The following is a 45,167-nucleotide window of genomic DNA, read 5'->3' as shown; positions in this document are numbered from 1 at the left end:
GGCGGCGGCGGGCATTCCCGGCCCGGCCGCCATCGCCTGCGCGGCCAGCTGCGGGACCAGCAGGGACGCCCGCGGGCCCTCCAGGCAGGCGTTCATGCGCAACGACTGGCCGGAGGTGAACATGAACATGCCCGCGTCGTCGGTGTAGTCCATGTAGTTCATGAACATGTCCCCGTTGGGCGCGTTGTTGCATGAAATATGGGGAAATTTCGGCATTCCGGTGTTTCCGCCGCCCTGGTTCGGGGTGTCGTCGACCTTGTCGTCACCGCTGCAGCCCTCGCCGTCATCCCCCCAGATGTGGAAGAGGTTCAGCCAGTGGCCGATCTCGTGCGTCGCCGTACGGCCCAGGTTGAAGGGCGCCGCCGCCGTCCCCGTGTTGCCGAAGGCGGAGTGCCGGATGACGACGCCGTCCGTGTCCGGCGGCCCGCCGGGGAACTGCGCGTAGCCGAGCAGCCCGCCTCTCAGCTGGCAGACCCACATGTTCAGGTACTGGTCCGCAGGCCAGGCGTCGGCTCCGCCGGTGGCGCTGGACTTCACCGAGTCGTCGTGCGAGAAGTCCGGCCGGTTGGTCGGCACGCGTACGATCCCGGACGTCTGCTGCCCGTTCGGGTCGCGGGTCGCCAGGTGGAACTCGATCATCGCGTCCGACACCAGGCCCTTCCAGACGGCCGGCACCTGGGACACGTCGGGGTTGGCGGCCCGGAAGTCCTGGTTGAGTATCGCGATCTGGCTGTGGATCTGCTCGTCGCTGATGTTTTGCTCGGGAGCGGCCGGATTGTGGACGACGTGCACGACGACGGGGATGCTGATCACACCCGTACGGCTGCTCATGCGGATGCCGAGCTTGTACGTCGTCGCCTGGTTCTCGATCGACGACCGGCGGGCCCGGTAGGACGTGCTCTCGTTGAGCAACCTGCGGTGGACCGGCATGGTGCCGCACAGATCACGGGTGGGCGGAACGGAAAGGTCGGGCTCGCTCACGGCGCGATTCCTCCAACGTGATAAAGAGTGATGCCTATGCGGCTGGAAAGCCAATACCCCATCTCCGCCGTGGCCCATCCCGTTGTTCCTTACCCTTGTCCTTTTCTTTCCGAGAATTTCCGCGAAGCATGGCGGACTCCGTGCTCTGGCAAAATTCCGGCAATGGCCTGCCGATATCGCTGACGCAGCACAATTCGAGCGCTCCGGCCCGGCCGGCCCCGGTTACAGTGCTGGCAGTTGAGCACGCTGGGGGCGGGGTAAATGGGCACACTTCGAATAGCGACTTTCAATCTGGAGAACTTCGACGAGACCGCGCCCGGCGAAAGGCCGTCACTCGCCGAGCGAATCGCGTTGATGAGGCCGCAGATCGTCCGGCTGCGTGCCGACATCGCGTTCTTCCAGGAGGTCAACGGCCAGGAGCGTCCCGGCCGGCCACGTGCCCTGCTGGCGCTCGAGGAGCTGCTGGCCGGCACCAATCTGGCGGGCGCGACCCTGATCAGCAGCAAGGAGTCCGGCGACGACGTCTACGACCTGCGCAACCTGGTGCTGGCCACCCATCTGCCCGTCCTGGCGTATCGGCAGCTGCACAACGACCTGGTCGCCACCCCCACGTACAAGCGGCTGACCTCCATCCCGCCCGACCCGGCGGCGATCGAGATCATTGTCGAGCGGCCCATCCTGCACGTTCAGCTCGACCAGGGCGGCGGCCGGGTGCTGCACGCGATCAATGTGCACCTCAAGTCCAAGCTGCCCACCGAGATCCCCGGGCAGAAGATCGACGACTTCACGTGGCGCTCGGCGGACGCCTGGGCGGAGGGCTCGTTCATCTCCTCGATGAAACGGATGGGGCAGGCGGTGGAGGTCCGCCGTCTCGTGGACCAGATCCTGGACGCCGACCCCGACGCCCGCATCGTGGTGGCCGGCGACTTCAACGCCACCCCCGACGAGGTGCCCGTGCTGGTCATCCGCGGCAACGTCGAGGACACCGGCAACGGCGAGCTGTCCGGCCGCGTCCTCGTGCCGATCGAGCAGACCATCCCCGCCCCGGCCCGCTACACCCTGTTCCACCAGGGCCAGGGCAGCATGCTCGACCACATGCTCGTCACCCGGAACCTGCTGGCGCACTACCGGAGCTCGGAGATCCACAACGAGCTCCTGCACGACGAGTCGGCCGCGTTCGCCATCGACCGCAAATATCCCGAGTCCGACCACGCCCCGGTGGTCGCCACCTTCCAGTTCGACTGACGCGGGGTCAGCGCCGCGGCCCGGTCCGCGCCACGAAGAGGCCGAGGCCGATGAGCAGGATGGCGACGCCGAACTTCGCGAACGGCTCCCAGTCCTGGGCCCCGGGACGATGCCAGGTCGCCCACGAGTAGAGGCCGACCGCCAGGACGGCGATCACCGTGCCGGCCAGCAGCCGCAGGCCGACCCTCCGCGCCCCGTGGTCCGGTGCGCAGAGGGCGGCGCTGGTGGCGCCGGCGAGAATGAGCACGATGCCCGCCAGGATCAGGCCCAGGGGAACGCTGGGCAGCAGGACGACCGTGGCGAGCAGCGTGCCGCCCGCGGCGATCGTGATGTCCATGGCCCTCTTCGCGAAGTTGCCCTTCGCCGTCAGCGCGAGGACCATCGCCCAGACGATCAGGGTGTATCCGCGGAAGACGCGGAACAGCGTGCCGACGATCTTGCTGCGCGAGCGGGTCCCGAGCACGCTGGAGGCGACGGCGGCCGTGTGCGTCGCCGTCTGGGCGAGCGTGTCGTCTCCGACCTCGTTGTGAATGCGCTGGTCGCCGATCCGCTCGGCGTCGTGCCAGCAGCTCCAGAGCTCGGCGGTGGGGAGGACGCGGTCGCCCTGCGTCTTGGTCTCGTACGCGCTGAGCCAGGTCCTGCTGTCCGCGGGCGGAGTCCCCGTCTCCTTCCTGATGGCGTCGGCGAGCCCCGGCAGATCCTCCCGGAGTATGCGGGTGTGGACCCGCCGGGCGATCCGGTCGGTGCAGGCGGCCAGCATCTTCGGCAGCGGCTTGCCCGGGTCTGCGGCGTCGGTCAGCTCACGCAGGCAGTCGCCGCGCGCGTTCTCCCACTCGAGGGCGAGGAGCTCGTGATCGCGGTCGCCCACCTCGGGGACGGCGATCTCCCGGATCACGTCCAGCATCTCCGCCGGCGAGGTGCCGAGCTGACGGATCCGCTCGGGTGACAGCAGGATCCTGACGATGTGGCTGGCACCGTCCAGGCGGCCGTGCATCCAGTCGTTCATCCGCCAGGACGGACGGTAGAACGCGCCGAAATGGTGCGCCTGCAGGCCTGTCAGGTGGCCGGGATTGCGTGAGGAGACCTGCACGAGCTCGACCTGTTGCTCGACCTCGCCGGTCGCCCCGCCGAAGGCCAGCTGGACCACGTCGAGGCGGAGCAGCCGGTTCAGGATCTCCTCGTCGTCCGGGTCCTCGGCCAGCAGGTACCTGTACAACGAGGTGAGCCTGGCCGTCTCGTGTCCGTGCGGATCGACGCGCCGGTTGGGGTCGCGGCAGACGCTCTCGATCGCGTCCGCGCTGGCGCGCAGCTGCCGGGCCAGCGCGAGCGCGTGCTCGTGCAGCCGCTGGGCGATCGGGACCTCGGAGGAGGGCCCGGTGACGGTCTTCCAGAGCGGGATGACGCCGGCCAGCCAGCCGTCGAGCTCCGCCTGGTTCCGCGCCGGGCCGGTCGCCGGCCCGCTCCGGCGGGGAATCGCGCTGATGCCCGGCACGTTGCCGCGTGCGGCCGCCGACCAGTAGCCGTCGAGAGCGCGCCGGTCCTCGTAGACGCCGGTCAGGATGCGATCGTGCAACGCCTGCAGGCCCGCCACGACCTCCTCGCGTACGCGCGAGTCGCTCGTGCTGAGCGGGGCCAGCCACACCGCGCGTTTCATCACGTCCAGGCCCATGTTGCCCAGCCGCTGGACGGCGGTCGGGCCCCAGCCCCATTCGGCCGTGGGCAGGTGCAGTTCCTCCCGCATGCTGGCGCTCCGCGGGACGAAGGACAGGCTCTGCTCGTCGCGGCGGATGGCCTCGACGAGCTCCCGCTTGCTCCAGCGCTGCTCGGTGGTCGTCTGACCGGCGAAGATCAGATCGGCGATGGTCCGCGCGGCGTAATCGACGCGGACCTCCCGGTAGCCGTCCCACGCGGCCTCGGCCAGATCGGCCGCCCGCTCGGTCATCGCGCCGGCGAGCTGGTCGCGGGCCCGGCGCCGCGACCCGGTCTGCTCGCTCCGGCACCGGATCTCCTCCAGCTCCCGCGAGACCGACTCCGTCGAACGCAACCGGGTGAACACGTCGAGCACGACCTCGCGGGCGTTCGGGACCTGCTCCTGGCTCGACCGGTCGCCGGCGGCCCCGGAGCTCGGCTCGCTGGGGGTCGGGCACACGTACGCGAGGACCCGGCGTACCTGCCGCTCGGCGGGCTGGCGGTAGATGGCCTCCAGCGCGGGGCGCAGCGGCTTGTTGAGCAGCACGCCGCCGTCCACGACGAACTGCGAGCAGGAGAAGTTGGCCCGGCCCGCCGACGACGGCCACCGCCCGTCGGGCATGTCGTCGGCCGGCGCCACCTCGACCCAATGCGGCTCGAACGCGCCAGGGAACGAGGAGGTGCACCGGGCCGCCTTGGCGAGCTGCCCGATGACGCTCTCGTGATCGAGGTTCCCGTTGACCGCGGCCGAGCCGTCGTCGTTCGTGAAGCGGAACGTGGCGTCGTAGTCCTGCTCGACGATGTTCGCTCCCATGTCGTCCGTGAACGTGGACAGGCGGCCTTCCCACAGCGTGCCGGTGAGGATGAGCTCGACGGGTGACGGGGGCTCCTTCGCGGGCTCGGTGGCGTGGTAGATCGTGGCGAGGGCGTCCTCGACCTTCTTGATGAAGTAGTCGTCACCCTGGAGCAGCGATGGCGGGTTCTTTGCCAGCGGATGGCGCAGCAGCCGTCGCAGGTCGCCGTGCTCTTTCCACAGGTCGCGCATCTGTCCCAGGTCGCGCGGCGCGGCCAGCCCGAGCGCGAGGAACGTGCCGTTGAGCCCGCCTGCCGAGGTCCCGGCGATCACGTCGATGCGGGCGTTCGCGTTGAGCAGCTTGTCGAGGATCTGGCGGTATTCCGGGGTGCGCTTCGCGGGCTGGGCCACGTGGTGCAGCTCCAGCGTCACACCGCTGATCCAGATGGCCAGGCTGACGCCGCCGCTCATGACGACGGCGATGCGAATATCTTGTTTGTCGATACCGGATATGTCGACATTCATCGGTGTCCTTCGGAAGGCTTGACGACAGTATCGCCAGAGTTTTTGCGGTTATGCCTGGCGGCACGTCAACAACGTGTCACGACCTGTCCCGCCGAACATCCGGCTCCATGTGTCAAGAAGTCTCCCGTCAACCTCTAAAAAATGGAAATATGTCATCAAAGAGTGCTAGGTGAGAATTTCTGGAGCATATGCCGCGATTGAGCTATTCTGGAGAGGTGGAAACTCCGAAAGGAGGCACGTAATGGGGAGAAATGCGGACTTCGCAGCGGCCGAATCGCTGGACAAGCCGGCACAGTACCTGACCCAGGCCGAACTCGACCGGCTGGAGGAGCTGTCCCCGAAGGCTGGGGATGACGAGCGGTAGACCGCGTCGCGATCCTGAAGTGGAGCGGGAGGTTTCGCTGGATGCGGCCGCGAGGCGGGCGGTGCGCACGCTGGCCGTGCTGGGCCTGCGGGCGGAGCTCGTCGACGCGGGCGGGGGAGGAGACCCGACCGCTTGGCGGTGTGAGTTGCTGGATGGCTCGGGGGACGCTGGAACCCTCGCCGCCGGAATGGGGAAGGGGCGCCCGCAGCAGGCCAGAGTGGGCGCGCTGTTCGAGGCCGTCGAGCACTATGTCACCGGCCCGGCTGGATTCGACATCGCCGCCGTCGAACCGGCCGGGCCGGTTCGCCTCGCCATGGGTCCGTTGCGTGCGGAGGCCTGCGCGCCGCTGCTGAGCCGGACGCCCGGCCGGCGGATGGCCTGCCTGCGCTACCGCCCCTTCGGTGGCGGGCGGGACACGCTGGTGCCGCTGTTCCTGTGCGCCCCCTGGTACGTCGAGACCGGCGCCGCGCACCTGCGTGAGCTGGCCGGGGACGACTGTCACTACGGCCACCTGATGCGCTACAGCTGCAACAGCGGCTCGGCCGTCGGAGTCACCGCCGCCGAAGCGCTGCTGCACGCCCTGAACGAGACGATCGAGCGAGACGCCCTGTCCCTGCTGCTGATACGCGCCTTCCTGAGCGACGGCGGCTGCCGGCTCAGGCTGATCGACCCGGCGACGCTCCCACCCGGCCCAGCTCGGGCGTACGCGACGGCCGGTGACCTGATCGGATCGCCGGTCCACCTGCTGGACATCACCAGCGACATCGGGGTGCCGACCATGCTGGCGTACACGGCGCCCACCTCAGGCCACCCGCACCGGCGCGGCGCCGGAACCTCGCTGAGCCCCGTCCACGCCGCCTGGCGCGCGCTCACCGAGCTCGTCCAGACCACCTTGGGTGAGAGCCTGCCGGGCTCCGGCGGCCCCGCGCACGGGGACCTGGCGGGGCTGGCCGGGCACCCCGCGCTGTACGCGTGCGGACGGTTCGATCTCACGGACCTCCTGCGGGACGCGCGTCCCGTCCCCTTCCCCTTGGCGGCCGAGGTGGCCCTGTCACCCTGCGACCAGGTGCGGGAGGTGGCCGCGCGGCTGGCCGCACGGGGCCATCCGGTCTACCGGCGTACGGTGTGCGCCCTGCCCGGAGGCGTTACCGCCGTGCACGTGATCGCGCCGACGCTGGAGCGGTTCTTCCTTGTCATCGGCGGACACCTGGTCATCCCCGGTCGCAGGGGCCAAGCCGTCGCGGCCTGCTTGGCAAGAGGTTGTTCCGAGTCCGGGAAAGTTTCCGAATCGATGCCGCGCGATTGGCGGTTCCGTCAATGAGCTGCCAGACTTTTCGGTTTTTCGACCTTATGTGGGAAATTGCGCGCCCCATCCTCCCCGGAATCATGCGCACACTGGATTTATGACCGCACGAGCTGGGCGGATGAATCGAAAAGTCGCGATGTCCGTCGCGCTGGGTATTCTGCTCCTGGCGCTTTCCGCGGGGTTCACCCTGGTGACGAGGCAAGGGGGCCTTGGGCCGTGGGAATCCACCGACATCGCCGCGGCGGTGACGGCGGTGGCGAGCGCGGTGGCGCTGGGCAACGGCCTGGTGCAGTTCCTGTCCTGGTGGCGCAAGCGCGGGGGGCCCGCGCCCGCGCCGACCTCTGCTGACATTGGCACCGCGAAGGACATCCTCGCCGGCCTGGTGAACCAGCAATGGCGAGACGAGACGGCCTTGCGCTCGCTGGGCGATCCCGCGCCCATGCCGCTGGCCTGGCGCTCGACCGCGCGTCGCGAGCTCGCCGACCATCCCGAGATCATCGCCAAAGGCACCGTGGCCTTCCCCGGGTCGGATGTGCACATTGCGGACATGGTGCGCAACTTCCGCGCTCTCCGCTGCCGCCGGCTGGTCATCCTGGGCGGTCCCGGCACCGGGAAGACGACCCTGGCCGTCCAGCTGGTGCTCGAGCTGCTACGCACGCGATCGCCGGAGGAGCCTGTCCCGGTGCTGCTGTCTGCCGCGCGCTGGGACGACCGCGTACATCCGCGACTGCAGGACTGGCTGGCCGAGAGCCTCGCGCTGGACTATCCCGCGCTGCGCGCGGAGGGTCTCGGTCCGGACATCCCGCATGCGCTCGTCGCCCGGGGAGAGGTGCTGCCCGTCATCGACGGGTTGGACGAGCTGCCCCAGCACGCCCGCGCGGACATGCTCGCCGCGCTGATCCGGTCGATGAGCCAGACGGACCAGTTCGTCCTCACCTGCCGCACGGAGCAGTTTGCCGAGTCCATCGAAGAGCTCGGCGACGTCCTCACGGCCGCGGCGGTCATCGAGCCGCAGCCCATGGCCGCCGCCGAGGCAGGAGATTACCTGCGGGCGTGCCTTCCGCCCGTACCCCATCCTGCCTGGCCCCGGATCCTGGAAGCGCTGCACGCCGGCGCCGCTCCAGCCCTGGCAGAGGTCGTCTCGACGTCTCTGGGGCTGTGGCTGGTCCGGGCCACCTACATCGCGCCCCGGGTGGACCCGACGCCGCTGCTGGAGCTCGGACGCGGCAGCGCGGCCGAGCTGCACGATCATCTGTGCAACCGGCTCATCCCGGCCATGGTGAGCGCGCACCCGCCCGCCGACGGCCCGGCCCAGCCCTTCCGGCCGCAGCACGCGTGGACCGCGGAGCAGGTCGACAAGTGGCTCACCTATCTGTCCCGGCAGCTCATGGCCAGGGAGGAGGACCCGCGCGACATGGCGTGGTGGCATCTGGCTCGCTACACGCCGAGCCGCACGGTCCGGCTGTGGGCCGGCGTCGGGATCGGGGTGGTCGTCGGGCTGGTCTTCGGACTGCTGACGAAGCAGGCCCTCGCCGGCCTGTGCATCGGGCTGCTGTCCGCGCTCATCGTCGTGATCCTGATCGGGTCCTGGTTCACCGAGTCGCCGGGTCACGCCAACTTCGAGGTCCGGGGCAGGCTCTCCCAGCTCCTCGGCGTGCTCAGGGACGGGCTGATCGTCGGAGCCGTGGGGGCACTCGTCGGCTGGCTCATGGCCAGTCCGCTGGGAGGCACGCGGGCAGGGCTGGAGACCGCGAGGAACATCGGCCTGCTGGCCGGCATCGCGTTCATCGTCGTGCTCAGCCTGATCCGCTGGGTCGAGCATCCGGCCACCACCGCGACCGCGAGATCCCCGCGTTCGACCTGGCGGGCCGACCGGAACCTCACCATCATCCGGATCGTCAGCGGGCTCGTGGTCGGGTTCATGGGCGGGTTGATCGGGCGGGAGGCGAAGCTGGACCAGAGTGTGGCGATCGTGGGCGGGCTGCTGCTCGGCCTGCTGTTCGGGCTCATGCTGGGCAGCCACCACGCCTGGCTGGCCTACAAGCTGACAGTCCCGCGCCTGGCCACGAGGGGCATGCTGCCCCTGAGGGCCATGGACTTCCTGGACGACGCCCACCGCCTGGGCCTGCTGCGCGCGGAGGGGCCGTACTACCAGTTCCGGCACATCGAGCTGCAGCAGCATCTCGCGCGGGAGCGGGAGAGGGAGGCGACGCCCAAGGAGAAGCTGCGGGAGCCGTCAGAGCTTTCGTGACCTGCGGTCGCGGCACGGCGGGCAAGACCGATCCGGATCCGCAAGCGCACCCGACCATCTGGGCATGGCACCGGCCCGGGTTGAACCGGGGTGGACGACGGCCCCGTACACGGTGGCAGTTCACACCCCGGAGACCGTCATGACCATCAAGCGCCAGTTATCCATCGTGCTCATCCTGCCCGTGGCCACCGCATGTGGTCTGGTCGAGCAGGTCTCGAACGGCCGCCCCTTCGCGTCCGCTCCTTCCAAGTCCTCCTCCGCGTCCCCGTTCCAGAAGCGGGTGGTGACGGTGGCGGAGGCAAAGAAGATCCTCCTGAGCTGGCACCGCGCGGAGCGGGAGGCGATGCGGCAGGGCGGCACGGACTGGTCGGCGGCCGAGGCGGGCCTCGTCGCGGAGATCCATCGGGCCGAGGTGCTGCTGGACCGGATACAGGGGGAGAAGCCCGAAGTCACGCAGGATCCCATCATCAAGCCGCGCTTCTTCATCCCCCGGGCGGGCGCCGGCACCCCGTGGTTCATGGCCGACTACACGCACAAGGGCAACTACAAGCGGATTCAGGTCATCTTCGCCAGGACGCCGGCCGGCTGGCGAGTGACGGCCGAGTCGGTGCGGAACGGCAAGCTGCCCACGCCGGCGCGCGACCGCGACGGCTACGCCATCGCGGTCGCCCCGGACGACAAGTCGAGGCTCACGATCTCGCCGCGGCAGCTCGCCCAGGCCCACGCGCGCCTGGTGGCCACGGGCGGCGACGACCGGCGCGCCAAACGGCTGATCGCCCAGAACATCTTCACCTGGTACGCCGGCTTCAGGAAGCAGGAGCAAGACAGGCTGCCGAGCAAGTGGGACCTGCGGCGGAACACGCGGGCCGCCCCTGAGGTGTACGCGCTGCGCACGACCACCGGCAGCGCCATGGTCTGGTACGGCCTCACGGAGGAGGACACCTACGCCGCCCGGCCGGGCGCGAGAGCGATGACGTTCAAGGACGGGATGGCCGACGACCTGAGCAAGGGCAAGTCGTTCCGTGAGCTGGCGGTCTACAAGCGGGGCTCGCAGTACCTCTCCGTCATACCCAAGTCTCCGGGCCAGACCTTGATCTACTTCGGACGGTACGGCTACATGAGCATCACCGGCGCCTGAAACGGCGGGCGATCGAGCTCGCGCGGGCTCAGTGAGTGTCGGCGCCCGTGGGCAGGTGGGTGCGCTCCCCGTTGTGGTCGAGGATGGTGAGGATCTCGACGGGCCCCTCGTGCGCGCCGATGGCGTGCGGCGTCATGGTGGAGAACTCGGCCGCGTCGCCCGTCCGGACCAGGACGACGCGCTCGCCCAGGTGAAGCCGGGCCGCGCCGGACAGCACGGTGAACCACTCGTGTCCAGGATGTACTTTCAGGTCCGCGGAGCCGGTGGGATGCTCCGCGGTGATGCGCAGCTTCGCGACGGTCACGCCGTGGAGCGAGCGCTCGCGGGACAGGAGCCAGCTCGTCATCCCCGGCGTGTGGCACGCCTGCGGCCGGATCACCACGTCCTCGTCGTCGGCGGACTCGACGAGCTGGTCGAGCGTGGTGTCGAGGGCGCGGGCGATGGGGACGAGCTGGTCGAGGGCGATCCTGCGCTGCCCGGTCTCGATGCGGCTCAGGTTGGACGGGCTGAGCCGGCAGCGGGCGGCGAGGGCGTCCAGTGACCAGCCACGGGCCAGCCGCAGGCCGCGGATGCGCTGCCGGACCACGCTGTCGAGGTCGAATTCTTGCTCCATAGGCAAGAGTGTATGTCTTGGGCGCATGGTGCGCTTAGCGTGGAGCCATGACACAGCACGCTCACCATCACGGCGCACACCACCATCACGACGCACACCACCACGGGCATGACGACTCGGAGCTCGCGGACACGCTGGACCTCGACGCGAAGGTGTTCGGCCCGTACCTGGACGAGCTGATCGCCTGGGTTCAGGGGCACGCCCCGCGCGCGCCGCGTACGGTCGCCGACATGGGCGCCGGGACCGGCGCCGGCAGCCTGGCGCTGGCGCGGCGCTTCGCCACGGCCGAGATCGTCGCGATCGACCGGTCGGACGTGATGCTCGACCGCCTCCGCTCGGCGGCCCGCGAGCAGGGGCTGGCGGATCGGGTGCGGGTCGCGCAGGCCGACCTGGACGCCGCCTGGCCCGCCATCGGCGCCGTGGACGTCGTATGGGCGGCATCGTCGCTGCACCATGTCGCCGACCCCGGCAGGGTGCTCCGTGACATCCTCGCGGCGCTGAACCCCGGCGGCCTGCTGGCGGTCGTCGAGATGGACACGCTGCCGGGCTTCCTGCCCGACGACCTCGGGATGGGCCGGCCCGGCCTGGAGACCCGCTGCCATCAGGCGGCGGCGCAGGCCGGCTGGAACGCGCACCCGGACTGGGGTCCGCACCTGGAACGGGCCGGATTCGAGCCGGCGGGGCAGCGCAGCTTCACCATCAAGCCAGGCACAGCAGCGGAGGGCGCGGTGCCGCCCGGCGCCGCGCGGTATGCGCAGGCCATGCTGGGCCGCTTCCGCACCGCGCTCCAGGACCGCCTGGCCGCCGATGACCTCGACACGCTCGACCGCCTGCTGGCAGGCGACTCTCCCGACGGCCTCCTGAACCGCCGTGACCTGGTCATACGCGGCAGCCGGACGGTGTGGGCGGCCCGCAAGCCGGCCGCCTGATCCGGTTTCACGGGCGGCGAGTCCGGGGACGCCACCTGCGTCGGACCTGACCCCGGCCGCGACGGCGTGATCGCCGTTCAGCGGCTCGGCGCAGAGCGCGTGATCGCGATGAGCCGCCACGAGGACGAACGCCGTGCCGTCGAGGTGCTGCCGCGTCCCTGGCCAGTCACAAGGAGTACCCGATGAGCACATGGACGAGCGACGAGCTCGCCAAGATCGGCACGGCCGACGAGCTGCAGGTCGCGCCGCGCGACGGTAACGGCCGCGCGCGAAAGCCGGTGCCGATCTGGGTCGTCCGCGAGGGCGACGACCTGTACGTCCGCTCCTATCGCGGCCACGACGGCGAGTGGTTCCGCGCCGCCGTGTCCGGGCACGAAGGCCACATCAGGGCCGGGGGCGTCAACAAGGACGTCACCTTCACCGAGGAGCGCGACCCGCAGGTCAACGAGCGGATCGACGCCGCCTACCGCAGCAAGTACGGCCGCTACAGCGCCGACTACGTGGACCCCATGGTGGCCGAGCCGGCGCGGGAGACCACGCTCAAGCTCCTGCCGCGCTGACCGCGCGAGCACCGTTCGCCAGGCACCCCGGACGGCCTCGTCCGTGAGACGGTGGGATCCCCCGTTCGCGTGAGGACCGCCCGGCAGCGGTCCGAGAGCACCTGCTCGGAGTTCCGGTGATGAACGAAGCACGGTCGGCCGAATTGCCGGCGATCACGATCGACGATGAAGTGCGGCATCAGACGATCGACGGGTTCGGGATCTCCATGGCGTTCCGGCGGAACGAGCTGATCAAGGCTCTTCCGGATGACCGGCAGCGGGAGATCCTCGACCTGTGGTTCAGCCCCGAGAAGGGAGCCGGGCTCAGCATCCTGCGCCTGGGCATCGGCTCGGGCCCGGCGGGCAGCCCGTACGACCAGATGGTGTCGATCCAGCCGGAGGACCCCGGCGGCCCGGACGCCCCGCCCCGGTACGTCTGGGACGGCGATGACAACAGCCAGGTCTGGCTGGCCAGGGCCGCGCGGGACTACGGCGTCAGGCGGTTCTTCGCCGTGGCCTGGAGCGCGCCCGGCTACATGAAGGACACCGGCCAGGAGCGCAACGGCGGCAGGCTGAAGCCGGAATGGCAGCGGGCCTACGCCGACTACCTGGTGCAGTACACGAGGTTCTACCAGCAGGAGGGCATCGAGATCACCGACCTGGGGTTCGCGAACGAGCCCGACTGGTCGGCCCCGCACGCCTCCATGCGCTTCACCCCCGAGGAGGCCGTCCGGTTCGTCAAGGTGCTCGGTCCCGCCGCGCCGGGGGTGCGGCTGGTGTGCTGTGAGTCGGTCGGCTGGGCCGAGGCCAGGGCCTACACGAGCGCGATCGAGGCCGACGCCGAGGCCCGCCGCTGGGCGAAGGTCTTCTCGGGGCACAGCTACGCCACTCCCGTGGACTCGCCGCTGCCCACGAAACGGCCGACGTGGATGTCGGAGTGGCATCCCAACGGCCGCGCCTGGAACGAGAGCTGGTACGACGGCAGCGGCTCCGACGGCTTCACCATCGCCTCGGCCGTGCACGACGCCCTCACCCTCGGCAACGTCTCCGGCTACGTCTACTGGCTGGGCGCCTCGGTGGGGAACACCAGGGCGTTGCTCCTGATCGACGAGGCGGCCAGGACCTACCGCGTCTCCAAGCGGCTGTGGGCGCTGGCCGCGTACAGCAGGTTCATCAGGCCGGGCGCGGTCCGGATCGGCGCGGTGTCCGCGAAGCCCGCGCTGAAGGTGTCGGCGTTCCGCAACCCCGGCGGCTCCCGCGTCGTCGAGGTGCTCAACACCGGACGGGACCCGGTCACCTGGGCAGGGCTGGACATGACGGCCACGGCCTACCTGACCAGCGAGGAGGAGTCGCTCGGCGTCGTCCCCGTGGCAGACGGGGCGGTGACGCTCCCGCCGCGCGCCCTGACGACGATCGTCCTGCCCTGAGCTCGGGTCCTTTGCCCAGGTGGAGGTGGCGAGCCGGGAACACCCATGATCAGGTACGGGTCGAACCGGGGCCGGTGAGGGCGCGTATCCCATCGAGTACGGAGGCTGCCGCACCGAGCGAGATGAGAGCCACGACATGTCCATCGCCCCGCTTGCCACCCGGATCGCGATCAAGAACGTGACCCCGGACGTCTCCAGCGCGATGAGCGCCCTGCACCGGGCCGCCCTGGCCGCGGCGAAGGCGGCGGACATCGAGCCGGAGCTGCTCCAGCTGATCAAGATCCGGGCGTCCCAGATCAACGGCTGCTCCCTTTCGCTCGGCCGGCACACCCGCTCCGCGCGGGCGATGGGTGACAGCGAGGAGCGCATCCGCGAGGTGCGGGCCTGGCGCAACAGCAAGCTGTTCACCCCGAGGGAGCGGGCCGCGCTGTCGCTGACGGAGGCGATCACCTTGGTCTTCGCGGGCCAGGTCCCGAACGCGGTGTACACCGAGGCGGCGAGCCTGTTCGAGGAGACCCAGCTCGCCGCGCTGATCTGGGCCGCGACGGTGATCAACGCGCACAACCGCATCGCGATCACCACCCGCCTGGAGGGCAGCGGCGCGCCGCCGGCCGCGAGCCGGCCGGGTGCCGGCGGCTGAGGCGTACGCGGGCGGTCAGAACCTCACGGGCTACGCGCTCTGGTCAGATCCTCCTCAATACGTCATGCTGTCACCTGTAAGAGTTTTCTTTCAGGTGAAGGAGCGGGATGACAGTGCCAGGCCCGACCGGCGACGAGCTGATCGTGATGCTCGCGGCACTGGCCAACCCGCTCCGGCTGCGCATCGTCGCGAAGCTCGCCGGCGGGCGTGACTACGTGAGCCGGCTGGCCCGCGACATCGGGATCAGCCGCCCGCTCCTGCACATGCACCTGCAGCGGCTGGAGGCGGCCGGGCTGGTCGCCGGCAGCCTGGAGCTCTCCGAGGACGGCAAGGCCATGAAGTACTACGAGCTCACGGACTTCCACCTGCACCTGACCGCCGCGACCGTGGCCGAGGCGGTCCAGACCCTCACCCCCTCGGACCCGGACAAGGGTCCCGCATCCAAGGAGCAGTCCTGAATGGACACGACGACCTGGCCGGGAACGGTCCTGATCCTGGGCCTGTCGCTCCTGGCCCTAATCCTGCTCATCGGCAGCGCGGCGACGGTGCTGGAGTTCCGCAAGCTGAAGGTCGCCGCCGCCGTGCAGGAGGACCTGCGCCAGCTCGTACGCCGCTACGAGCAACTCGCCGAGAACACCATGGACGCCCAGCACCGGATCGCGAACGACGTCTCCGAGCTGCGCACGCGCGCCACCTCGATCGAGCAGATCCTGCGCACGGTCGATTGACCGGGCACCTCACCGGATGGGGAGAACACGATGAAGGCGATCGTCCAAGACAAGTACGGCTCAGCCGGGGTCCTGCGGCTGGGCGAGGTCCCCAAGCCGGTGCCCGGCGGCGGCGAGGCCCTGGTACGCGTGCACGCGGCCTCGATCACCCACGGCGACCTGGTCACGATGACGGGCCTGCCGTACCTGGGCCGCCTCAGCTTCGGGCTGCGCGGGCCGAGGCAGCGCGTCCCCGGCCGGGACGTCGCCGGCGTGGTCGAGGCCGTCGGCGACAACGTGACGAGCCTGAAGCCGGGCGACGAGGTGTACGCCGAGATCCCCGCCGGGGGCTTCGCGGAATACGCCGCCGTCCCGGAGAAACTGCTGGCCCACAAGCCCGCCAACCTGACCTTCGACCAGGCGGCGGCCGTGCCGTGGGCGGCCAACACCGCGTTACAGGGGCTCCGCGACCGCGGCGGGATAGCGCGGGGGCAGCGGGTCCTGATCAACGGGGCGTCGGGAGGCGTGGGCACCTTCGCGGTGCAGATCGCCAAGTCGTTCGGGGCCGAGGTGACTGGGGTGTGCAGCACGCGGAACGTGGAGCTGGTCCGCTCGATCGGCGCCGACCACGTCGTGGACTACACCCGGGAGGATTTCACCGCGGGCGGCCGGCGCTACGACCTGCTGTTCGATCTGGCGGGAAACCGCTCGCTGGCGGAGTGCAGGCGCGTGCTGGTCCCCGGAGGGATCCTCGTCCTGTCCAGCTCCAAGGGCGGCCGGTGGCTCGGGCCGATGGGACGCCTCATGGGCGCGCTGGCGCTGTCGCCGTTCGTCCGGCAGAGCCTGCGCGGCTTCATGGCCAAGCGAAGCCGGGAGAACCTCGCCGAGCTCACGAAGCTGGTCGAGTCCGGCCGGATCACCCCGGCGATCGACCGGACGTATCCGCTGAGCGAGGTTCCCGAGGCGATGCGCTACTTCGGCGAGGAGCACGCGCGGGCGAAGATCGTCATCACCGTATGAGCCCCAGCACCGAGCGATCGACGGAAACTTTCGGCGACGTGCACCGGATGAGTGCCGCGACGCCGCCCTTTCACTTAGTTTCCGATATTTTCGGGATCGGGGCCGACAAACAGGCAGCTCAATAGGACTTCTGGCAACCAGGCACCGAAACATTTCGGGATCAGCGTTGACACATTTCGGGTGGATTCTCAGACTGATCGCCAACACCCCACCCGGAAGGGAGAAATCCCAGTGATCACCAGTCTGGCGCGCTCCAAGATCCGTTCGGCGATCGTCGCGCTGACCGCCGCGACGGCGCTCTCGCTCGCAGGAGCGGCGACGGTGGCGCCCACCGAGGCCGCCGCGGCCGCCGGCGTCGAGAACGAGGGCGCCGACTGCGCAGTGCCGGGTCTGCCCGACGCGGGATCCCTGCCGACCAACTCCAAGCTGCCGGACCCCTTCAGGAAGCTGGACGGCACGCGCATCGCCGCGAGGTCCGAGTGGCGGTGCCGGCGGGAAGAGATCAAGCGGCTGGCGGAGAAGTTCGTGTATGGAGAGAAACCGGCGAAACCGGCGAGCGTCACGGGGACGGTATCGAGGACCGGCATCACGGTGAACGTCAACCACAACGGCAGGAGCTCGAGCTTCTCGGCGAGCGTCTCGCTGCCGAGCGGCTCCGGGCCCTTCCCGGCCGTCGTGGTCCTGGGCGGGTTCGGTGCGGACACGGCCGCCATCACGGCGGCCGGCGCCGCTGTGATCAACTACGACCCGTACGCGGTCGGCCGGGAGGGCACGCCGCGTACCAACAAGCAGGGCGCGTTCTACACCGTCTACGGCGCATCGAGCAGTACGGGACTGCTGCTCGCGTGGGGCTGGGGCGTGAGCCGGATCATCGACGTCATCGAGCAGTCGGACGGCAGCATACTCAAGGCGGACGCGACCGGCGTCACGGGCTGCTCGCGGTTCGGCAAGGGCGCCTTCGTGACCGGCGCGTTCGACCAGCGCATCGCTCTGACCATGCCGATCGAGTCGGGCAGCGCCGGAGTGCCCATCTTCCGCGGGATCCCGGGCGAAGGCGCCCAGAGCCTGAGCAGCGCGTACGGAGAGCAGCCGTGGCTGGGCGACGCGTTCGGCACCTTCACCGGCACCCCGGCCAGGCTGCCGGTGGACACCCACGAGATGGTGGCCATGGTCGCGCCGCGCGGCCTGTTCATCATGGACAACCCGCACATCACGAATCTGGGCCCCAGGTCGGCGAGCGTGGCGGCCCTGGGCGGGGCGGAGGTCTACAAGGCGCTCGGCGCGGGCGACAACCTCACGTACTGGTCCGACATCCAGGACGGCACCCACTGCGCGAACCGGGCGGAATGGCGGACCCCGTTGCAGCAGAACATCCAGAAGTTCCTGCTGAAGACGGGCAACGCCGCCGGCACGATCAGGATCTCGTCCCGGGCGCCCGGCAACCTGTCGGAGTGGCGGGACTGGCAGACGCCGGCCCTCTCCGACTCCGGCGACACCACCGCGCCGAGCACGCCCGGCACCCCCGCCGCGTCCGGCGTGACCGCCACCGGCGCCACGCTGACCTGGACCGCCTCCACCGACCAGGGCGGCTCCGGCCTCGCGGGCTACGACGTCTACCGCGAGCAGGGCGCCACCGACCCGCAGCTCGGCCAGTCCGCCACCAACTCGATCACCCTCACCGGGCTGACCGCGAACACCCAATATCAGGTGTACGTGCGGGCGCGTGACGGCGCGGGCAACCTGTCGGGCAACTCGTCACCGGTCACGTTCACGACGACCGCCTCCGGGGGCGACACCTCGCCGCCGACGGCTCCGGCCGGTCTGGCAGCCTCGGCGGTCACGTCCGCGGGCGCGACCCTGAGCTGGACGGCCTCCACGGACGACAACGGCGTCGCCGGCTACGACATCCTGCGCGCGCCCGGCGCGAGCGGCGGCACGTTCACCCAGGTCGGCACCTCGGCCACGACCTCGTACGGCGACACGGGCCTGACCCCGAGCACCACCTACCGCTACCAGGTCAGGGCGCGCGACGCCGCGGGCAACACCTCGGCGGTCTCGAACACCGCGCAGATCACCACCCAGCCCGGCACCTCCACCGGAGGCTGCACCGCCGTCGCGACCGTGCAGACCCAATGGGCCACCGGGTACGTCATCCAGCCCCTGGCCATCACCAACACCGGCGCCTCGACGATCACCGGCTGGACGGTCACCTTCACGCTGCCGGCCGGGCACACGCTGACCGGCTCGTGGAACGGCACCGTCACCGTCAGCGGGCAGAACGTCACCATCCGGAACGTCGGCCACAACGGCACCCTCGCCCCGGGCGCCAGCACCTCCAGCGTCGGCTTCCAGGCGAGCCGTCCGAACGGCAACACCGCCGTTCCCGCCGGTTACACCTGCGCCTGACCGCCCGCCGGTCCCCGGCCCGTCGCACGGGCGGCCCGGGGACCGGCCGCTCCAGGATCGGGCTCGGCCGGCCGTCGTCCTCACGCGGGGTCGCGAGGCTTCTCCCTCCCCGCCATCTGGTCCGCCAGCTGCGCCATCACGGTCTCCATGTCGCCGTCGAGGTGCGCGCGCATCTGGTCCGGCGGGATGAGCGGCTCGAAGACTTCAAGGATTCGCTCCCTGGCCTTGTCCGCCGCCCGGTGCACCGTGTCCGTGATGGAGGCGGCGAGCTGCCTGGCGTCGGGGTGGCGGTAGATGCGGGGGTCGATGTCGAGCCGGACGAGCTCGCCACGCGGGCCCACGGTGGCGGCGATCAGCCCGTCGCGCGACTTCTCGGTCACCTGGATCGCCTGCGCCTGCCGGCGTAGCTCGTCCCCTTCCTCCTGCAGCCGGAGAAAGGTCCGGCGGAGCTCGTCCGCATAGGCCTGCATCCCGGCCACATCGGGTTCGTCGAAGTCCATCTCACCGGCCCCCCACGCCTCAAAAATACGTAAAAATCACGTATAAGTTAGCAAAGACGGCAGGCTAGGCGTTCCATCACGTGGAATCTTTCCGGTCGCGGGGTCGTCGCGTGCCATGGCCGCGCTGGGTGGCTCGGCGCTCACAGGACCTCGCCGGCGCCGCGCAGGTGGTCGCTCAAGCGGCGCCGGCGGGCCTGACTGCCTCGTGCCCGGTGACAGCGGATGAAACGTGCCATCAGTGGCTCTTGCCCATGACCTGGCGGATCACGTCGCGGGTCCGGTCCATTATCGCGAGCGGCGTGCCCAAAAGGAGGTTCTCGACGGCCGACTCGACGCCGGGGTGCGGATGGGTCGGCGCCACCGCCTCGGCGGCCTTGACGCCGGTGGACAGGCTGCGCCGTTCGGCCGGGCTGGTCTGCTCGCGCAGCTGGGCGAACTCGTAGCGCTCCTCGTTGCGGGCGTGCGACTCGACGGCGGCGCGCAGCGCGAGCAGGTTCTCCCGGAAATCGGGCGCCTGCGGGCCGGCCTGGTCCATCTGCATCAGCAGCTCCTTGGCCTGCCTCTCCTCGACGAGGCGGTCGTCCACCACGCCGTCGCCGCCGTCGATCTTGCGGCGCGCGTACGGATGGACGATCTCCTCCTCCGCCGCCTCGTGCACGGCCAGCAGCCGCACCAGCCGGGTGAACGCCTCCCCGCGCCCGCCGGGGGAAGCCCGCTCGACCTCGTCGAACAGGTCCCTGATCAGCGCATGCTGGGCCAGCAGGAGATCGATGACGTCCGTTTCGCCCATCGTCTCCGGCCTGGTCTTCCGCTCGGCCATGGTGGTGCTCCCTTCGCGATCCGGACGTCGGGCTACCCGGAGATCGGCGGGACACGCCTGCCACATGCGCGGCTGACCTGGGTTCCGTCATGTTCCAGTAAAACGGCGCACGGTCGCCCCGCGAGGTCCGGGAGAATCGCCGGAGCTCTCCCTTTCCGTGGCCGGTGCCGGATCTGGGGTCTGACCTGGGGCTGGAGGCTGCCGACGGCCCCGCGCCGGCGAGTGGGGCGGGCTTTTGGCCAGCCTCTTCTGTACGTTACATGGATCCGTTCCGCCCACTGCGCCCGTCTTACCTAGCAGACGGTCAACTCGCCCAGCCATCCAGTGAAATCTCGATCTGATGACAAAGGACGCGACCTGATGCATCCGCACGCACTCGTCAGCCGCGCACGCCAGCACAGCTGGGACATTCAGAGCCTCCATCCGCCCGCGAACCTCGTGATCATCCTGCGGCGCGATTCCTGGCGCCTGGAAGTCACGTTCGCCGACCATGCTCCCCAGGACGCCACCATCAGCGGACCTGGCTTCGAGGACAGTGCGTCCGTCAACCTGCGCTCGATCAACGCCTTAGTCCGCTGCGACCCGGGCCAGATCGGCGGTCTGGCCGAGGCGGCCGTCGCCGGTGGCTCGCCCGTGCACGGTCGCGCAGGAGCTCGCGGCGGGAAGACCCTGGTCGCCGACCGGAGCCTGTAACACCGCCGATGAGCCGCCCGGTGCGGTCACTCGAGTCACTGCACGCGTACGTCAGGTCTGCCGTCAGCGGCGGGTGCGGGCGGCGCGGTATTCCGCCACCACCAGCTCGGTGAGCTCGGCCACGGAGGTGCGGGCGGTCGGCTCGTCGAGGACGATGCTCCCGTGCTGGAGGAGGTTGACCCGGTCGCAGACCTCCAGGACCTGGGCGTAGTTGTGGACGATGAGCACGATGGAGACCTCGCCCCGGGCCTTGAGGTCGCGGACCAGGTCGAGGATCTGTACGCCCTCCTTCGCCCCCATCGCGGCCAGCGGCTCGTCCAGCAGGAGGATCCTGGAGCGGGAGTAGACGGAACGGGCCACGGCGATGGCCTGGCGCTGCCCGCCCGACAGCTTGGCCACCTCCACGTCCACCGACGGGATGGCGACGCCCATGTCGTCGAGGTGCTCGCGGGCCAGGGTGCGCATCTTGCGGTTGTTCAGGAGGCAGCCGAAGAGCACCGGCTCGCGGTTGAGGAACATGTTGTGATAGACGCTCAGCTCGTTGATCAGCGCCAGGTCCTGGTAGACGGTGTCGATGCCGAGCGAGCGGGCGTGGCCGACGGACTTGAGCGACACCTCCTCGCCGTCGAGCAGGATGCGGCCGCTGTCCGGCTGGTGGAAGCCGCAGATGATCTTCATGAGGGTGGACTTGCCGGCGCCGTTGTCGCCGATCAGGCCGAGCACCTCGCCCTTGGCGAGGCGGAGGTTGACGTCGCGGAGCGCGGTCACCGTGCCGAAACGCTTGGAGATGTGCTCCACGCGCAGGACGTCGGCCGGGCCGCCGGAAGCGGTGTTCGGAGAGCTCACGTCGTCTTGCCCGCCCTTCTCAGCCGGCTCAGGTACACGTTGGCGATCATCGCGAGGAGGATCGCGCCTCCGAGGATCAGGAAGTAAGGGTTGGCGGAGATGCCGATCAGGTTGAAGCCGTCCTGCAGCTCGGCCAGCACCAGCGCGCCCAGGGCGCCGCCCACGATCGTGCCGGAGCCGCCGGCGAGGGCGGTGCCGCCGATGACCGCCGCCGAGACCGCGGTGAACATCAGGCCGGTGCCGCCGCCGAGGTTGGGATCGATGGTGTGAATCCGGAATGCCTCCAATATCCCGGCGAAGGCCCCTAAGGTGCCCGCAATCATGAAATTTCCGATCTTGATGCGTCCCGTTCGGACGCCCGCCTCCCGCGCCCCCAGCAGGTTCCCGCCCACGGCGATCGTGTGCAGCCCCCAGCGCGTACGCGTGAACAGCACGTGGAAGAACGCCACGATCACCAGCGCCCACACGAGATGCGCCCAGCCGGCCGCCCCCAGCACCTGCCCGATCTGGTTGTCCACCGACGCCGGGATCTCGGCCGGATAGGCGCCCGACGTGGTCAGCACGATCCCGGTCACCAGGTAGAAGGTGCCCAGGGTGGTGACGAACGAGGGCACCTTCAGCACGACGGTGACGAACCCGTTCCCCAGCCCGATGACCGTGCCGGTCAGCAGCGCGACCAGGGTCGCCGGGACGGCCGGAACCCCGCGGCCGTGTCCAGTCACCTGAACTCCCTTTTTCCTGGCCCCGATGTGGCACACGCTAGGCACCGCCACCCCCCTCGTCAATATTCGTTTCCGGATGGATCTACGCACGTCCGCGAGGCATTGCCGGCCGGCTCCGTACGATGTCCGAGGCGATCTCCACAGGATCCGGCCGCCGCTTCGGCGGTGTGAACGGGGGTGGGGACGGGACGGAGGCGGCGGACGTTCTCCGGTCCTGTGCAAGGGTAGAGCTGCGGTATCGCGCGGTCGGGGGGCTCGGGCGCTGCGAAGCCCGCTGAAGAGAGACGACCGGCAGCAGGAAGTGTGGAATTTCGTGAGGATTCGGCGATGACCGAGAACGCGACCGGCGGCGAGGTCACTTTCGCCGACATGAGGCTTAGACCGGAGCTTTTGGACGTGCTGTCCGCTCTGGGTTACGAGGAGCCCACGCCGATCCAGAAGGAGGCGATCCCTCCGCTGACGGAGGGGCGTGACCTGCTCGGGCAGGCGGCGACCGGCACGGGGAAGACCGCGGCGTTCGCGTTGCCCGTGCTCGAACGGCTCACCCCCCAAGGTGACGGCGCCGGGCCGGTGGCGCTGGTGCTCGTCCCGACGCGGGAGCTGGCCATCCAGGTGTCGGAGGCGTTCCACCGCTACGGCCGCATCCTGGGGGCCCGCGTCCTGCCGATGTACGGCGGTGCGCCCTTCGGCCGGCAGTTGCAGGCGATCAAGCGCGGCGTGGACGTCGTGGTCGCGACACCGGGGCGAGCCCTCGACCACATCGGCCGCGGCACCCTCGACCTGGAGGGATTGCGCACCGTCGTGCTGGACGAGGCGGACGAGATGCTCGACATGGGGTTCGCCGACGACATCGAGGCGATCCTCGCGGCGACCCCGGCGACCCGCCAGACCGTGCTGTTCTCCGCGACGCTGCCGCCGCGCATCGACGGGATCGCCCGCCGCCACCTCAGCGACCCGGTCCGGATTGAGATGGGGCACACGGCGGGGGAGGGCCGCGAGACGACCCCGCTGGTGGAGCAGAGCGCGTACCTGGTGGCCAGGGCGCACAAGCCTGCGGCGCTCGGCCGGCTGCTGGACATCGAGGCTCCGACGGCCGCGATCATCTTCTGCCGCACCCGTGACGAGGTCGACCAGCTCACGGAGACCATGAACGGGCGCGGCCACCGGGCCGAGGCCCTGCACGGCGGCATGGAGCAGGAGCAGCGCGACCGGGTGATGTCCCGGCTGCGGGCCGGGACCGCCGACCTGCTCATCGCGACCGACGTGGCCGCGCGAGGGCTCGACATCGAGCAGCTCACCCACGTCGTCAACTACAACGTGCCGTCCGCCCCCGAGTCGTACGTGCACCGCATCGGCCGGGTGGGCCGCGCCGGCCGCGAAGGGGTGGCGCTCACCCTGGTGGAGCCGCGCGAGCACCGCATGCTCAAGGCGATCGAGCGGGTGACCAGGCAGCGGATCCCGGTGGAGCGGCTGCCGACCGTCGCCGACCTCCAGGCCCGCCGGATGGAGCTGACCCGCGCCGCGCTGGAGGAGTGCCTGCTCCAGGACGACCTGGAGTCCTTCCACGCCGTGGTCGAGTCGCTCACCGACGAGTTCGACCTCATGGAGGTGGCGCTGGCCGCCGTCAAGCTGGCGCACGAGTCCAGCGGGGCCACGCCCGACGAGGAGGAGATCCCCGAGGTGGCCCCGCGGGCCGTGGACAAGCGGCGCGGGCCGCGCGAGTCCGCCCACGACGGCGAGCGCTACCAGCGCGGCCCGGGGGGCGGGATGACCCGGCTGTTCTTCAGCGTGGGGCGCAGCGCCGGAATCCGGCCGCAGGACCTGGTCGGCGCGATAGCCGGCGAGTCGAGCCTGAGCGGGCGCGACATCGGCGCCATCGAGATCGCCGACCGGTTCTCGCTGGTGGAGGTGCCGCAGGCGGCGGCCGACGAGGTGATCGCCGCCCTCAGGCAGGCCACCATCAAGGGCCGGCGGCCGACCGTGCGCCGCGAGCGTGACACGCGAGGCAGACGACCGCGCTGACGCCGTCGCCGCACCGCCGCGCCCTGGTCACGGGGCTCCCCGATCGGCAGGTCGCGGAGGTGCGGAGCTCGGCGGGCGCGCCGGAGGTCACCGGGCGGACGGCGTGCCCGCTGCCTTTCGCCTGCCGGACAGCCAGGACACCACCCAGAGGATAATGCCGATCGCCAGCAGCACCCCCGCGATCTCGTACTGGCCCGCCGGACGTCCGGAGGACCACGGCAGGACCAGGTAGAGGCAGGTGATCGTCCCTGCGACGGGCAGGACGCGGCCCGCGTTGAAATGCTCGCCCGCCGTCTGGTCCTTGCGCAGGACGAGCACGGACACGTTGACGGTCGCGAAGACCGCGAGCAGGAGCAGCGACGTCGTGCCGCCGAGCAGCGCCACCACCGGGCTGTCGGGAACCAGCGAGACGAACGTGATGAGGCCGATGGCGAGCGCGGTGGTGAACAGGATCGCCGAATGGGGCGTGCGCCGCGAGGGGTGCACCTTCGCCAGGAAGGGCGGCAGCACGCCCTGCTTGCTCATCCCGTAGAGGAGCCGGCTGGCCATGAGCATGTTGATCAGTGCGGAGTTCGCGACGGCGAACATCGAGATGAACGGCAACAGGTCGGCGATCGGGACGCCGGGCGTGGCGGTCTGCACCACCGTCACCAGGGGCGTCTCGCTCTCGGCCAGCCGGCCGACGGGGACGACGGCGACGGCGCAGATGGACACGAGCAGGTAGATCAGCCCGGTGATCCCGAGCCCGGTGAACAGCATGCGCGGGAAGATCCTGGTGGGGTTCTTCGTCTCTTCCGCCATGTTGACCGAGTCCTCGAACCCGACCATGGCGAAGAAGGCCAGCGACGTCGCGGCGCTGATCGCCAGGAACACGTTCTTGTCGGCGGGGGTCTCGAAGGCCACGACGCGGGAGAAGTCCGCGTGCCCGCCGAGGATGAAGTACATGCTGAGCACGATGACGAGGAGCAGCCCGGACAGCTCGACCGCGGTGAGCACCACGTTGAGCTTGACGCTCTCGCCGACGCCCCGGAGGTTGACGGCCAGCACCAGGAGCATGAAGGCCACGGCGATCAGGAGGATGACGCCGTTGCCGACGTCGAGGCCGAACCCGGCGGCCAGGTTCGCGGCGAAGGCCCGCGAGGCGGCGGAGGCCGAGGTGATGCCGGAGCACATCACGGCGAAGCACACCAGGAAGGTCAGGACGTGCTTGCCGAACGCCTTGTGCACGTAGAGGGCGGCTCCCGCGGCCTGCGGGTATTTCGTGACCAGCTCCATGTAGGAGCACGCGGTGATCAGCGCGACGATGAAGGCGATGGCGAAGGGCAGCCAGGCGGCGCCGCCCACCTCGCCGGCGACCTGGCCGGTCAGCGCGTAGATGCCGGTCCCGAGGATGTCGCCGACGATGAACAGCAGCAACAGGCCCGGGCCCATCACCTGTTTCAGACCGGGCTGGTCGCCGCTGCCGGGCTGGGCGGAGCTGGGGGGACTGATCTGAGCCATGGGGGAGGGTCCTTGTCGTACCGGTTACCTGATCCCGACCGTCGTCCTGACACCTTACGTCCCCACGCAGTCAGCTGTACACACATCGTCACGCTGAGCTGATGTGTCCTCCTGGCTGCCGCTAGGCGAGGAACGTGACGTAGAGCAGGTACACGTTCAGCGCGATGATCAGCGCGGCGATGCCGCCGGCCGCCGCGTTCGTGACCCGGTTGTTGACGAACGAGCCCATGATGTCGGCCCGGCGGGTCAGCAACAGCAGCGGCACCAGCGCGAAGGGGATGCCGAACGACAGCACGACCTGCGAGATCACCAGGCTGTCGGTGGCCGGCAGGCCCAGCCCGAGCACCACCAGCGCCGGCAGCATCGTCAGCCCCCGCCGCAGGAACAGGGGGATGCTCCGGCGGATGAAGCCCTGCATGACGACCTGTCCCGCGTAGGTGCCCACGCTCGACGACGACAGCCCGGAGGCGAGCAGCGCCACCGCGAACGCGAGGGCCGCGCCGCCGCCGACGAGCCGGCCGAGCCCGTCGTGCGCGCCCTCGATGGAGTCGACGCCGGCGTGGCCGGTGGCGTTGAACAGCGAGGCCGCGATGACCAGCATCGACAGGTTGATCACGCCGGCCGCGCCGAGCCCGACCACCACGTCGAGCCGCTGGAAGCGCAGCAGCTCGCGGCGTTCGGCGTCGTCGGCGCACCGCACGCGCGCCTTCGTCAGCGCCGAGTGCAGGTAGACGACGTGCGGCATGACGGTCGCGCCGATGATGCCCGCCACGAGCAGCAGGCTGTCGCCGCCGGCGAGGCCCGGCACCAGCCCGCCCGCGACCCCGGCCGGGTCGGCCCCCACGGCGACGAGGTCGTAGAGGAAGCCGAGGAACACGATGAGCAGCAGCCCGGCGATGGCCAGCTCGAAGCGCCGGTAGCCGCGCTGCTCCAGCGACAGGATCCCGAACGCGACGACGGCCGTGATCAGCCCGGCCGGGAACAGCGGCACGCCGAACAGCAGGTTCAGCCCGACGGCGGCGCCCACGAACTCGGCCAGGTCGGTCGCCATGGCGATGATCTCCGCCTGCACCCACAGCCCGCGCGACACCGGCCGCGGCAGGTGCTCGCGGCACAGCTCGGGCAGGTCGCGCCCGGTGGCCACGCCGGCCTTCGCCGACAGGTACTGCACCAGCATGGCCATCAGGTTGGCGACCACGATCACCCAGACCAGGGTGTAGCCGAACTTCGCGCCGGCGGTGAAGTTCGTGGCGAAGTTACCCGGGTCGATGTACGCGACCGCCGCGACGAACGCCGGGCCCATCAGCGCCACGACGCCGCGCAGCCGCCCGCGCGAGCGCAGCAGGCTCAGGCTGCTCAGCGCGTCCACGGCACCGCCGGCCGGCCCGCTCACCGAAGCTGCGGCGACGTTCACCCCGTCGCCGGGCGTGGGACCCATGCCTCACCCGACCGAGGGCCCGAGCCCGAGCGACTGCGGCGTGCTGGGGTCCGGCGACGGCTGGTGCAGGCCCTCGTCGAGCGGCCCGAACTCGGTCATGAGCGCCCGGCTGCCGCCCCACGGCGTCTGCTCCTCGGCCACCAGCGTGTTCGTCGTGAGCAGGAGGCCGGCCACCGAGGCCCCGTTCTGCAGGGCCGAGCGGACGACCCGCAGCGGGTCGACGATCCCCATCTCGCACATGTCGCCGAAGCGGTCCCGCAGCGCGTCGAACCCGTCGCCCGGCCCCATCTCCACCGTCCTCGCGATCACCTCCTGTCCGGAGTAGCCGGCGTTGGCGGCGATCAGGTACGCGGGCTCGGCCAGGGCCCGGCGCACGATCTCGACCCCGGTCGCGTAGTCGTCCTTGACCTGCACGTCGTCCAGCGCCTGCGCGGCGTGCAGCAGCGCGGCGCCGCCGCCGGCCACGATGCCCTCGGCCATCGCGGCCCTGGTGGCCGACAGAGCGTCCTCCACCCGGTGCTGGAGCTCCTTGAGCTCGGCGTTGGTGGGCGCGCCCACCTTGATGACGGCGACCTTGCCCGACAGCGCGCCGATCCGCTCGGTGAGCACGTCCTCGTCGACGCCGAAGGCGGCGCGCCCGAGCTCGGCACGCAGCTGGGTGAGACGGAACTCGACGGCCTCCGGCGCGCCGCCCCCGCCGATGAGAGCGGTGCGGTCCGCGGTGACCCGGACCTGGGCCGCGGTGCCCAGCTGGTCGACCGTCATCGTCTCCAGGGTGAAGCCGGAGTGCCTGCTGTACACGGCGCCGCCGGTGATCGCGGCGATGTCCTCCAGCTTGTGCAGCCGGCGGTCGCCGAAGCCGGGCGCCCGGACGGCGACGCACTGGAAGGTCCCGTTGACGTGGTTGTGCACCAGCATGCCCAGCGCCGTGCCCTCGACGGACTCGGCGACGATGACCAGCGGGCGAGGCGCCCGCATGATCTTGTCGAGGAGCGGCATCAGCTGCTGGACCTTCGTGATCTTCTCGCTGCACAGCAGGATGTACGGTTCCGCGACGACCGCCTCCAGGCTCGCCGGATTGGTCACCATGTACGGCGAGACGTAACCGTTGTCGAACTCGAAGCCCTCGACGAACTCGACGCCGATCCCGTGCCGCGCCGACTCCTCCACGGTGACGATGCCGCCGTCGCCGACGGTGGCCAGCGCCCTGGCGATCACCGCGCCGACGCTGTCGTCGTTGTTCGCCGAGATCGCCGCCACCCGCGCGAGGTCCCGCTCGGCGCTCACCGGCCGGGCGACCCCGCGCAGGTGCTCGACGAGCCGGCCGACGGCCAGGTCCACACCCCGCTTGACCAGCACGGGGTTGGCGCCCGAGCCGATCGCCGTCATGCCCTCCCTGACGATCGCCTGGGCGAGCACGGTCGCCGTCGTCGTGCCGTCGCCGACGATGTCGTTGGTCTTGATCGCCGCTTCCTTGACCAGCTGGGCGCCCATGTTCTCGAACTGGTCGCGCAGGTGGATCTCCCGCGCGATCGTCACACCGTCGTTGGTGACGACCGGCGAGCCGGTGATCTTCTCCAGGATGACGTTGCGGCCCTTGGGCCCGAGCGTGGACTTCACCGCCTCGGCCAGCTGGTCGACCCCGCTCAGCAGCAGGGCGCGCGCCTCCGCGCCGAAACGCAGTTCCTTGGCCATCGAACCTCCTGCAGTACGAGCTAAGGGACGAGGATGGCGCGGCCGCGGACCCGGCCGGCGTCGAGATCCTGGAAGGCCTCCGCCGCGGCGTCCAGCGGGTACGTCTTGGTGTGCAGGGTGACCTTCCCGGCCTGCGCCAGCACCATCAGCTCGCAGAGGTCCCGGTAGGTCCCGACGATGTTGCCGACGAGGTTGCGCTCGGTCGAGATGATGTCGAGCGTCGGGATGCGCACAGTGCCGCCGTACCCGATGACGTAGTACGACCCGGCCCGCGCCGTCATCGCGAACCCGTCCTGCTCGGCGCCCTGCTCGGCGACGAAGTCGAGGACGACCTCGGCGCCCCGGCCGCCGGTGAGGTCCTTGACCGCGTCCACCTGCCGGCCGTCGGCGACGACGGTGGCGTGCGCGCCCAGCTGCTCGGCGAGCTTGAGCGCGTCGGGGTTGCGGTCGACCACGACGATCGTCGTCGCGGTGAGCGCGGCCAGGCACTGGATCCCGATGTGACCGAGCCCGCCCGCGCCGATGAGCACGCACGTCGTGCCGGGGTAGAGCAGCGGGATCGCCTTGCGGACCGCGTGGTAGGCCGTGATGCCCGCGTCGGCCAGCGCGGCGACGTCCTCGGGCCTGGTCCTGGGGTCGAGCTTGACGCAGGCCCGCTCCGAGGTCAGCAGCAGCTCGGCCATGCCGCCGTCGCTGTCGAGGCCGGGGAAGACGCTGGCGGCGCAGTGCATGTCCTGGCCGGCCCGGCAGGCGGGGCAGAGCCCGCAGGTGGGCGTCGGGTGCAGGATCACCGTGTCGCCGGCCGCCACGCTGGTGACCGCGGAGCCGACGGCGTGAACCCAGCCGGCGTTCTCGTGGCCGAGCGTGTAGGGCAGCGTGACACCCATCGCCTCGGCCCACTGGCCCTCGGCGATGTGCAGGTCGGTACGGCACACGCCGGCGCCGCCGATCCGTACGACGACGTCGAGCGGGCCCCGGACGGCCGGCTCGGGTACTTCCTCGACCACGGGCAGCCGGTGGTATTCGTGCAGCCGGACGGCCTTCATCGGTCCTCCTCGCCTTCTCCCTCGTCCTGGTACCGGTGCCGCAGCAGACCGCGGCAGATGCCGGTGTTGGCCTCGATGCCCACCCGCGTGGTGCGCGCCCGGTGCAGATGCCGCGAAACCGCGTCCGCGGCGATCGGCGCGCCCGTCGCCGGGTCGATCAGCAGCGGGGCGTCGTCCCCCGCGGGCAGGCCCAGCTCGCCGCGCCGGTGGCGCAGCCGGTCGAGCTCGGGGGAGCCCGGCACGTCGCCGAGTGACAGCCCGGCCAGCGCCGCCGGCTCGGCGCCCGCGGCCAGTGCGGTCCTGCACACCTGGTCGGTGCCGGCCAGCACGGCCTTGCGCAGGAAGTCGGCGCGCAGCCGGTCGAGCTCCCCGGCGGCCTCGCCGGCGAAGGCCCGCGCGAACCCGGCCCGCGCGGCCACCCCGTCGTTGATCGCCTCGGCCGCGAAGTGGTCCTCCAGGACCACCTCGGTGTGGCGTACGCCCTCCATCGCCGACACCGCGTCGTGGGCGTCGGCGACCATGAGGAAGGCGAAGTTGGGCGCGCAGAAGTACGTCGGCAGCCGCAGCCGCACCTCCGCGCACCCGTCCTCGGACAGGGCGCACGACGCGACGAACCCGAGCGAGGTGATCGGCTCGTCCAGCTCGGGGTCGCGCACCGTCGCCAGGGCGGCGAGGATGCGCGACCCGTCGCTCACGGCGCTCATGCCGGAGTGAGCGGCGGGACGTCCCGCGGTGCGTCGAGCCGGAGCTCGGCCGGCACCTCGATGCCGTAGAGCCGCGCCGCGTTCAGCCCGAGGATCTTCTTCTTCGTCGCCGTGGTGACCCGGGGATAGTCGGAGAACTCCTCGCTCGGGTAGTCCCAGTCGACGAAGCCCTCGATCTGCCACTTGGGCTCCCAGATCCCGTAGTCGCTGCCGAAGGTCATCTTGTCCTCGCCGACCCAGAACAGCAGCTCGCCCATCACCTTGGCGAAGAACTTGGGGCGGGCGTGCATGAGGCCGCCGATGACGACCGAGAGTCCCGCGTACACGTTGGGCTCCTGCGTCGCCATGAAGCAGAAGTCCTCGATGCGCGGCAGCCCGACGTGCTCGACGATGAAGTTCAGCTCGGGGAAGTCGGTCGCGGCGTGGTCGACGTCGGAGACGTCGAAGGCGTCCTTGTCCAGCGGCCAGATCGTGGGGCCCTTGTGCACGTGGATGTTGACGATCCCGAGCTCCCTGCACGCCTCCAGATAGCGGTAGGCCGCCGGGTCCTTCAGCGTCCAGCCGCGGGAGCCGTCCCGCCACTCGGCGGTGTAGAGCTTGACGCCCTTGCAGCCGTAGCGCTCGACGTTGTGGGCGAGCGTCTTGAGCCCGTCGTCGCCGTCGCGGGGGTCCCAGCGGGTGTTCGCGATGAACTTGCCGGGATGCCGCTCGCCGAGCGCCGCGTTGCGCTCGGTGGTGTTGAAGCCCTCCTTGTACCACTCCGTCAGGTACGTCGGCTGGAAGATCGCCACGTCCACGTGCCCGTTCTGGAAGAGATCCCGCATCAGGTCCTCTTCGGAGTACTTCTGGAACTTCTCCATCGGCCAGTGGGTCTCCGCCGGAGCCAGCCCCTGGTAGGCGTGGAAGCACTCGATCCAGCCCTTGGCGTAACGCTCGGCGCCCGGCACCCAGTTGTCCGGCGCGGCGTTCCAGTAGTGCATGTGGCTGTCGACCACGAAATACTGCTCGCCGTCCTTCTCGTACACGGCGTCACCTCCTCGGCGCGGCGGTCAGGTCGAAGCCGAGATACTCGGCCGCGTCCTCGGGGTTGGCGAACATGATGGTCCGGTCGTCCTCGTGGATCATCCGGCCGTAGTGCGTGGACATGTTCTCCTCGAACTCGGCGGCGTCGAAGTAGCCGGGCTCCTCGCCGAGCGCCTCGGAGATCTCGTCGTACAGGACGTCCATCCGCCGGACGGCGTCGATGCGGATCATCGACGGCAGCGGCGTCACCCGTACGCCGGGCTTGGTGCCCATGACCTCGGCCACCACCACGCCGACCTGGTTGTTCATGAGCGTGAACCCGCACATGCCGGATGAGGTGCTGTCGGACTTGAAGGGGCTCTGCGCCGTCTTGTACGCGGTCATTGCGTCAGCTCCTTCGGCGTCTCCAGGTGAAGCTCGGACAGGAGGCCGGCGAAGCGGCTCTTGACCCGGTCCAGGCAGGACTCGAAGCGGGGCGGCTTCGCGTCGGGCTGCGACCACAGCGGCTGCAGCGTGCGGGCGGCGGTGAGGGCGCGCGGCACCCAGATCGAGACCCACTCCTGCATGATCGTCGTGTTGTGGCGGGCGAACTCCCTGTCGTCGGCCAGCAGCCCGAACATGACCCGCGTGTAGCGCAGGTCCCGCTCGGCGTAGTCGTACTCCTCGGCGCCGACGATCGTCGGGGTGACGAAGTCGCCGTTGCGCGGAGCGGCCTGCTGCACCAGGTGGCTCCGGAACAGCTCGCCGACCAGCGGCTCGAAGACCACGTTCGCGGCGAAGACCGCCTCGCACCAGTCGTCGACCGCGGTGAGCTGCTCGGCGGTGCGCCGTACGCCCTGCCACGAGGGGTCCTGGTCCCAGGCTTCGAGGTGCGCCGCGCCGTCGAACTCCTCGATCTCCTCGCTCAGCGTCAGGTTGTACAGAGCGAGGTCCTGCGCCGCCCTGATCCGGTGCATGCTGTTGACCGAGATCGCGTTGTTGTGCATGTTGGTCGGTGCGCGGCGGTTGGCATTGGCGAACAGGTAGAGGCCGAGCCCGTGGTCGACGTGCATCCACGCGCCGACGTGGCTCTCCACGAAGCGCACCCAGTTCGGGGTCCACTGCTCGAACGCCTTGGCCTGCCTGGCCGCCTCGATGTTCTGGCCGAGCTGGCGGACCACGTTGGAGTTGTAGCGGTAGAGGGACAGCTCCCATTCCTGGTTGGGGTCGCGGAACTCGTGCCAGCCGTGCGCCGGCCAGTCGTAGCCCTTGCCTCCCGAGCCGGGGCCCCGCTCGGGCTCCGGGCGGTCCTGGCCCCACGCCTTGAGCGCGGTCCAGTCCAGCGGGTAGCCGCCGCGGCCGTCGGAGAACCCGTACAGCCAGCCCTGGCTCAGGTAGTGCCGCGGGTCCGGCTGGACCTCGACGGTGACGTCCTCGTAGTGGGTCCGCTTGCGCTTCTGCGGGGTGTAGTAGGTGAACTCGCGCGCGGTCGAATCCGGGAACTCCTTGGCGCCGGCCTCGGCGTCGGTGAAGACCGGCTTGGGCACGCTTCGCGGGGTTGTCATAAGGTTTGTCCCCCTCACCCGGTCGTGGTGAATTTGTCGTAGTAGATGTGCTTCTGTGGAACCCCGAGCGTGGCCAGCAGCGGCATCGCGGCCTCGACCATGGGCGGCGGCCCGCAGAGGTAGGCGTGCGCGCCCTTGAGATCGTGCTCGTGCCGTCGCACGACGTCGGTGATGAGCCCGACCTCGCCGTCCCATTCCTCGCCGGCGGCGGGTTCGGAGAGCGCGGGCACGTAACGGAAGCCGGGCAGGTCCTTCTCCAGGGCGCGCAGCTCGCCCTCGAAGCACAGGTCGCGGCGGCGCCGCGCGCCGTAGTAGTAGGTGGCCCTGCGCCGGATCCCGCGCTCGGCCATCGAGCGCAGGAGCGCGAGGATCGGGGCCATGCCGGCGCCGCCGCCGACGAAGACCAGGTCCTCGTCGTGCCCTTCGCGCAGCGTGAAGACGCCGAACGGGCCGGTCAGGCCGAGCCGGTCGCCGATCGCGACCCGGGTGTCCAGGTAGTGCGAGAACAGCCCGCCGGGATACACCTTGATGATGAACTCCAGCCGGCCGCCGTCGCGGCTGGAGGTGTTCGCCATCGAGAACGAGCGGGTCTGCCCGGTCCCCGGGACGGCGATGTCCACGTACTGCCCGGGGAAGAACCTGATCTCCGCGGGCTCGACGAGCCGCAGCACCAGGTGGCGCAGGTCGTGGGTGACCGGGTCGTTGGCGACGACCTCGGCCACCGCGTCCTGGATCGGCAGCCCCGAGCGGATCATCTCCTCGTCGTAGTTGAGCAGCTCGATCGTGACGTCCTCGTACACGTGCGCCCGGCACAGGAGCGTGAAGCCCTCCTCCTTCTCGTAGTCGGGCAGCGCGAAGGTCGAGTACCGGTCGAGCTCGATGTCGTCGCCGTCGAGCACGAACGACTTGCAGGCGGCGCACTGGCCCTCCTTGCAGCCGTGCATGAGCATGAGCCCCTGCTCGGCCGCGGCGCGCAGCACCGTCTGGTCCTCCGCGACCTCGATCTCGATGCCGACCGGCTCGAACCGCACGACATGCTTGTCGGCCATGTCTTACGCGAGCTTGGGCGCCGGACGGCCGGCGGGGCCGCCGCGCACGTAGTCGGCGTGGAAGGCCGCCCTCTCCTGCGGCGACATCTGGTTGAGCAGCACGTTCGGGCTCTGCAGCGGCGGGCAGCGGCGCAGGTGGTCGAGGGTCCACATCTTCGCCGGATCCAGGTTCAGATGCGGCTGCGCGACCAGCGTCCTGCCGTCGTCGCGGACGAAGCCCATGTCGGTGACGACATCGGCCCAGTTCCAGCCGTGGTAGAGCGTCTCCCACTCCCGGGACCCGATCAGCTGGCCCATGTTGGGGGTCTCGCGGCCCTGGTAGGTCGGGCGGAACGCGGTCACGTCGGTCCAGCGGCACGCCTCGTGGCAGTACGTGCGCCACTGCCCCTCGACCTCGGCCATGACCATGTCCTCGCGGACGAGGCAGGGCACCATGCAGGTCCAGCAGCGGTGCGGGTACTGGTAGTCGACGTCCTCGAACACGATCGGGTGGTGGCCGTTGGGCGTCGAGAGGCGGTTGTAGTTCTCCCACCACTTGCCGTAGCGGTCGTACCAGCCGGGGTACTTGTGCTCGAACCACTCGAAGTCCTGGTCGGTCATCGGGTCGATCCGCCAGTAGTTGGCCAGCCAGCCGGTGGCGAAGAACTGGGCGACCTCGTGCACGTAGCCCTTGTTCCAGATCTGGTTCCACGCCTCCTCGATCAGGTCGTGCGGGATGACCAGGCCGTACTTCTCCAGCGGCACGAGGTAGCTGCGGTAGTAGTCGTCGTAGATCCACCGCCGCCACATCTCGGCGTAGCTCTCCCGGTCCTTGCGCCGGTCCTTGGTGCCGTACTCGATGAACGTGCCGATGGCCGCGTCCACCACCCGGTGGTTGTTCCACCAGGCGTAGCGCAGGTCGCGCTCCAGCAGCTGGTGGTTGCCCTCGTCGGCGAGCGCCATCAGCAGGGTCGCGTAGCCGTTGCTGATGTGCCGGGACTCGTCGGACTGGACGGAGTGGAACACCGTCGGCAGCAGGTAGTCGCCGTTGGCGGCGGCCTCGGCGGGCATGGCCACGAACAGCGTGTTGGTGAACGCGGTCTCCGCCACGATCGTGAGGTAGATGCTCGCCGCGGTGATGGCGTCGCCGGTGATGAAGCCCTCGGCGAACTGGCGGCCGATCGTCCCGCAGTAGTCGTTCTGGAAGTTGCGCAGGCTGCTGTTGAAGCCGGCCGGGTCGATGTAGTTGTTCATGTACAGGCGCTTGAGGTTCTGCTGGATCGTCGAGTGCCGCACCTCGTCGATCATCTGGATCGCCTGGCCGTTGTGCAGCTCGGGGTTGGGCACCGTACGGAAGAGCAGCGGCATCGCCCGGGCCGCGGAGATCTCCGGCAGCGGGATGATGCTGAGGAACAGCTTCTGCCACTCCAGCCAGCGCTCCTGCACCTGGCGGAACATGTTGCCGCGGATCGCGCCGTCGGCCGCGCCGTAGACGCGGTGGTCCTTCTCCTCCTGCATGGGGAAGTACGACCGCAGCACCTGCTTCAGCGGGTCCTTCTTCTGCGCCTTCCTGAAGGTGTAGTCGGTGCCGTACTGGGACACCGGCTCGTGGTACATCGGTTCCCAGGACAGCTCCTGGATCTTCTGGTGAGCCCTGGCCACGCTCTGGCGACTCATGCGTCACTCCTCACCGTGAGGCCGACACTCCTCGTGCGTCCGGATGAGACCACGGCGCCGGGCGTGCTGCGGTCTCAAGATGAGGCAGCGCTCAGCGATCGCCCAGCACGGCGGCCCGCAGGGCGGCCAGCTCCCGCCGGACGTCCTCGGCGGCGTGCGTGATCCCCTCGGGCGCCGGCTCGACGCCCAGCGCCCGCAGCAGCTCGGCGGCCGGGCCACCCGGGTCCGCGCCGCCCAGCACGGGGTGCAGGCCCTGCGCGGCCAGGTGGTGGAAGACCAGGTTGACCACGCTCCATGGGTTGTAGGTCTCGTCCTGCTGAGCACGCGGCCGGTCCATCGGGCACCTCCTCGCGGATGAGCAACCCGATCGAACGGCGTCACCGATGACCTGGCGGTCTCAATATGAGACAGGTATCGGACACGCGCCGCGTATTGTGTAAACGCGACGTAAACCGTGAACCCCACCCCGTGGGCCGGACCCCGCCCGCGGGAACGTTCCCGCGAACAGGGGGCCCCATGCCGCCCACGCTGACGCGTCCAGGTGACCCCACCGACGGCGAGGCTGTGGCCAAGGCCCGCGAACGCTTCCTGACCGCCGAGCCCGTCGATCCCCGCCAGGTACGTGAGACCATCCTGGCGTCGTGGTGGCGCTCCCGGCACTGGAACGTGGCGGCCGATCACATCGACCTGACCTACCTGCGCGACCCCGACCTCGACACCCCGCTCAGCCGCAGCGCCCTGCCGGTGCTCACGCACCTGCGCGAGCATCTGGACGGCCAGCCGATCAGCATCATCCTCACCGATCCCGCGGGCCTGGTGCTGGCCCGGCTGGCGGCCGACCGCGAGCTCGACGCGCACCTCGACCGGGTCCAGCTCGCGCCCGGCTTCAGCTACGCGGAGGAGCTCGTCGGCACCAACGGCATCGGCACGGCGCTCGAAGGCGGCGGCCCCATGCAGGTGTTCGGCCACGAGCACTACGCGGAGCACCTGGAGGACCTCGCCTGCGCCGGCGTGCCGATCCACCACCCGATCTCGGGGAAGACGATCGGCGCGGTCGATCTGACCTGCTGGCGCAGGCACGCCGACCCGCTGCTGCTGGCGCTGGCGAAGACCACGGCCGGCCAGATCCAGCAGGCGCTCTTCGCCGACAGCAGCGTCCGCGAGCTGGAGCTGCTCCAGGAGTACCTGCGGACCTGCCGTCGCACCGCCGGCATCGTGTTCGCGCTCAGCAACGACGTCGTGATGCTGAACGACCACGCCCGGCAGGTGCTCGATCCGGGCGAGCAGTCGATCCTGCTCGCGCAGGCGGCCGAGACGCTGGCCGGCCGCCACCCCACCGCGCCGGTCACGGTCGAGCTGCCCAGCGGCGTGCGGGCCCGGCTGCACTGCCGTCCCGTACCGGGTGCCGGCCGGCTCTCCGGCGGCGTGGTGCACGTGAAGCTGGCCGAGCTCGGGAGCCGGCCGCGCGCGGAGATCGTGACGCCGGCGCGCTCGTTCCTGCCGGGACTGGTCGGCTCGGGCGCGCTGTGGCTGCGCGGCTGCCACCAGGTCGAGGCGATCCATGCCTCGGGGGAGTGGCTCGCCCTGGAGGGCGAGCGCGGCGTCGGCAAGCTGGCCCTGCTCAGGGCGGTGCACCAGGGCCGGACCCCGGCCGCCCGCTTCTCCGTGCTGGACGCCGCCGAGGCCGGGGAGCACGGCTGGCTGGACGGGACGCGGCGGGAGCTGCTGGAAGGCGCGGGCAGCCTGGTGATCCGGCACGTCGACCGGCTGGCCGCGGGACGGCTGCGCGCGCTGTCCAGGGCGCTGCGGGCGGCGACGGCCGCGAACCGGCAGAGCCCGCTCTGGGTCGCGGTCACGCTGAGCCGCCACCCCGACGGCGGCGAGCTGAGCGAGCTGCTGCGGTACTTCCCGAGCACGGTCGAGCTGCCGCCGCTGCGGCACCACGTCGAGGACGTGCACGCGCTGGTGCCGTTCTTCCTGGCCAAGCTCATGCCGGACGGCCGGCTGTCCTGCTCGCCGGAGGCGATGCAGGTGCTCGTACGGGCGAGCTGGCCCGGCAACACCGAACAGCTCCGGCAGGTGCTCAGGCGGGTCGTCCAGTACCGGCGCACCGGCTCGATCCAGCCGGGCGACCTGCCGCCGGAATGCCGCACGGTCAGCCGCCGCGTGCTCAGCCCCCTGGAGTCCATGGAACGGGACGCCATCGTGCAGAGCCTGCTCGACTCCGACGGCAACAAGATCAAGGCCGCCAGGTCGCTCGGCATGTCGAGGGCGACGATCTACCGCAAGATCCACGAGTACGGCATCGTCCCCCCGACCGGCTGACGCCTGGTCAGCCGGTGTCGCCCGCCGCCTTCTTCTCGTGCTCGGCGATGAGGGTGTCGACCTGGACGCTGAGCCTGGCGCCCAGGGGCCAGCCGATGTAGTGCGTGAGGAAGATGGCGATCTCGCGGAGCTCGGCGGGGGTGAGCTCGGAGTTGCCGAGCGCCGCCGGGATCTGGATGTCGAGTACGTCGTTCAGGCCCTGAGCGGACAGGGCGCCGAGCAGGAGGAGGCGGCGGTCTCTGATGGACAGGCCGGGGCGGGCCCAGATGCCGGCGAACAGGTGGTCCACGGTGATGCCGAAGAAGTCGCCCGGCGCGTCGCCGATCTCCCAGCCGTAGACCTGGCGCATCATCTCCAGGCCCAGCCGGCGTCGCTCGTCGGTCATGACGGGTCCTCCTCACCGAGGCCGAGGCCGGCGGCCAGGCGTTGCTGGGCGAGCCGGGCGAGCGGGGCGTCCACGCCGAGCTCGTCGGCCAGTTCGAGGGCGAGGGCCAGATCCTTGTCGCCGAGCGCCCGTACGTGGCACATGATCTCGCGCAGCGGGTCGTCGGGCGCCAGCGGCGAGGTGGTGCGGCGGATCATGATGGCGCCGGGGCCGCCGGTCACGGCGTCGGAGTGGCGGACGATCCGGCCGAGCCTGCCGAGCGGGATGCCGGCCGCCTCCGCCAGGCGCTGCGCCTCGGCGGCGGCGGCGAAGGAGACGAAATGGAGCAGGTTGCGGGCGAGCTTGGCCCGCGTCCCCGCGCCGACCTCGCCCATGTGCAGCACCAGGCCGGCCCAGGCGCCGAAGGGCTCCTTGACCTGCTCGAACGCGGTCTCGGTCGCGCCGACCATGACCGCGAGCGAGCCCGTGGCCGCGCCCATGGGGCCGCCGCTGACGGGAGCGTCGACGATCTCGATCCCGTACGCCCGCGCCTCGCCGGCCAGCCGGATCGCGGTCTCGGCGCGGATCGTGGAGTGGATGGCGATGATCGTGCCGGGGGAGGCGGCGGCCAGCAGCGCGGCGGCGACCTCGTTCACCTGGGCGTCGTCGCGGACCATGATGGAGATCAGCGTGGCCTGGGCCACCTCGGTGAGGTCCGCGGCGGGCCGCGCGCCCTGCTCGGCGAGGGTCGCCATCGGCCCGGGACGGGTGTCGTAGACGACCAGGCCCGGTCCGGCGAGGCGCCCGGCCATGGGGGCGCCCATCTGGCCGAGCCCGACGAAGCCGTAGGTCGGGCCGAGCCCGACGAAGCCGTACGTCATGCGCGGAACACCTCGCCCCCGTCCACGTTGAAGATCTGTCCCGTGATCCAGGACGCCTCGTCCGACAGCAGGAACAGGCACATCCCGACCAGGTCCTCCGGCGTGCCCATCCGCTTGAGCGCGAGCTTGTCCCGCACGATCTTGGCCGACATCCCGGCCGGCACGACCGCACGGTGGGCCTCGGTGTCGATCGGGCCCGGCGCGATGGCGTTGACCCGGATGCCGAGCGAGCCGAGCTCGTGCGCGAGCTGCTGGGTCAGGCCGTTGACGCCGGCCTTGGCCAGGCCGTAGAAGCCGGAGTACTGCCAGGCGGCGGTGGAGGACTGGTTGACGATCGCGCCGCCGCCGCGCTCGGCCATGCGTGAGTGGCAGGCGCGGGCGCACAGCAGCGCGCCGTCCATGTTCACGGCCATGAACCTGCGGTAGTAGTCCCAGTCTACGGTGAACAGGAAGTCCAGCTTCATGGCGCCGAAGATGGCGGCGTTGTTGACCAGGTAGTCGATCCCGCCGTACGCCGCCACGGCCGCAGCGGCCATCGCCTCGGTGGCGGCGGGATCGGACACGTCGGTCCGGACGAACAGCCCGCCGATGTCGCCGGCGACCGCCGCGCCCGCCTCGCTGACGTCCGCGACCACCACGCTCGCGCCTTCTGCGGCCAGCGCCCGCGCGTACGCCTCCCCGATGCCCTGGGCCGCGCCCGTGACGATGGCGACCTTGCCGTCGAAGCGTCTCATCACACCCCTTCCGCGATGGCCTTGGTCTCCAGGTACTCCTCGAAACCGGCGACGCCCATCTCCCGGCCGACGCCCGACTGCTTGTAGCCGCCGAACGGCACGTCCGCGGCGTACCAGATGCCGCCGTTGACGCTGACCGTGCCCGTGCGCAGCCGCCGCGCGACCGCGCGCGCCCGCTCCGGGTCCCCGCCGTGCACGGCGCCGGACAGGCCGTACGGCGAGTCGTTGGCGAGCCGTACGGCGTCGTCGTCGCCGTCGTGGGGGAGCATCACCAGCACCGGGCCGAAGATCTCCTCGCGGGCGGCCCTGGACCGGTTGGTGAGGCCGGTGATCAGCGTGGGCTCGATCCAGAAGCCCTTGTCCCGGCCGGACCGGTGGCCCCCGGTGGCGAACGAGCCGCCCTCCCCGGCCGCGAGCTTCAGGTAGCCCTCGATCCGGTCGCGCTGACGGGCGGAGATGACCGGGCCGCAGACGGTGCGCTCGTCCGACGGGTCGCGGGCGCCGAGCTTCGCCATCGTGCGGGCGGTGATCTCCACGGCCTCGTCGTGGCGGGCGCGCGGGACCAGCAGCCGGCTGGTGATCGCGCAGCCCTGCCCGGCGTGGGTGATCCCGGTGAACGCGGCGTAGGAGCAAGCCTTCCCGAGGTCGGCGTCGTCCAGCACGATGAAGGCCGACTTGCCGCCCAGCTCCAGGAACACCTTCTTGAGCGTCTCGGCGGCGCCGCGCATCACCTCGCGGCCGGTCGCCGTGGAGCCGGTGAAGGAGACCAGGTCCACGCGTGGATCGGCGCTCAGGAGCGCGCCCAGCGCGTGGTCGCGGCCGGTGACGATGTTGACGACGCCGGGCGGGGTGTCGGTCTCCTCCACGAGCAGCCGGCCGAGCGCCGCCGCGCACCACGGGGTGTCCGGGGCGGGCTTGAGCACCACCGTGTTGCCCGCGGCCAGCGCCGGGCCGAGCTTGGCCAGGTTGATCTGGTGCGGGAAGTTCCACGGGGTGATCGCGCCGACCACGCCCACCGGCTCGCGCAGCAGGCGGCGCTCGCTGTCCATCCCCATCGGCGCGGCCCGGCCCAGGTCGCGGGTCCATTCGTAGGTCTCGGCGAGCCGGGCGAACCAGGCGAGGTCGCTCACGGGCGTGTCGAACTGCGCCCCGTACGTCAGGAACCGCGGCGCGCCGGCCTCCCGGACGGTGAGGTCGCGCAGCTCGTCGCCGTGGCGTACCAGAGCTTCCTGGAGCTGGCGCAGGCAGCGGACACGCAGGGTGAGGTCGGTGGCCCAGCCGGACTCGTCGAACGCCCGGCGGGCGGCGGCGATCGCCCGGTCGAGGTGGCCGGGCATGGCGTCGGCGGCCGGGCCGAGGACCTCCTCGGTGGCCGGGTCGATGGTGTCGAAGCGCCGGTCGCACGTGACCAGCTCGCCGCCGATCAGGAGGGGGGAGCCGCGCTCCGCCCAGCCGTCGAGCAAGCGACCGCTTGTTATGGACACCTGTCCAGACTACAGTTCACGTGTGACCGTGCAAAGGGGGACGGAGGAGGGGCCAGTGTCCCGCGATGACTATTCCGGCGCGTTCGATCCCGGCTTCCGCTTCGAGGACCTGTCGAAGGCGGCGCTGGTGCGCCTGGTCAGGGAGTACGCGATCATCGCCCACCTGCTCGACCGCTCCTCGCTCATCGCGGTCGGGATGAAGTACGGCCAGGCGGCGGTGGAGGAGATCGCCATCCAGGAGTGGCGGGGCGCCAGCCCGGTCTACACCCAGCGGATCCGCGAGATCATGCGGATCGAGGGCGACGGGGTGTCGGCCATCTTCAAGTGCCTGCAGCTCGACCCCGGTTTCGCGCAGCACTACATGGACGTCGAGTACGAGCTGATCGACGAGTCGCACGGCTTCTTCCAGCTGCGCACGTGCGGGGCGCTCCTCGACGTCGAGCCGTTCGGCGAGCGGGCGATCCGCGGCATGTGCCACCACATCGAGGACGGCACGTTCGACTGGACCGCCCAGGCGGTCAACCCGCGGGCGCGCATCCGGCCGGTGCACCGGCCGCCGCGCGTGCCGGCGGGCCGGGTGCCGCACTGCCGCTGGGAGGTCGTCATCGACGACGAGACCGAGCCGGTCGGCGAGGACCCGATCACCGCGATGACGCGCGGCACCACCGCCGCGCGCTTCCGCTTCCCGCCGATGCGGGACGGCACGCCGCACGTCCCGCCGTCGTGACCGCTCACCACAGAGGTACGGGGGTCTCCGGCCTGGTGTAGTAGCCGGGGACCGGCGCGCCGGACGCCGCCCGGTCCAGGCGCCGCCGCATCCCGTCCGAGAGCACCCCGGCCTTCATCATCTCGACGAACACCGAGGTGACGTTGCCGAGGTCGAACCAGTCGCGCTGCCAGCACCACCGGAAGCCGCCGCCGTACCTGAACCAGCTCCCGCCGATCCCGGCGACCTCGTACGGGCTGCCGTCGGGGCGCCGGGCGTCGGCGACCTGCTTCCAGAAGCCGACCACCTCACCCTTGCGCTCGTCGACGAGAATGCTCTGGTACGGGTAGGACCAGCCGTCCAGGCCGCCCATCTCCGAGCCGAGGGCGAGGTCGCGGATCTCGTCCCTGCCGACCGCCATGAAGTCCTGGCCGGGGCCGATGTTCCAGCCGTAGGTGGCGTCCTCGGTGTAGAGCTCGGCCAGCGGGCGCCAGTCGCCCTGTTCCTCGCACCGCCGGTTCGCCTCCAGCCAGCGCCGCACCATCTCGTCCAGCTCGTCACGCGCGAACATGGTCAACCTCCTAGCTTGAGCGCCTGGGTCGGGCAGTAGCGGACGGCGGCCTCCACCTGGGCGCGCATCGACTCCTCCGGCTCGCCGGCGAGGATCCGGACCTTGCCCTTGCGGGGGACCTCGAAGACCTCCGGAGCCTCGATCTCGCACATGGCGTGGCCCTGGCAGAGGTCCAGATCGGCATGGACCTTCATGATCTGCGCCTCCGGTAGCGGACCCGGCACGGCCGGGCGAGCTGGACGACCATCTTGGAGTGGTCGTTGCGGTACGACTCCGGATCCTGCGCGAGCGCGAACTCCCAGTCCCGCAGCAGCACCGAGAAGATCGCCTTGAGCTGGATCATCGCGAAGTTCGCGCCCACGCAGCGGTGCCGGCCGGCGCCGAACGGGACCCACGTCCACCGGTTGAGCAGGTCCTCCTCGCGCGGCTTGGCGTAACGGGCGGGGTCGAACAGGTCGGGCCGCGGGAAGTCCCCGGGGATCCGGTTGGAGACCGCCAGGCTGCATCCGACCAGGGTCTCCGCCGGGATGCGGTGGCCGAGCACCTCGTGGTCGGTCTTGGCCACCCGCAGGAGCAGGATCAGCGGCGGGTGCAGCCGCAGCGCCTCCTTGATCGCCGACTCCAGCAGCGGGATCTCCCGCAGCGCCTGGAAGCTGACCTCCGAGCCGTCGGCGTACAGCTCGTCCAGCTCGCGTACGACCCCGTCCAGGACGCCGGGGTGGCGCAGCAGCTCGATCAGGGTCCAGGCGGCGGTGCCCGAGCTCGTGTGATGCCCGGCGAACATCATCGAGATGAACATCCCGGTGATCTGGTCCGCGGAGAACCTCGGCGCGCCGTCGTCCGCCCGGATCGACATGAGCACGTCGAGCAGGTCCCGCTCCTCGCGTGGCGGGCGCGGCGCGGCGGCCCGGCCGTCCATGATGCCCTGGACCAGCGCCACGAGCTGGACCCGTGCGGCGTCGCGGCGGCGGAAGCTCTCGATGTCGGCGTGCGGATCGACGTAGGCGATCGCGTCGGTGCCCCGCTCCAGGTCGTGGTACAGCTCGGCGAAGCGCCCGTCGAGCTGGTCGCGGAACCGCTTGCCGATCAGGCAGGCCGATGAGGTGTAGATGGTGAGCTCGGCGAACCAGTCGAGCAGGTCGATCTCGCCCTCGTCGTCCCACGCGGCGGCCATCCGGTCCACCTCGGCGGCGATCGTGGCGGCGTGGCCCTTGAGGAACGAGCCCTTCAGCGCCTGGTTGTGCAGGGCCTCGCGGCGCTGCTCCGGGGTCGCGTCGAAGACCACCCCCGTACCGAAGATCGGCGTCATGAAGGGGTACGCCTCGGCCTGGTCCAGCTCCTCGTCGGGGGCGCGGAAGAAGAACTCGTTGGCCTCGGCGCCGGACAGCAGCACCACCGGGCGGCCCGCCAGCGAGAACTGCCCGATGTCCCCGCACTCCTCGCGCACCCGGCGCATCAGGCCGATCGGGTCGGTACGCAGCTCGGCGAGGTGGTCGGGGCCGCCGGAGACGACCTGCGGGCGCCTCACGACTCGACCGCCCGCTCCGGCTGGACCTCGACCAGCGTGAGATGCACGCCGCGCGGCGCGGTCGCCACGGTCACGATCACCTCGGCGACGTGCTCCGGCCTGAGGAAGTGCGGATGCCGGGCCAGGCCCCACGCCACCCATTCCTCCAGCACGGTGGCGGTGGTCTCGGCGTCCCAGGTCATGCCCATCCCGGTCATCGTCGGGCCGGGCCGGACCACCGACGCCCGCACGCCGGTGCCCTCCAGCTCCATCCGCATGGCTCGGGTCATCCCCTCGATGCCGTTCTTCGCCGCGACGTACGCGCCCATGCGGGGTCGCGGGCTGGGCACCACGTCGGAGGAGACGAAGACGATGTCGCCGCGCGCCCGGGCGACCATGCCGGGCACCACCTGGGACACCAGCCGGTGCGCGCCGACCAGGTGGACCTGGAGCTGCGCCGCGAAGGACTCGGAGTCGAGCTCGTGGATCCGGGTGGCGGCGAGGTCCCCGGCGCCCGAGACGACGATCTCCGGATCGCCGTGCGCGTCGGTGGCCGCGGCCACGAAGGACTTGACGGAGTCGGAGTCGGAGACGTCCAGCGGGAGGGCGACGGCCTCCCCGCCGCCGTCGCGGATGGCCGCGGCGATCTGTTCGCAGCGGTCCACGCGGCGGGCGCCGAGTGCGACCGGATGGCCGCCGGCGGCCAGCCGGTCGCACTCGGCCTGTCTCTTATACAAATCTCCGAGCCCACGAGACCCTAAGAC

General features: G+C 70.6%; 43 protein-coding genes. 17 read left to right on the top strand and 26 right to left on the bottom strand.

The window, feature by feature from the left end; all coding sequences use genetic code 11:
* Positions 1 to 981: zinc metalloprotease (locus tag ETD85_RS24135; protein WP_206058512.1), on the bottom strand; the 981-nt coding region annotated here is incomplete at its 3' end.
* Between the two features lie 261 nt (positions 982 to 1,242).
* Here ETD85_RS24135 and ETD85_RS24130 point away from each other — a divergent pair.
* A complete protein-coding gene (locus ETD85_RS24130; protein ID WP_138692052.1) occupies positions 1,243 to 2,226 on the top strand; it encodes an endonuclease/exonuclease/phosphatase family protein in 984 nt (327 codons plus the stop codon).
* Between the two features lie 7 nt (positions 2,227 to 2,233).
* Here ETD85_RS24130 and ETD85_RS24125 read toward each other — a convergent pair whose 3' ends face one another.
* On the bottom strand, positions 2,234 to 5,233 hold the full coding sequence (locus ETD85_RS24125; RefSeq protein WP_138692051.1) for a patatin-like protein: 3,000 nt from the start codon (positions 5,231 to 5,233) through the stop codon (positions 2,234 to 2,236).
* A gap of 241 nt (positions 5,234 to 5,474) precedes the next feature.
* On the opposite strand from ETD85_RS24125, the gene ETD85_RS66900 reads away from it, so the two are divergent.
* From ETD85_RS66900 to ETD85_RS24110, 4 genes are all read left to right on the top strand, one after another.
* Positions 5,475 to 5,597: a hypothetical protein gene (locus tag ETD85_RS66900; RefSeq protein ID WP_276617263.1), complete on the top strand. Its 123-nt coding sequence runs from the start codon at positions 5,475 to 5,477 to the stop codon at positions 5,595 to 5,597.
* A gap of 19 nt (positions 5,598 to 5,616) precedes the next feature.
* On the top strand, positions 5,617 to 6,918 hold the full coding sequence (locus ETD85_RS24120) for a YcaO-like family protein (RefSeq protein ID WP_138692050.1): 1,302 nt from the start codon (positions 5,617 to 5,619) through the stop codon (positions 6,916 to 6,918).
* Positions 6,919 to 7,021: 103 nt separating this feature from the next.
* Entirely contained in the window at positions 7,022 to 9,154 is a 2,133-nt protein-coding gene (locus ETD85_RS24115) for an NACHT domain-containing protein (RefSeq protein ID WP_170246810.1), read from the top strand.
* Positions 9,155 to 9,293: 139 nt separating this feature from the next.
* On the top strand, positions 9,294 to 10,292 hold the full coding sequence (locus tag ETD85_RS24110; RefSeq protein ID WP_138692048.1) for a DUF8094 domain-containing protein: 999 nt from the start codon (positions 9,294 to 9,296) through the stop codon (positions 10,290 to 10,292).
* Positions 10,293 to 10,320: 28 nt separating this feature from the next.
* Here the strand turns inward: ETD85_RS24110 and ETD85_RS24105 are convergent, their stop codons facing one another.
* Positions 10,321 to 10,905, bottom strand: coding sequence for a helix-turn-helix domain-containing protein (locus ETD85_RS24105; RefSeq protein WP_138692047.1), 585 nt, complete (start codon positions 10,903 to 10,905; stop codon positions 10,321 to 10,323).
* Positions 10,906 to 10,952: 47 nt separating this feature from the next.
* Between ETD85_RS24105 and ETD85_RS24100 the strand changes: the two genes are divergently transcribed.
* From ETD85_RS24100 to ETD85_RS65880, 8 genes are all read left to right on the top strand, one after another.
* Entirely contained in the window at positions 10,953 to 11,834 is an 882-nt protein-coding gene (locus tag ETD85_RS24100; protein WP_138692046.1) for a class I SAM-dependent methyltransferase, read from the top strand.
* 182 nt (positions 11,835 to 12,016) lie between these two features.
* A complete protein-coding gene (locus tag ETD85_RS24095; protein WP_138692045.1) occupies positions 12,017 to 12,394 on the top strand; it encodes a DUF2255 family protein in 378 nt (125 codons plus the stop codon).
* A gap of 119 nt (positions 12,395 to 12,513) precedes the next feature.
* The gene (locus ETD85_RS24090; protein ID WP_138692044.1) at positions 12,514 to 13,800 is read left to right on the top strand and encodes a glycoside hydrolase family 30 protein; all 1,287 of its coding nucleotides are present in this window, start codon (positions 12,514 to 12,516) and stop codon (positions 13,798 to 13,800) included.
* A 136-nt stretch (positions 13,801 to 13,936) separates the two neighbouring features.
* On the top strand, positions 13,937 to 14,440 hold the full coding sequence (locus ETD85_RS24085; RefSeq protein ID WP_138692043.1) for a carboxymuconolactone decarboxylase family protein: 504 nt from the start codon (positions 13,937 to 13,939) through the stop codon (positions 14,438 to 14,440).
* A gap of 107 nt (positions 14,441 to 14,547) precedes the next feature.
* Positions 14,548 to 14,898, top strand: a complete 351-nt coding sequence (locus ETD85_RS24080; protein WP_138692042.1) for an ArsR/SmtB family transcription factor — start codon at positions 14,548 to 14,550, stop codon at positions 14,896 to 14,898.
* Complete coding sequence (locus ETD85_RS24075; RefSeq protein WP_138692041.1) at positions 14,899 to 15,168, top strand: hypothetical protein; 270 nt, start codon at positions 14,899 to 14,901, stop codon at positions 15,166 to 15,168. It abuts the gene before it with no gap.
* Positions 15,169 to 15,198: 30 nt separating this feature from the next.
* On the top strand, positions 15,199 to 16,167 hold the full coding sequence (locus ETD85_RS24070; protein WP_138692040.1) for an NAD(P)-dependent alcohol dehydrogenase: 969 nt from the start codon (positions 15,199 to 15,201) through the stop codon (positions 16,165 to 16,167).
* A gap of 231 nt (positions 16,168 to 16,398) precedes the next feature.
* Positions 16,399 to 18,573, top strand: coding sequence for a fibronectin type III domain-containing protein (locus ETD85_RS65880; protein ID WP_240779366.1), 2,175 nt, complete (start codon positions 16,399 to 16,401; stop codon positions 18,571 to 18,573).
* 80 nt (positions 18,574 to 18,653) lie between these two features.
* On the opposite strand, the gene ETD85_RS24060 is transcribed toward ETD85_RS65880, so the two are convergent.
* Complete coding sequence (locus tag ETD85_RS24060; RefSeq protein WP_138692039.1) at positions 18,654 to 19,073, bottom strand: YbaB/EbfC family nucleoid-associated protein; 420 nt, start codon at positions 19,071 to 19,073, stop codon at positions 18,654 to 18,656.
* 235 nt (positions 19,074 to 19,308) lie between these two features.
* Positions 19,309 to 19,893, bottom strand: a complete 585-nt coding sequence (locus tag ETD85_RS24055; RefSeq protein WP_240779364.1) for a hemerythrin domain-containing protein — start codon at positions 19,891 to 19,893, stop codon at positions 19,309 to 19,311.
* A gap of 360 nt (positions 19,894 to 20,253) precedes the next feature.
* Here ETD85_RS24055 and ETD85_RS24050 point away from each other — a divergent pair, with 360 nt between their 5' ends.
* Positions 20,254 to 20,586 (top strand): hypothetical protein, encoded by a 333-nt coding sequence (locus tag ETD85_RS24050; RefSeq protein WP_138692038.1) that lies wholly within the window; start codon positions 20,254 to 20,256, stop codon positions 20,584 to 20,586.
* Positions 20,587 to 20,649: 63 nt separating this feature from the next.
* Here the strand turns inward: ETD85_RS24050 and ETD85_RS24045 are convergent, their stop codons facing one another.
* Positions 20,650 to 21,432, bottom strand: coding sequence for an ATP-binding cassette domain-containing protein (locus tag ETD85_RS24045; RefSeq protein WP_138692037.1), 783 nt, complete (start codon positions 21,430 to 21,432; stop codon positions 20,650 to 20,652).
* Entirely contained in the window at positions 21,429 to 22,154 is a 726-nt protein-coding gene (locus ETD85_RS24040) for an ABC transporter permease (RefSeq protein ID WP_206058511.1), read from the bottom strand. The genes ETD85_RS24045 and ETD85_RS24040 overlap by 4 nt, the downstream gene beginning before the upstream one ends.
* Positions 22,155 to 22,481: 327 nt before the next feature.
* Here ETD85_RS24040 and ETD85_RS24035 point away from each other — a divergent pair, with 327 nt between their 5' ends.
* Complete coding sequence (locus ETD85_RS24035; RefSeq protein ID WP_138692035.1) at positions 22,482 to 24,176, top strand: DEAD/DEAH box helicase; 1,695 nt, start codon at positions 22,482 to 22,484, stop codon at positions 24,174 to 24,176.
* 87 nt (positions 24,177 to 24,263) lie between these two features.
* Here ETD85_RS24035 and ETD85_RS24030 read toward each other — a convergent pair whose 3' ends face one another.
* The 11 genes from ETD85_RS24030 to ETD85_RS23980 all read right to left on the bottom strand — a co-directional run bounded on the left by ETD85_RS24030 (position 24,264) and on the right by ETD85_RS23980 (position 36,168).
* Positions 24,264 to 25,676 carry an APC family permease gene (locus tag ETD85_RS24030; RefSeq protein WP_138692034.1) on the bottom strand — a complete coding sequence of 471 codons (1,413 nt, stop codon included), beginning with the start codon at positions 25,674 to 25,676 and terminating at the stop codon, positions 24,264 to 24,266.
* A gap of 121 nt (positions 25,677 to 25,797) precedes the next feature.
* Positions 25,798 to 27,114: an Nramp family divalent metal transporter gene (locus ETD85_RS24025; protein ID WP_138692033.1), complete on the bottom strand. Its 1,317-nt coding sequence runs from the start codon at positions 27,112 to 27,114 to the stop codon at positions 25,798 to 25,800.
* A 3-nt stretch (positions 27,115 to 27,117) separates the two neighbouring features.
* On the bottom strand, positions 27,118 to 28,809 hold the full coding sequence (gene groL, locus ETD85_RS24020) for a chaperonin GroEL (protein WP_138692032.1): 1,692 nt from the start codon (positions 28,807 to 28,809) through the stop codon (positions 27,118 to 27,120).
* 20 nt (positions 28,810 to 28,829) lie between these two features.
* Positions 28,830 to 29,855 carry an NAD(P)-dependent alcohol dehydrogenase gene (locus ETD85_RS24015; protein ID WP_138692031.1) on the bottom strand — a complete coding sequence of 342 codons (1,026 nt, stop codon included), beginning with the start codon at positions 29,853 to 29,855 and terminating at the stop codon, positions 28,830 to 28,832.
* Entirely contained in the window at positions 29,852 to 30,550 is a 699-nt protein-coding gene (locus ETD85_RS24010; protein ID WP_206058509.1) for an iron-sulfur cluster assembly protein, read from the bottom strand. Before ETD85_RS24010 ends, ETD85_RS24015 begins: the two co-directional genes overlap by 4 nt.
* A gap of 5 nt (positions 30,551 to 30,555) precedes the next feature.
* Entirely contained in the window at positions 30,556 to 31,584 is a 1,029-nt protein-coding gene (locus tag ETD85_RS24005) for an amidohydrolase family protein (protein WP_138692029.1), read from the bottom strand.
* 4 nt (positions 31,585 to 31,588) lie between these two features.
* On the bottom strand, positions 31,589 to 31,966 hold the full coding sequence (gene mimD, locus ETD85_RS24000) for a propane 2-monooxygenase effector subunit MimD (RefSeq protein ID WP_138692028.1): 378 nt from the start codon (positions 31,964 to 31,966) through the stop codon (positions 31,589 to 31,591).
* Entirely contained in the window at positions 31,963 to 33,126 is a 1,164-nt protein-coding gene (locus ETD85_RS23995; protein ID WP_138692027.1) for a ferritin family protein, read from the bottom strand. The genes mimD and ETD85_RS23995 overlap by 4 nt, the downstream gene beginning before the upstream one ends.
* 14 nt (positions 33,127 to 33,140) lie before the next feature.
* On the bottom strand, positions 33,141 to 34,175 hold the full coding sequence (locus tag ETD85_RS23990; RefSeq protein ID WP_138692026.1) for an NADH:ubiquinone reductase (Na(+)-transporting) subunit F: 1,035 nt from the start codon (positions 34,173 to 34,175) through the stop codon (positions 33,141 to 33,143).
* Positions 34,176 to 34,178: 3 nt separating this feature from the next.
* Positions 34,179 to 35,831, bottom strand: a complete 1,653-nt coding sequence (locus tag ETD85_RS23985) for a ferritin family protein (RefSeq protein WP_138692025.1) — start codon at positions 35,829 to 35,831, stop codon at positions 34,179 to 34,181.
* 91 nt (positions 35,832 to 35,922) lie between these two features.
* Positions 35,923 to 36,168 carry a hypothetical protein gene (locus tag ETD85_RS23980; protein ID WP_138692024.1) on the bottom strand — a complete coding sequence of 82 codons (246 nt, stop codon included), beginning with the start codon at positions 36,166 to 36,168 and terminating at the stop codon, positions 35,923 to 35,925.
* A gap of 179 nt (positions 36,169 to 36,347) precedes the next feature.
* Between ETD85_RS23980 and ETD85_RS23975 the strand changes: the two genes are divergently transcribed.
* Positions 36,348 to 38,156 carry a sigma-54-dependent Fis family transcriptional regulator gene (locus ETD85_RS23975; protein ID WP_138692023.1) on the top strand — a complete coding sequence of 603 codons (1,809 nt, stop codon included), beginning with the start codon at positions 36,348 to 36,350 and terminating at the stop codon, positions 38,154 to 38,156.
* Between the two features lie 7 nt (positions 38,157 to 38,163).
* Here the strand turns inward: ETD85_RS23975 and ETD85_RS23970 are convergent, their stop codons facing one another.
* From ETD85_RS23970 to ETD85_RS23955, 4 genes are read right to left on the bottom strand one after another with little or no spacing between them, the layout of a single operon-like run.
* Positions 38,164 to 38,541 carry a carboxymuconolactone decarboxylase family protein gene (locus tag ETD85_RS23970; protein ID WP_138692022.1) on the bottom strand — a complete coding sequence of 126 codons (378 nt, stop codon included), beginning with the start codon at positions 38,539 to 38,541 and terminating at the stop codon, positions 38,164 to 38,166.
* A complete protein-coding gene (locus ETD85_RS23965) occupies positions 38,538 to 39,401 on the bottom strand; it encodes an NAD(P)-dependent oxidoreductase (RefSeq protein ID WP_138692021.1) in 864 nt (287 codons plus the stop codon). Before ETD85_RS23965 ends, ETD85_RS23970 begins: the two co-directional genes overlap by 4 nt.
* The gene (locus ETD85_RS23960) at positions 39,398 to 40,135 is read right to left on the bottom strand and encodes an SDR family oxidoreductase (protein ID WP_138692020.1); all 738 of its coding nucleotides are present in this window, start codon (positions 40,133 to 40,135) and stop codon (positions 39,398 to 39,400) included. The genes ETD85_RS23965 and ETD85_RS23960 overlap by 4 nt, the downstream gene beginning before the upstream one ends.
* Positions 40,135 to 41,598: an aldehyde dehydrogenase gene (locus ETD85_RS23955; RefSeq protein WP_138692019.1), complete on the bottom strand. Its 1,464-nt coding sequence runs from the start codon at positions 41,596 to 41,598 to the stop codon at positions 40,135 to 40,137. Before ETD85_RS23955 ends, ETD85_RS23960 begins: the two co-directional genes overlap by 1 nt.
* A gap of 76 nt (positions 41,599 to 41,674) precedes the next feature.
* Between ETD85_RS23955 and ETD85_RS23950 the strand changes: the two genes are divergently transcribed.
* Positions 41,675 to 42,346 (top strand): hypothetical protein, encoded by a 672-nt coding sequence (locus ETD85_RS23950; RefSeq protein ID WP_138692018.1) that lies wholly within the window; start codon positions 41,675 to 41,677, stop codon positions 42,344 to 42,346.
* A gap of 4 nt (positions 42,347 to 42,350) precedes the next feature.
* Here ETD85_RS23950 and ETD85_RS23945 read toward each other — a convergent pair whose 3' ends face one another.
* The 4 genes from ETD85_RS23945 to ETD85_RS23930 are packed head-to-tail and all read right to left on the bottom strand — an operon-like array spanning position 42,351 to position 45,140.
* Entirely contained in the window at positions 42,351 to 42,896 is a 546-nt protein-coding gene (locus ETD85_RS23945; RefSeq protein WP_206058503.1) for a nuclear transport factor 2 family protein, read from the bottom strand.
* Between the two features lie 2 nt (positions 42,897 to 42,898).
* Complete coding sequence (locus ETD85_RS23940) at positions 42,899 to 43,090, bottom strand: ferredoxin (RefSeq protein ID WP_138692016.1); 192 nt, start codon at positions 43,088 to 43,090, stop codon at positions 42,899 to 42,901.
* Entirely contained in the window at positions 43,087 to 44,424 is a 1,338-nt protein-coding gene (locus ETD85_RS23935; protein WP_240779363.1) for a cytochrome P450, read from the bottom strand. Before ETD85_RS23935 ends, ETD85_RS23940 begins: the two co-directional genes overlap by 4 nt.
* Positions 44,421 to 45,140: an SDR family oxidoreductase gene (locus ETD85_RS23930; RefSeq protein ID WP_206058501.1), complete on the bottom strand. Its 720-nt coding sequence runs from the start codon at positions 45,138 to 45,140 to the stop codon at positions 44,421 to 44,423. Before ETD85_RS23930 ends, ETD85_RS23935 begins: the two co-directional genes overlap by 4 nt.
* Positions 45,141 to 45,167: the final 27 nt, after the last annotated feature.

The sequence above is a fragment of the Nonomuraea zeae genome (assembly GCF_005889725.1).
In the GTDB taxonomy this organism is placed as follows: domain Bacteria; phylum Actinomycetota; class Actinomycetes; order Streptosporangiales; family Streptosporangiaceae; genus Nonomuraea; species Nonomuraea zeae.
The sequence above is the reverse complement of the archived record's forward strand: the minus strand, read 5'-3'. Positions and strand labels throughout refer to the sequence as shown.

Excerpts from the sequence above, each read along its gene's own strand:
- ETD85_RS24070 (WP_138692040.1), top strand. The coding sequence starts at position 15,199 with ATGAAGGCGATCGTCCAAGACAAGTACGGCTCAGCCGGGGTCCTGCGG.
- ETD85_RS24095 (WP_138692045.1), top strand. The coding sequence starts at position 12,017 with ATGAGCACATGGACGAGCGACGAGCTCGCCAAGATCGGCACGGCCGAC.
- ETD85_RS24130 (WP_138692052.1), top strand. The coding sequence starts at position 1,243 with ATGGGCACACTTCGAATAGCGACTTTCAATCTGGAGAACTTCGACGAG.
- ETD85_RS24090 (WP_138692044.1), top strand. The coding sequence starts at position 12,514 with ATGAACGAAGCACGGTCGGCCGAATTGCCGGCGATCACGATCGACGAT.
- ETD85_RS23990 (WP_138692026.1), bottom strand. The coding sequence starts at position 34,175 with ATGGCCGACAAGCATGTCGTGCGGTTCGAGCCGGTCGGCATCGAGATC.
- ETD85_RS24055 (WP_240779364.1), bottom strand. The coding sequence starts at position 19,893 with ATGGCCGAGCGGAAGACCAGGCCGGAGACGATGGGCGAAACGGACGTC.
- ETD85_RS24015 (WP_138692031.1), bottom strand. The coding sequence starts at position 29,855 with ATGAAGGCCGTCCGGCTGCACGAATACCACCGGCTGCCCGTGGTCGAG.
- ETD85_RS24050 (WP_138692038.1), top strand. The coding sequence starts at position 20,254 with ATGCATCCGCACGCACTCGTCAGCCGCGCACGCCAGCACAGCTGGGAC.
- ETD85_RS23945 (WP_206058503.1), bottom strand. The coding sequence starts at position 42,896 with ATGTTCGCGCGTGACGAGCTGGACGAGATGGTGCGGCGCTGGCTGGAG.
- ETD85_RS24035 (WP_138692035.1), top strand. The coding sequence starts at position 22,482 with ATGACCGAGAACGCGACCGGCGGCGAGGTCACTTTCGCCGACATGAGG.
- ETD85_RS24105 (WP_138692047.1), bottom strand. The coding sequence starts at position 10,905 with ATGGAGCAAGAATTCGACCTCGACAGCGTGGTCCGGCAGCGCATCCGC.
- mimD (WP_138692028.1), bottom strand. The coding sequence starts at position 31,966 with ATGACCGCGTACAAGACGGCGCAGAGCCCCTTCAAGTCCGACAGCACC.
- ETD85_RS24100 (WP_138692046.1), top strand. The coding sequence starts at position 10,953 with ATGACACAGCACGCTCACCATCACGGCGCACACCACCATCACGACGCA.
- ETD85_RS24110 (WP_138692048.1), top strand. The coding sequence starts at position 9,294 with ATGACCATCAAGCGCCAGTTATCCATCGTGCTCATCCTGCCCGTGGCC.
- ETD85_RS24075 (WP_138692041.1), top strand. The coding sequence starts at position 14,899 with ATGGACACGACGACCTGGCCGGGAACGGTCCTGATCCTGGGCCTGTCG.
- ETD85_RS23995 (WP_138692027.1), bottom strand. The coding sequence starts at position 33,126 with ATGACAACCCCGCGAAGCGTGCCCAAGCCGGTCTTCACCGACGCCGAG.
- groL (WP_138692032.1), bottom strand. The coding sequence starts at position 28,809 with ATGGCCAAGGAACTGCGTTTCGGCGCGGAGGCGCGCGCCCTGCTGCTG.
- ETD85_RS23965 (WP_138692021.1), bottom strand. The coding sequence starts at position 39,401 with ATGACGTACGGCTTCGTCGGGCTCGGCCCGACCTACGGCTTCGTCGGG.
- ETD85_RS23940 (WP_138692016.1), bottom strand. The coding sequence starts at position 43,090 with ATGAAGGTCCATGCCGATCTGGACCTCTGCCAGGGCCACGCCATGTGC.
- ETD85_RS66900 (WP_276617263.1), top strand. The coding sequence starts at position 5,475 with ATGGGGAGAAATGCGGACTTCGCAGCGGCCGAATCGCTGGACAAGCCG.
- ETD85_RS24115 (WP_170246810.1), top strand. The coding sequence starts at position 7,022 with ATGAATCGAAAAGTCGCGATGTCCGTCGCGCTGGGTATTCTGCTCCTG.
- ETD85_RS23980 (WP_138692024.1), bottom strand. The coding sequence starts at position 36,168 with ATGGACCGGCCGCGTGCTCAGCAGGACGAGACCTACAACCCATGGAGC.
- ETD85_RS24080 (WP_138692042.1), top strand. The coding sequence starts at position 14,548 with ATGACAGTGCCAGGCCCGACCGGCGACGAGCTGATCGTGATGCTCGCG.
- ETD85_RS23975 (WP_138692023.1), top strand. The coding sequence starts at position 36,348 with ATGCCGCCCACGCTGACGCGTCCAGGTGACCCCACCGACGGCGAGGCT.
- ETD85_RS23970 (WP_138692022.1), bottom strand. The coding sequence starts at position 38,541 with ATGACCGACGAGCGACGCCGGCTGGGCCTGGAGATGATGCGCCAGGTC.
- ETD85_RS24025 (WP_138692033.1), bottom strand. The coding sequence starts at position 27,114 with ATGGGTCCCACGCCCGGCGACGGGGTGAACGTCGCCGCAGCTTCGGTG.
- ETD85_RS24125 (WP_138692051.1), bottom strand. The coding sequence starts at position 5,233 with ATGAATGTCGACATATCCGGTATCGACAAACAAGATATTCGCATCGCC.
- ETD85_RS23985 (WP_138692025.1), bottom strand. The coding sequence starts at position 35,831 with ATGAGTCGCCAGAGCGTGGCCAGGGCTCACCAGAAGATCCAGGAGCTG.
- ETD85_RS24060 (WP_138692039.1), bottom strand. The coding sequence starts at position 19,073 with ATGGACTTCGACGAACCCGATGTGGCCGGGATGCAGGCCTATGCGGAC.
- ETD85_RS24085 (WP_138692043.1), top strand. The coding sequence starts at position 13,937 with ATGTCCATCGCCCCGCTTGCCACCCGGATCGCGATCAAGAACGTGACC.
- ETD85_RS23960 (WP_138692020.1), bottom strand. The coding sequence starts at position 40,135 with ATGAGACGCTTCGACGGCAAGGTCGCCATCGTCACGGGCGCGGCCCAG.
- ETD85_RS24030 (WP_138692034.1), bottom strand. The coding sequence starts at position 25,676 with ATGGCTCAGATCAGTCCCCCCAGCTCCGCCCAGCCCGGCAGCGGCGAC.